Raw genomic sequence first — 56,032 nt, forward strand, 5'->3', positions numbered from 1 at the left:
TGGTTCCCCCCTTGATCCTCACCTGGTTCACTCTTGGTTCACTCTTGGTTCGCTCTTGGTGTCAGATGGAGGGGTCCGGGGAAGGATGACCTTCCCCAGCCAACTCCACACCCCCACGTCGAGAGACGCCGAGGACACGCCGAGGACACGCCGACCGGCCCGCCGGGCGAACGCCGAGGCACACGTCGAGGGCCGTGTTTCGGCGGGGTCGACGGCGTACCCACGACTGTCGAACCGCGGCGATCGCCGCCTCCAGCCAGGTTAGTTCGGCGGATCGACGTTAGTACCGGCTCCTAACTCGAGCTGTTCACTCGGCTTTTTCGACGGTGAGGACGTACTCTCGGGCGTGGCGGTCGTGGTTCGCGCCCGGAATTCGGTTTCGGGACGAGATACCGCCAACGACCACGTATAGGAATTACATACGCCGTCGTTGGTGGTTGGGGTCAATTCGACGAGGTCGCCCTCACCGAGGCCGGCCAACGCCCGATAGATGTGTGCGCCGTGGTCGCCGGCGTGTTCCCGACACTCGACGAGGTCGGCCTCCTCCAGCCGCTCCAGCGTTTGCCGGACGTGTTCCTTTGAGTTGCCCGTGGCGTCGGCGATCTCCCGTGTCGTCGCTGTCGGCCGCCGCCGGAGCTCGCCGATAATCTCCCGTTGTCGATCCGTAGCGATCCATTCGACGCCGGGAACAGTGAGGTCGAGGTACCCGTCGGGGACGGCGTCCGTCCGAACGAACACGACCGCCTCGTCGTCGCTGTCGTCGGCGTTGCGGGCGTATCGGCCGGCGGCCTGGGCGACGTGGTTCTCCCGAACACTCGCCAACAGCCGCTCGGCAGCGTCCGCGTCGGGCCCCTCAAAGCCGCGGCCTTTCGCGCGGTACTCCTCGCCGTCGTCGTTAGTGTTCGTTTCAGGCGTCGCCTCCAGGCCGGCCTCCGCGAGGAGGTCAAGGACAAAGTCGTCGCCCGGGTCGATACACCCGTTCAACGCGCCCACATCTTCGTCGCCAAAGTCGCCGCGGCTTTTCTCCTCGCCGTAGTGCATGGTGTTGGGCTCGTCGACGCCGACCTCCTCCAGCAACTCCTCGGTTCGGTGTTCGACCGAGGCGGCTGTAATCGCCGTTCGGAACCGGTCGCCGTAATGATCGCGGAGCGACTGGAGGAACGCCCGCGTCCCGTCCTCGTCGAAGTATTCGCCGGAGGTGAGCGGCCGCGTGGCGTCGCCGACACCGACGACCGAAAGGCCGCGTTCAAACCGCCTCCAGAGTCTCCGCTCGTCGGGGCTAAGCACCGGCTGGGGCATAATGTCGGGGTGGGCGTTCCGTTGCCACTTCTCGACACACGGGTGGGCGTCGAGGCCGATCACCGACCGGGCGGCCATAGTGTCCGGCGTCGATCTCACCGTTCGGACGGTGTTGTCCTCGTCGAGGACGACCGACACCCACACTCGGTTCCACCCTTCGGCGTCGTTGGCCTCTTTGTCGAGGCGTGGCGGTTCATGCCCCACAGTCGCGTTGTATCGGCCGTTCGCGTCCGACGCGTCGGCGTCGGTGCCGCCCTCCTCCGGCCGGAGAGCGCAGTATATCGCCTTTGTGAGGGCGGGCGCGAGAGTGTGCGATCCGTCGGCCTCCAGGTACCACTCCCGATCCGGCTCGTAATCGAGGGCATCTCGGATATACTGATTTTCGCTGTGTTCGTTCGCCGGCTCGTCCTCGCCTTTCCGGGCCCGGGCGACAAACCGCTCGTAATCAGTCACCGGCGCGTCGGCGACTTTCAGGTACGCGGCGACAGCGTTCCGGACGCGTTCGTGGGACAACTCGACCGAAAAGTCGGGTTCCTCGTCGAATACCATGTTTGTCCCGTTGCGGAGGCTTGGGACGTGTGCGAACCCGTGGGTGGCGTGAATCACGTCGACGGCCGGATCGCCGTCGTCGTTCCGCGGGAGGCCGTCCCACTGGGCGATCGCCGGACACTCGCCCTCGCCGTCACAACACGGGAGGTCGGCGTCCTGGTCATTGTGGTCGTCGAGGTAGGTGTGGGCGACACTGAACGGGACACCATCGCCGTCACACACGGCCTCGAACCATTCGTTCGCGGGTTGGCCGTTCATCGTAATGACGACCTCGGGCTCGTTTTCGTCCTCGCCGGCGGGGTCGTGTGCTCCAGCGGCGACGGGACACGCCTCGGATCGGCCGAGGAGGCGGGCGGCCTCAACACCGGCGTCGGCACTATGGCCGGCTGCCTGATCGCGGGCCTCTCGGGTTTCAGAGAATTGAACGACCGGCGCGTCGCCGGTGGTACTGGAGCGTCGAAGCCACGGTTCGGTAGCGACCGTGTAGGACTTGCCGAGAGCGGTCGGAGCGTCGATCACCTTCATATCGCCGTGGTGCATAATGTCCATGATCTTGTTGCGGAGGCGTTCGCGGGCCTCTCTCGTCGTCGGCCATTCAACGCCGCGTTTTGAGGCGTAGCGACGGGCCTCCTCGCGGTCGAGGGCGTCGAGGCGTTCCAACGGGAGGGCGGCCTCGGGTTCGCCGTCCTCGCCGTGTTGTAGCGGCTCCCACCCGCCTTCTTTCGCCCGGGCGATTAGCGTCCCGACTGTAACCTCGCCGCCGGCGATCGCGTTGTTCCATATCCATTCGATAGCGTTGGGGCTCTCGGGTTCGCTCCATTTGGGCGAACGGCGCGACCACTCGGCAAACAGCCGTCGCCCTTTCGCACCGTCGTTCCAGGCATGGACGGCGTACCCGAGTTGTATCCAGTCGTCGTATGACAGCGTCGTGCTAACGTAGTCGAGGGCGGCGGCGACCTCCTCCTCGGTAAGGTCGGCACCGTACCCTCCACCGTCGCCGTAGCTGTCGGCGTCCCACTCGCCGCTCTCGCCTTCATCGTCGAGTGTGGCCGCCTCGTATGCTGGGTGTTGTGAGCCCGGTTTCGCGCCGGCCAACACCGAACCGAGGTCGTCGCTCCAGTCGGCGAGATAGTCGTCGAGGTCGACCTTATCCAACCCGAGTCGCGGCAGCTCGGCGAGATACGCGTCGATCCCCTCCTCGGCGAGGAACGCCGCCGTCCGGGCGGCTCCTTTCACGCCCTCGCCGTACTGTTCCAACCCGAGGGCGTCCCAACCGTCGACCTCGTCGGTGTGTTCGACGACCGGCCGCTCGGCGTCCTGGACAATGTAGGTTCGCCGGCCGCTGTCTTTCAGTATCTCTGCGAGTTGTTCGCGGTGTTCCTTCTTGAATTGAGTTGTCACGGGCGAGAGACACGTATACCCGTATTCGTGAGCTCGGATCGCGTCGGCGACGCCCTCGGTGATAACCACGGGCCCGTCGCGGTCGAGTGTCGACAGCCCGAAAATCGGCTCCTCGACGGCCGCGTACTCTTTCGTGTGGGCGAGTTTCGCGTATTTGCCGGCGATAAAGTCCCGTGGGTGTCCGTCGTACCCGGCGGCCCCGCCACCGAGCCCGCCGGTCGCTCGCGCTATCGCGTAGGCGGCGCGTCCGTCCTCGTCAAAGTACGGGAACACGTACCGACCACGCCACAAGAGCCGGAGGTCGTCGGTGAACAACCCGGTCGCCTTAATCGCCTCTTGGGAGTGTCCGCGCGTTGTGAGGTGTTCTATCAGCCGATCGGTGCCGTCTGCTGGAGCCCAACCGAGGCGTTTGTCGTCGATCGTTGCGTCGTCGAACCGTCGGTTCTCCGCGAACCATTCTCGTGCCGTGGTCGGTCGATCGTTATGATCACCGTGTTCGGTATGGTCAAGAATCTCATCGTCGATCCGCTGGTTGAACCAACGAACAGCGTCATCAAGCGCGGCAGTTGCGGCGGCCTGTAGTGTTCTTCCGCTGTCACACCCAGGGTTATCATCGTTAGAACCAGACTCATCGAGGTTGGATTCAAGCGTAGTATCGTGATCTTCATTGTCAGTAGAACATTCCAGCGTGCTGGCGTCATTTAATCTGAAGTACTCGAAGTTGCCACTCGCTTCGGTGTCAACAACGAGTACCCCTTCGTCGATGGCGGTTTCGACGACTGCCTCGGCGTTGGGATCAATCGTGAGGCTGTCGTCGACTGCGTCGACCAACTGGTAGAACGTTCGTGGTTCGACCTCGTCAAGCAGCGTCGCCCACTGCTCACGCGTCAATCGGTCGACTGCTGAACTCATCGGTCGACCTCCCAGTTGACAGTGTAGCGGGTACGGGGTGCGAGCAGATTGGTTATGCTTTGGGCTTTGAACCTAAAGTTCTCGCTTGACAGTTTACCGCAGAGCCTCAAACGACCGTCTCTTGTAAGTAGAGGCTTTGAACCTAAAGTAAAGAGCCGGAGGAGGGAATTGAACCCTCGGCCAGCCGACAGGTTCTGCGAACCTTTACGACTAAACTGACGACTGACGAGCCTACTGCCAGTCCCCTGACTCCAGACCCACTACTGGCTATGAAACTCAAACCAACCCCACCACAAGACGCAGCCAAACGATACCTCAGAGACCGACGCGGCGAAATAACAGACAAAACACACTACAACTACAGCACCACCCTCAACCAATTCACCGACTGGTGCCACCAAAACGAGATCCACAACATGAACGATCTCGACAGCGAACTCATCGACCGCTTCAAAGAATGGCGGCTCCAAAGTGTCAAACCAATAACTGCCAAAAACGACATGAGTACCATCAAAAACTTCATCGAATACGCCGCCACCATCCAAGCCATCCACCGAGGAACCGCCGAACTCATCCGAATCCCCAGAGTCTCCGAAGACGACGAAATCTGCGACGACTTCCTCTCCAAACAAGAAGCAACCGCCATCCTCGACTACCTCAACAAATACGAATACGCCACCAACAGACACCTCACCATCCTCCTCTTCTGGAAAGCCGGAATGCGACTCAGCGGCCTCTGGGGACTCGATGAGAAAGACTTCGACACAACCCGCCCAGCCCTCGAACTCCGCCACCGACCCACCACCGGAACCCCACTCAAACGCAAATCCAAAAGCGAACGCGACGTAATCCTCGCCCCAGAAACCGCCACCATCCTCACAGACTACCTCGAAAACAAAACCACCGTCACCGACCAACACGGCCGCAAACCACTCCTCACCACCCGAACCGGCCGACCCGCCCAAACCACACTCCAAAAATACGTCTATACCGCCTCCCGACCCTGCGAATACAACGGTGGGACGTGCCCCTTCGGACGAGAAATCGAAACCTGCGAAGCAACCAACTTCGACACCGCCAACAAATGCCCCGGCTCAATCAGCCCCCACGCCATCCGCCGAGGATACGTCACCGCCGCCCAAAACGCCGGCCAACCCAAAGACGTGACCAGCGACCGAGTAAACATGAGCGGGCCGATCCTCGACAAACACTACGACAAAGGAACACACGACGAAAAAGCTGAACGTCGTAGAGAACACCTCAAAGACTTCTAACGCAGAAGTCCCCTTCCACAATTATAAAATAGCCGACAGTTTTAACCTCTAAAAAAAGAAACGTGGAGTATGGGTCTGAAACCAACTCCACGCCAAGCTACTATCCTCCAAGAACGAATTCGAGAAGCCATCCACGACAAACGACTTCCCACCGAAGAACGACAACTGATGGAAGATCTTAATGGCGAACTCGATCACTACCTAAAAAATAGATAGAGAGGAGGTATCACCTTTACTTCGAGAATCTTACCAAATCAGCCGAAAGTAGATTGATTAGCTTGACACTGTTAAATTGAGAAATTGATTTCAATTATCAATAGTCACGCTTGGTTCACTGGGCCAAGGATCTGATTGTAGATCACCCTCATTTTCAACGTGAACTCTGTCGAAGTAGTACTCACCGCTCGCAGCTTCATCTGATACAGTATAAGTCCATTCAGTCTCCCAGATCCCCTCTTCTACCTCAGTGAACTCCCAACCTTGACCACCGCCTCGAATATTTCCATTTGGCCCTTCAAGACTGATGTGGAGCCAATCAACCGGGACATTTGACTCAGCCTCAACAGTCAATTGGAGTTCAGTTCCATCACTAACGTTTGAGGTTTCCAACGAAACATCTTGGAGTGATGGTGGTTCTGGATTAGCACCCGTATCAATGGTGACACTCGGTTCCTCGGGCCACGGATCTGATTCCAAATCCGCTTTATTTTCAACCTGAACTCTATCAAAGTAGTACTCACCACTCGCAGCACCATCCGACACAGTATAAGTCCATTCAGTCTCCCAAACACCATCCTCAATTTCGGTGAACTCCCACCCTTGACCTCCACCTCGAATATTTCCATTTGGCCCTTCAAGGCTGATACTGAGCCAATCAACGGTCGTATTGGATTCGGCAGTGACTGCTAATTGAAGCTCAGTTCCATCACTAACGTTTGATGTTTCCAACGAAACATCTTGGAGTGACGGAGCTTCTGGATTAGCACCCGTATCGATAGTTACGCTTGGCTCACTGGGCCAAGGATCTGATTCTAAATCTCTCTCATTTTCAACGTGAACTCTGTCAAAGTAGTACTCACCGCTCGCAGCTTCATCTGATACAGTATAAGTCCATTCAGTCTCCCAAATACCATCCTGAATTTCGGTGAACTCCCATTCTTGACCACCGCCCCGAATATTCCCATTTGGCCCCTCAAGACTGATGTGGAGCCAATCAACAGGAACATTTGATTCAGCAGTAACTGTTAATTGAAGTTCAGTTCCATCAGAGACCTCTTCTGTTTCTAAGGAAACATCTTCAAGAGCCGGTTTATTACTTGTTTCTTCCTCATCCGTTTCCCCGGCAGAAGACTCATCATCGTCGTCTGAAGACACGTCCTCAGAAGGTTCTTCATTACCTGAAGGCTCATTCTCTTCTTCATCCGGTTCCCCCTCAGAAGATTCATTCTCATTTTCCGAAGATTCGTCCTCAGAAGTTTCTTCTTCCTCAGAAGCCTCGTTTTCATTTTCCGAAGACCCATCCTCAGAAGGTTCCCCTTCCTCAGAAGAATCTACTTCATCGTCAGAAAGTTCCTCACCAGAAGACTCATTTTCATTACCGGTAGTTTCACTTGGTTGTTCTGACGGTTGCCCGATTAAGTCGCCAAAGAGTTCGATGAGCTGGGTTATTATCGTATCATTATTTCCAGTTCTATCTTCTTCAGAGAGACTACCATTGGTCTCTGAATCAGCCTGTGCCACAGCAACACCACTGACTGTGATAGTAGCCATCCCGACCACAATTATCAGTATAGTGATTAATTTTAATCCAAACAAAGATGGACGTTTTGAAGAGATCATAGTTTATAGTCAACTCCCATGAATATAATATTTTCACTTGGCTCACAGAGCGTAGAAATAATAGAGGTAATCCACATGATCCTCGATAAACACGATCTACTTATTAGAGCCATTGGGACACAGCCAGAATCCTCGTCACCCGCATTCGTTTCTCATCTAACCGGAATATTCGGGATAACCAGAAATGCAGTCAGTAAGAATGACGCGACTGAGGCCACCAGCGCGTAGTACGGTTCCTTCTGAACGTGTTTCAGTTGGCCCACACTGACCTTAGACACACCGAGTGCGATGCCAGCAAGTACAACGAACAACCAAGCGGCCTCCTTCCCGCCGGCAAGAGCCACAATGAACCCAATTGACAGCCCGATACCCAACGAATGCCACTCGGCCCGAGACGATAAGAATCCGTCACGAGGCGTTTCGGCTTCGCTCCCTGCTCCGAACCACTCAAAGAATCCCATTATGAGAAGTAGTTCTTCCACAGACCGTCGCTGGTTTGGCCGGTCATACGACCATCAACCCACGCCGAGCCGTCCCACACTTTCAGTCGTTTCAACTCCCATTCTGAGCCATTCCAATAATTCAGAATCGTATGCGGCGTCGTCGTTAGATCGAGATACGTAAGCCGTGGAGTTACCGTCCCGTCGCCGTACAGATAGATCTTGATTTTAATATCGGTTGCCCCGCCGATCTCATACCAATCAAGCGTCTGAGTCCCATCGGTGAGGTATATATCGTGAGAGTCAGCTTTGTCATAGACCCGGCACTTTGCATCGCACCCACTCGGAATATCAACTGACACTACAGAGCTATCTGGATTGAGGTCTTCGGGATCAAGCCATCCACTCGACCATGTTCCAGAGGTCTCATAGCCATCTCCCTCCGAACCCAATATGACCGAATCACCATCAATGAAAGCCCGACTAATCCACCCACTTTTCCACTCAGATTCGGTGTCAAATGAAAAATAGCTCATTAGCTCTTAGCTGAGATCGATCCAAATATCATTCGTAGACGGATTCGACGGAGCCGTCGTGCCGACATGAATCTCGTTGCCTTGGTCAGATTGCAGATACAGTGAATCTGCATCACCGGGTTGCAGATACCGCAAATCGTGGTTGTGCGTCGGATCAATTGTCACCGATCCGTCGCCGTCGTCAATGACATTCAGAAAGCCAGTGAAATTAATATCGTCCACAGAAGCGTACATCTGCGTTCCATCTTCAGAAATTCCAGACTGCGTATCGCTGGCCTCCGCAGCGTCAATCGTCACCGTTGCATCACCGTTGTCCGTCACCGAGAGGTTAGCCCCAAAATCGAACCCAGCACTCTCCACAAGGAGGATTCCATCATCGAAAGCACTACTCCCAAGATCAGCCGCGTGCATCCCATCAAGAGTATCAGCATCACCTACTTGGCCGGTCGTCGAATCATAGACCAGATCGGCACTGTCCTTAATGCTCTGCCCACTGAGCTGTAGAGCCCCAGAGAAGGTCATAGTGCCCACATTCAGGAGGGCGTTATCACCCATATCGAGATCGCCACCAAGCGTAGCCCCGTCAACAGTGAGAAGGCGACTCCACGAATCCGTTGTTGCATTCCAAAATGCCAACGTCTCATTGTCCGTATCATGAAACAAATGAGCCGCGTCCGGGCTCGTCGGTTCGCCACCGGCCACCCCAGAATCCGATTCAATTCGGTCGTTCGTGAGTGAGACAAGGTGTTTGAGGTCTTCAATGATATTGTACTTCGAGAAGTTATCCCATGCATCAACCGGCTGTTCGTTTTCGAGATAGGAGTACCCAGTCGGATATTCCGATCCGGTATCTCCCCACGTTTTGAGTTCAGTAGTGTAGTTAGCCATTAGTCAAGTACCGCCGCATACGTCCCGCCAGTGTCCTTCGGATTCCCCTCAGCATCAAGCCCGTCATATCCCATCTCGGGATCGGACAATCCAGCCTCGTAATCAGCTTCAGAAATGTGTGTGTACGTCCCAACGATAAGCAGGTTGAGCGTATAGGAAGTCGCCATCAATTCCTCAAAAATCTGGGCCAACTCCGAGGTCGAAACTGGCACTGTATTAATCGCCTTGCTTGGGATGCCAACCTGCGCATACCCACCCCGAACCGTGTGTTCCTCGGTATATCGAAGTCTGTTGATCGGTATTTCAAGAATCTCAGAGATCCCGTTCAACAGATCCCGAACGGTTCCCTTTGACGTGAGCAGCTGAAATTCAGCAATTACTCGCGTTCGATAATGCTCCAAGGACTCATCCTTGTGCGGCGGAACATCGACCAGCCCTGCAACCGCCTCAATTTGGGCTACGGTCGGAGCTTCCTGTGGCGTCAGAGCCACATCAATCGCTTCTCGATCTCGATCAGCGGCGTCAATACACTCAGCAATCGGCGACAATAGCGAATAGTTCCCCGACTCAGGATCTTTCGGCATCCACGCCGGCAGTTGCGAAGCAAGGTCTTCCTCGGTCGTCTCATGCAGCCCGTAGTTCCGCACTTAGACCACCGTAATCGAAATCGATCCGTCCGTGGCGTCACCTGTCGCAACCTCCGTCTCGGTGATCGAGATGTTCGAACTTCCGGTCGGTGAATCGGTCTTCCCGATCAACAAGCTCGACGCGTCAGCAACGCCGTTGACGTTCATAATAGCCGAGAGAATCTTACTGTACACCGCGTCGTCACCAACCCGAAGTTCACCATCATCCTCGTCACCAGACGTGATGATACCACCGAGATAGCGAATGATCGAGTCCCGAATTTGATCGACACCCAAGAACTCGTCAGTGGTCTCAATCTCCAAATCGATATAGATCTGAATGAGTGTCGAACGGGTGAAATTGACCGGGTGAGTCTGTCCGTTTCCGATCTCGGCCTGCACTTCAACACCAGTCCCCGACACACCGCCCACAGTGCCGTCACCCGAGCTTTTGGTATCGAAGATGGTCTGTCCCACGTCCTGATCCACCCCGCCTTCTACGACGTACTCTGTGTGCTGTGGGGGCCGTCCCTCGGCATCCACATCCTCGCCGTCATTGATGAATAGCGAGACCGACCGGACGCCCTCTGTTTTCCGAAGTTGATTCCGAACCGCCCGTGCCGTCCCTCGCATCCCATCCGACAACTCTGATCGAGCGCGTGACCGAAGATCCTCGTCGCTCTCCTCATTCTCACCGCCATCAGTTGCCGCCGGGTTCGTCGTTTCTTCGATCCCAGCCGGCGGATTCGTCATGACCCGAAGGGAGTTCGACCCGATATTCGAGTTCGTGCCAGCTTCCAGAGCCTCAATCGGCACCCCAGACACAGCCGAAGTCCCCGCCGTCAGCGTGGAGGACTCTTTGGTTTCAAACCGGATCGGATCGTTCGAATCCGTCTGTACGACTGTGCCCTTCGGAACCGTATAGTCCACATCAGCGACTGAATCCCGTGAGAAGGTCGTTTCGCCAAACGCTTTGATCGCGGACTTTCTGTTCACCCCGATCAGCGCGACCAACAGATCCAACGCCCGGCCGGTGGCATACCTGAGTTGCGCCGAACTCAAAACCTCGCCAATATCCAATTGGAGATCGGCCAGCAGCATCGCAACCGGTCGATAGAATTGGCGGATGTTCGCCACCTCGTCGTCGCTCATATCCTCGCCGAACACTGCCTTCGCGTTCGCCATTAGTACCGCAAGGATCTCCGCTTGGGTATCTTCGACAAACCGCCCATTTTCCATACTCATACTTACTCAGAAATTTCGAACGAGCTTTGTGCAGAATTGAGATAGATAGTCGTCACTTCCAGCGTGTTGGGTTCCTCGTCCGAAAACGCAACAGCCACCTGTGAGACCCGGCCAACGTCGTCAATCTCATCGACAATCCGATTCGCATACAACTCCATCAGAGACAGCACATTGTCGCGGTTCGTGCGGCCAACGATCTCGATATAATACTTCGTCGTCCAGTTCGACAACAGTTGTTCGAACGCCGCCCGACCCCGAACCAGCGGCATATCATTCCGGTCGTCAAGCTCAAAATCGTAGTGTTCGTTTAGTTGAATATCCATTAAATCAAATCAGCCAACCAGCACCCGCTACTCGACCAGTGTCGTCGTTCCGGCTTCATTCGGTGGCCCCGATGTTCTCGACCCGGAGTTGTCACCACCACCGACATAGGGGTGCGTATGATCCGCTTTCGCTACCCCAACGGCATTGGCCTCATCGCCGATAACAACGTCACCGCCATCAACATGAACCCGACTATCAGAAGCCGCTGTAAGGTTCACATCGCCAGCAGAAACCACATCAAGTGTCTCACCGGTCGCCGAGAGGGTGATATTCCCATCAGCACGCACATCGAGATTGATCGAGCCGTCCGATTGCTCTGAAAACATCAGCTCGGTCTCTGCATTGAATTTCAGGCAGAAGTCCCCTTCCGAAAGCGGCGGCATGTCGAACTCTTGCGGCGGATTGTGTGGCGTCCGTGCCACATAGGACTCCCGACCGATCTCATAGATTTCGACCATATCACCGACTTCAGGAACAACCCAAAGCCCGCTCTTAGTCGTCGCAAACGCGATCTTCTCATAGTATTCTTCCGGCGTTACCTTCACCGAGACATAGACATGTCTCTCAGCCGGTTCGGCGAACACACTCGTAACTCGTCCTAATTTTATCATAGTGAAATAGGCTCCACATCATCAACCGATTCCCACTGCTGGTCTGTTGCCGGATCATAGAGCCACGATTCAGTCTCGATCCCGTTGCCCGGAAGCGCGGCGACACCAACATCAACCAGCCACCCACGCCGGCTATCCAGTGTATGTTGCACACTCTGGACGGCGAACGTCCCCGTATCAACCGAGCGAGTGCAATGCTCCTCGATCTCGCCCGACGCCGTAATCACGTCGCCAACAGCTAACTTCGTCAACTGGGCTTTCGCGGTCGAAGCCCCGCCATTGAGAACCAGATTACCGTTCTTCCGGTTCATATAGTGTTTCAACAACTCTCGCTGCGCCGCGTCTTCAACATCCTTCGGCTTGCTTGCCGAAACCGTCTGTTGGGGCTTCAAACTCCGACCGCCCTCAGCTCCGCTCAGAGTCGCCTTCCCGTAAGAAAACATATCAGTGGTCTTCCGGCTCTGGTAGATCCCATCGAAATCATACGACGTGTAGGCATATTGCCCCTGTAGAATGATCTCGGTGACTTTCCCAGAGCCAACCGTCACATTGTACTCTTTGAGCCGGGCTTGATCGTCGTCGGCACCCACCACTATCGCATTCGGATTCGTCCCCCGAACGCCATAATTGAAGTAGCCATCTGCATCGACCCACGTCGTCAGTGAGAAGGAGTCTGCTACCTTCTTCATCGCTTCATACGGCGTGGCATCGTTGATATTGATCGAGGTATCCGCGAGCCGAACACCCAGAGAAGCCGTAAGCACATTGAATATCTGTCCGACAATGCCGCTCCGGCCGAGCGTGTTATCATTCGCAACCCGACTGTCCTCAATACCGCTGTCCGGTGGTTTCACCCCAACAATAACTCCATTCGGATCTTGGCGACGACCGATGATGAACGCAATAACTTCTTCCAGCGTCGTATGCTGAAAGTGCTTGTTGACAGTCCCCTTTTCGAGGATCTTTTCGCCATCATAGAGCGTCAACGTCGCGTTCTCATTATGCAGCTTGACCGCTTCGGGGTGGAACATATACCGATCCTGCACCACGCCGTCGAACGTGACTAAGACTGGTTCGAACTCGCCGGCATTCTCACTGATTTCCTCGCCGACTTCCCGAGAGACCGTGATCTTCGTATAGGAAAATTTCCGGTGCCCGCTTCGAGTTTTGACTTCATAGGGTTGGAACGAAAGCCCGCTGGTGAGAAATTCAACGGCAATGCCGTCAGCTAATCCACACCCCATTATTCGTCCTTCCCCGTCGAAACCAAATCCAGCGAATACGAAAAGAAAAACTCCCGCGTCTCAGCATCCTTACCGATTGGCCCCTCGTATTCACCGCCACCAACTCTGACCTCGCCATTGAATCCCTCAGTCGTCAGATCAAACGTTTCGGAGCTTCCGAGAGAGTTCTTGAAACTACTTAGCTCAGATTTTAACAGGCGGCCCGAAACGTGAATATCCGAGTTTTTCTCGCCCAGATCGGTCACGTCCTCGCCACCGCAGAAGTTGTCTTGTCGGTTCAAATCGCGGTCTTTCGTCACGTTGATTCGCTTCGGAGAATACCACGGCGCGAACGACACTGACCCCAACAAAAGAAACATAGACGTATTCATAGTAGGTTATTTCTGCCGCTCATTTCGGGTCTCAACTTGTTCCTCAGATAGCTCTGGGAACTGATCCATCATCTTCTGGTACTCCGAGTTCCCAACGTCGCCGTAGATATTGATCGTCGAACCGCCACCCATGCCGCCATCGTATCCGTTGTACCCGCTACTGCCACCAGCAACGTCGCCAGCCGAGCGGTGCGTTCCTTTCAACGCCCCACCGAGGAGGAGTCCCCCACCGATGAGAGCCAGCCCAATCCCGGTCGCCGCGAGCAGGGCTACCGTCGTCGCAAGCACCGCATTCAACGCCGACATGGCCCCAATCGCACTGATAGCCGCGACAACCATTCCACCCAAGCTGGAAATGATCGTGGAAATACCGGATACCGCCGCCATGATCGCGTTCGTCGCCAGCATCAAGAACGACCAAATGAGCGTTGCCAACGATCCAACGGCCCCCGCAATCGCCGTGTAGGACAGCGCGGCCAAAATCATATTCAGCCCGACGACAGCCCCATACAGAAGCAGGGCCGCCCCAACCGCGCTCAGTAACGCGGAAGTCCACTTGTTCGACAACAATCCCGAAAGCCGTGCCACGATCCTGAACAGTGGCGCGAACGGTGAGACTGCAAACGCGACTGCCTTCGAGACATTGTAGAGAATGACGATCAACGAAAGCAGAATCCCCCCGAGTTGGAGGAACGCCCCCATGTTGTCGTACAACTCGTTGATCCCCCAGTCCATGATGTTGAACCCAGAGAACACGGTGCCGAGAACCGTCCCGATAGCCTCAACGCGAGGTCGAAGCCTGTTGATAACCGCGAGGAACCCGATAACGAACTCAATCGCCGAATCACCCACCCCAGCCAAGAAGCCCTCGTAGCCAGCCAGCCGGGAGAGCGGTGCAGTCAGCCGTTCGACCGCCGGAGCCAGCGACGAGAGCCATTGATCCGCAATGGGATTCATCGCCTTCATCGCCGGCCGCAGAGCCTCGAACAGCTCGGCCTTGACTTCACTAACCTTCGCTTTCAGCATCTCCATCGACTCGGCGGCATTCTCACCGTATCCAAGCAATCCGAGCCCGACAATCGCGGCCCCCGCTGTTCCCAGCGCGACCAAGGCCGCCGCCGCACCGATAGCCGCCCCAGCCAGCGTGACCAGCACCGGGATCAGCAACGCAAGGAAATTCCAGACCATCATAATGTTCGGCTTGAACCGGCCGAGTTTCTTGATGAGACTCGAAAAGCCCGCATTCATCTCGCCGAGGTCTAAGTCGTCAGTCGATTCTACGAACCGACCAGCAGCACCGACACCAGCACCAACCCCAGCACGGGCAGCCTGCCCCGCCTTCGACACGCTTCGGGTCAATCGCTGTTTCCGAGAGAACGGGTACGTCCCGCCACCACGGCCGGACGTGAACAGATCCATATTGACGCCCTTCGCTTGGATTTCCAGATCGCCAAACTTCGCTTTCGAGAAGACCTTCCCCGCATCGACCTCGAACCCAGAAGTCGCCTTCCGAATTGACTCCATAAAATCGCCCGTCGCGGTCTTCGGATTCTGATTCGGAGCCGAGAAATCCGGGTTGATCTGTTGACTGATCCCGAAACCATCCTGCACTCGTTCGCGGTGAGAAGGTGGAACGCCCATCGCCCCCGCCACGTTGTCGTTGATGATCTCGTTGACTGCATCGAACGCGTCGGGATCATCAGCAAGAGCAGGCGGTCTGAAACTGGTCGTTCCGTGAACAGCCTCTAAGTTCTCGATAACGCCCGACTGTACCACATTCGTCAGTGGGTTTGGAATGCCAGCGGGCGGCCCGGTCTTCGGATTGCCACCGGTCGAAGCGAAGCCCGTAAGCCCACTTCCGCCGTGTTTCCGTGTATTGACGTGGAGCGTCGAGTGCATATCCCGCTCCAAGGCCTTCCGCTTCGCTTGTGCAACAGCCGAGTTTACATCAATGTCAAGGGTCGCTTCCAGCTTCTTTTCGAGCCGTTTCAGTTGCTTTTTGACTGACTCAATCTGCCCCTCGTCGTCAATATCGAACGCTACGTCCAGCTTCTTGCCGTCAATTTCGGTTAGCTTTCGCTCAAGATTTTCGAGATCCTTCGAGAACTTGTCGATGATCTTGACCGCGACCTCAACGGGTTCAGACTGTGCCATATATGAGTATAAAAATCAGTTAGCCGGCGTGGTCGTTGGTGTAGGTGACGCCATCGGTCTTGGTATTCGCAAGCGTGTTCCGACGACCGCCTCCACCGCCGCCCCCACCGTCTGCCGCCTCGTTTTCCCGCTCCCGTTTCTCCTGAATCTCCTCCATCAAGACCATCCGCTGAAACGGAGTCAGATCCTTTTGCGTCTCTGCCAGTGGGATTCCAGCCTCGTCCCAGAGAGCCAGTACGCTATTGGCCGCCCCGACTGCCCGGAAACTTCTCAACATCCCGCACGTCTCCAGACAGTTCCAGCACCTTCCCGCCGATCTCGACCGAGTAGCCACCGACCATCATGCCGATCATCGCCTCGGCCTCGTCTTCGGTGTGTTCGATCAGCTCTCCATCCGCCGAATATGAGCCCTTCAGACCCGCTGCGCCAGCCCGTTGCATCGCCGCAACGAACTCAGTATCCATCTTCGAAATATCGATAGTATCCTCGTCGTCAGCAGCCGCATCGGCTTTTGCATCCTCGATCTGGGCGACGGCATCCTCCTCGTCCATATCCAAATGCTCCTTCAGAAACGACGCCACCGGAAGGAACTGCTCATCGGGAAGGGGTGCAATCGACGCCGTAACGTCTTCGCCCATCATCTCGAAGGGGTAATCTTCGCGGTAATCGCGGCCACGGACACACATCTCATACAGCTTGCTCTCAGACTTGGTAGAATCAGACATAAGGTAAAATTAAGATCGCTATCGGGTCGGGTGGTCAGTTAGTCGGTTCAGTGTCGCCGTCGCGGGACATTGCGATAAATTCGAATGACGTTTCGACGGTATCGCCAGCCGACATTTCGTAGCCATCGCTCGTAATCAAAATGTCGTAATAGTTGCTCGTCGTTCCGTCGTGGTGCGAAATCGTAATCGCATCCAACACCTTCGGGATGCCGTTAGCATCGAAGAACGTGTCTTCCAGATCAGTTCGATTGCCCTTACAACTCAGATCGCCATCATAGGAGACCTCGTTGATAGAATAGCCATCAGGGAGCGTTTTACCAGACCCATAGATGGTGTCAATGTCGATGTTCTTGTTGACATTCAGCGTTTCAACAACAACTTCATCAGATCCAACAGTCACTACAATATCAGCCGCGCTTTCTTTTCGTGTTGCCATTAGAGAAAAATCAGATTAAATCCGAAACCGGTGAGAAGGCCACTTACTCGTCGCTCTCGATCTGCCCAGCAGAAATCGTCGCCACGATATTCCGAAGCGGATCAATCGTATCGATCCCCACGTCAGCAGACGCGGTCATTGCGTCAACCTCCTCAATCGCAATGGTGAATCCAGTAATCGAATCCGTCGCTTTCAGGCGTTTCAGCTCGCTCGTAATACTGCCCTGAAGGGCGTCCCGAGTCGATTTCTTATGCAGGCTGCCGATGTACCGCTCGCTGTTCGCGTTGACAATATTCGTCACATAATCCACAATGAGGCGGTGAAGCACCTGCCGCATCGACGCCTCATCCATATTGTCGTCCGAAACCGTCGTCAAATCCTCGACGATCCGTGCCCCACGACTCTCATCAGCCATCGGAACCGTACTCTGCCCAATGAGGTTCTGCTGGTCATCCGGCGAGAGCGTCACCGCGAGATCAGTCACCCCAGAGAGCCGCTTAAACATCGGGCTCGAATTGATCCCCAGCGAAGCCCGCAGCCCACAGTAGGCCCCAATAATGCTCAGATCATCCGCAGTCCGGGCCGGGTAGAGAAGCTGAAGCCGGGAGGAATCGTAGGCGACCTCGTAAGCGAACGTATCGGGGATACGGGGAGCCGCACCAGCGACAACCACCATGAACTCATAGCGATTGGTGGCAACGACCGCCTTCGTGTGGGCGTATCCAACCGCCGCACTGTTCTCGTTAAGAAGCCCAACTACGTCAACGATGTTTCCAGCCGTGTCGATCAGCGCGTCGGTGGCCGCATCATAATCGTAGTACGTGTAATCGACCTCGCCGCTCGTGGACGGAGCCGCATCAAGCTCAAACGCCCCGCTACTGGGATTGTAATGAACGGTGTCCGTTCCAACGGTCTCCGTTGCCGGATCGTGATAGGTCAGAACAGCGTCTTTCCCCGTGCCATCAACCGAAAACGCAACCTCGCTGGGGCTCTCCGAGACCGGCGCGTTTTCCAGCACACCGGAGGTCGAAGCGAGCCCAGAGAGGTCTTCGCCGACGACCTCAACTGCCTCAGCGGCGACAGCATAGACCGGATACGCGCCCTCGGTCAATGCCTGCACTACGTTCTCTGCGAGTTGCGAGCCCGCCCCGAACAGCGTCCGGGCCTTCACCGGGGTTCGGATAATTTCCAGTTCGTTCGCCGTCGCTGTACCGTTCGCCAAGTCTGCTTCCCCAACCAGCCCGATCTGACCGGGCGCACCGATATTGACAGCCGTGCTGTCGGCCGATTCGATGTTCGTCTGGACGCCGGGAAGAATAGTATTGCCAATAGAAACCATAGTAAATGTCGTAAAGTGTTCAGATCCGTCCGTCAGTTACCGCTCGTGACGCTCTCTTGGACGGTCGTGAGAGTGTCTTCCAGCCGGTCTGTCCGGCTTACGTAATTGAACCGAATCGTCAGCCCGCCCTCATACCAGTCGGGTTCAACAACCGGATTGTTACGCGGTTCTGCATCGCCGACTTCCCATTCAAATGAATCAGCATCGAAGTCCTGCGCCCGATATTCGAAGCCAAGAAAATGGTCGGCAACATCCGAGAGCCACCGATCTCGAAGGCCCTCCTCATACGTTCGCATCGTCACATCGAACTTCATCCGGTAATACCGGTGTAGCTCCTCGCCGATTGCATCACCCGTGGTATCAGTGAGAATGCCGCCGAATGGGTTCGCCCCGTTGACCGAGATCCGGGTAGTATCCCACGACAGAATACATGCCGGCGGTCTCGAATCACTATCGCCGCCGGCCGTTCGAACCGACACAGCATCGGGAAGGGCCGCAGCGAGTTCAAACAGCGATTGCTGGACGATATCTTGTTCTTTCACAATTTCCTGAGTGCAATCGTAATCTGCTTCGCGGTACGATCAGCCGCATTCGCTTCGGCCCACAGCCGGGCCTTCCGCATATAGTGAATCCCCTCGATCCCGTCTTTGTAGATCCGATCTTGCAGCCAAAACGCCAAGTACACCGTCTCGCTGTCGTATTGATCTAAATCGCCCATCAGTCAGGGGCGAATCCAGTCCCGACCAAGTGAGCCTTCACCCACGGAACCAGATCCTCGACAGGCGGCTTCGTATCCGTGTATGAATACGGCGTGTCACGCTTCGTTTCCGTCCCCGAGACCCCCCGTTCCTGTGCCGGAGCGTGCGGGGCGACGTTCCGAACCGAAAGGACATTCTTACTGCCAAAGTTCAGTGTCGCCGTTTCGAAGCCCTCAATGAGCTGATAGCGAAAGACCGCGCCCTCCGTCCGAATATGACGCTGGGCCGTGTCCTCGATCCCGCGTGCGATCTCATCTTGTGCATCACTGATCCCAGCTTCAATCCGATCTTCGATCTGCTCAGCAACCGCTTTCGAATCAACGTCAACTGAAAACCGCATCAGGCCGACCCCGTTACCAGCGTCGTATTCGCCTCAACGTGTGTTGGATACGTCGTCATCGAGTCGATCTCAAACGTCTCACCAGCGTACACAACCCGGAAGCCCGCTTGGACAGCCGTATCGTGTGTCAGTACCAACAGCGGAGAATCAGCCGGGAGACGACCACCCAAATGCCGTTCTGACACCGGATTCGTCGCCCCCGACCCATACACCTTGACGACCCGCTCAACGCCGAATGAAACAAACTGTTCATCCGCGGTGGATTTCCCATATCCGTCATGGCCGGCGTCACCAGCCGGTTCCGACAGGACACAGACTTCGCCCAGTCGGTTGATTGCGACCGTGGCCCGCCGCCGCTTGGCGTGTAGAATCATTATTCTGGATCAGTGGCCGAGTTATCGTACTCATACGTGCGGTTGCTCCGCTGTCCTTTCAGGTGTCCTCGCGGGCGGCCGCCACCGAGTGAATGGTAGTTCCGCCAAAAATTATCGAAGTAAAACGAATTGTTCGATCCGCTCGAATCCACATCCAACTCCGAGATACTGAACGAACCGCCGTCGATCTCGCCGGTTTTGATCTTCGCAAACAGACACGTCAACCAGAACAGTGTTCGCTCTGCCTGTAGGTCGGCATAGAAATCAATGTCCTCGTTGTTCTTACTCGATTGAATCTCCCGCTTCGTGAGCGACACAAGCTCCTGAAGGCCGGTATCATCGAGAATGAGCGCATCGTAGTCAGTTATGGCACGGACTTCGGCCTTCAGTGATGTATCGTCAGTTGCCATGAGAAATCAGTCGCCCGCCGATCAGGCGATGTTGTCAGCAGTGAACTTGACAGCCGCAAGCGGGTCGGCCATCTTCGCGCCCTTTCGCATCGAGCCGTAGGCACCGAGCAGGGCCGCCGGATCGCCGAAGGCACCACCAGCACCCCCAATCGGGGCACCAGTGTTGTCAGTCAGTTCGACCGGGCGAACCGTATTCGTCTTGATCGGCGTGTCGTCAGCAATGATATACACGTCATCAGATTCCGAACCATTGAGCCACGCCGTCTGGACGAATCGAACGCCATCTTCGCGGAGCGTCTGTTCCATCGAAGCACCCTCACGAAGCCCCTCTGCCTCGGGAATGTAGTAGTTCGTCCCGTCCGTCCGCTCCTCGATCAGCGCGTCGGCGAAGTCCTGTCCACAGATTCCGAGCCGCGGCGTCTTGCCGTGTTCTCGAAGATCCTTGTTGACCATACGGACGTGTTTCGACGCCCGGTGAGCGTCCGTATCGCCGAAGACGCCTTCCGTATCAGCATAGGTGTGATTGTGGGTGTCACTGAACGACTGACCCGCGTAGTCTTCGGGCGTGAACCAAAGCTGGGAGCCATCAGCAACCCCGTTCTTGAGAACGTCGAACAGAACCTCGAAGTCCTTGGTCTCCGCGCCCTTGATTAGCTCCTGAAACTCGTCGCGGAGCATTTCGCTGGGGTTGTCCTCGATGAACTCGCGGGAGTAGCCCAGAGATCGGCTGTAGGACTTGACCGAGAACGCCATCTGGGTCGAATCCATCGTGCCGGTTTTCGCGTGTTCCATCTCTGCAACTTCCTCCCACGTCATGTCCCCAGTCCGCTGAAGGAACACACGGGAGGAGACTTCCTGCGTCAGACCGGACAGAAAGCCCTTGGGAGCGTCATTGTAGAGGTCGATCAGTTCAACACCGTAGTCGAGCAGTTCAGAAAGCGGAATGTCGTCTTTCGTCGTAAGCTGTCGCTGTCGGGAAGGGTTTGCCATTAGATTAAATCTCCAAAAATGTTAGTAGTAGAACAGTTGCTCAGATCAAGCCACGTTGCTGTAGCCGGTCTCAACATCGACGAAGACCGTTTCTCCGTCACCAGTTGCCTCGCCGACGACCTGTTCAATGTCGCCGGTCGTTGCCGGGGGCGTCTGGGTATATGCACCGGAAGCACCGAGATAGACAGGCTGACCGGGGGTGAAGCCCCAATCCTCGTCTGCATTCTCGATGATAATGCCGTATTTCACCACGCCAACACGGGCTTCACCGATTAGCTCGCGGTTAGCCTCGATAATGACCCGAACCTCCTCCTGAGAGAAGTCGGTCGGATCGGTGACAGGGGCCGCCAGCACGCCCGACGCGTTCACCTCGGCCCCGCCATTGGCCTCTGCGACTGCATCGGCCTGTACCCAATCGCCGTCAGCATTGCGACCAACAAGATCGCCCTCTTGGCCGGCAAACTGGGAAACTGCACCGTCTCGGTTAATAGGCTGTTCTGCGCCAGTCGAAATTCGTGCGTGAACCATAGAAGTAGAAAAGAGAGAAATTTACAGCGAAAGCAGGCTGTTCAGGTCATCCTCGGCCTGATCCGAGAACGAACTGCCACCAGAGCCGCCGGAGCCGGTCGGAGCGCGGTCGGGCTTCTCATCGAAGGTTGTCCCCTCGTCCCCACCGTCGTCGTCATCATCGTCATCGTCGTCGCCAGCAGCCGCGTCCGTATCCAGTGAGAAGGAGCCCATCGCGTCAGCCTTCCCGATAAGCTCGGACAGACTGAATCGATCAGCAACCTCATCGGCATCGAACATCTCGGTCTCACTGGCAACGACCTCCGCGAAGTTCGCAACCAACGTTGATTCCGTCTCCGAGAAGTCAGCAATCTCACCTTCGAGATCGGCGACCGTCTCGCTTAGCTCGTCCCGCTCAGATTCGATTTCACTGTAGTCAGCAACGTTGTCCTCGTGTTTCGTCATGAACTCGCTGAGAGTCGAACGAAGCTCGTCGTCGTCCATCTCATCAGGAGCCTTGTTAAATTCGAAAATATCCATTTAGATAGTCCGCAGTTGGCTCGTGACCGTAACCAATTGACTACCCGAAAATCCTGAGCCATCGGATTCGGCGGGTTCTGCATCGCCCGTGTAGAGAATGAGATCATCAAACCCAGCAGTGACCGTCTCGTTCGCGTTGACCAACACCCCGTCTTCTTCGGTATGGAGTGTGACCATCGCAACAGCTCGCTCGGAGTCAATGGTAACGACCAGACCCTTCATCAACGAGGTTGCTTGCCACTCAACCAGATCGCCCTCATCCCAGAGCCGGTCGCCCAACTCCTTATCCCCAGCCCGCTCAGCGAACTGGGGCGATAAGCCACCATCATCATAGCCGGCCGGGAACGGCGTCAAACTAAATTCCTGCAATCGTGCATCAACGAACTCGGCGGGTTCCCCGCGCTTCGAAGTCCCGGCGACCTCGACCGTGCGGGGATCAAGCCCAATCGATCCATCACTGATTGCCGGCGGATCGTGGGTGAAGTCAGCAATCGTATCTTCCCGAATCCGGCTCCCCGTCGCCGGGACGTGAGCCATCACTTTCAGGTAGCCATCAGCGAATTTCACCCGTTGACCATACACCCACCCAACGTTCGCCTGCTGGGATTGGCTATGATCGAACTGAAGTGGAATCCGATCCGGGTACTGTTTCGACGCAACGGCTTGCAGGAACTCGGGTGTGATTTCGACCTCAAACGGCGTTCCCTCGTGCCGAAGGCCGGGCTCCATCGCCGCGAAAATCACGTCAATGGAACCATCCTCAAGCTCTCGAACACCGTATTCGTTGAATCCGTCTCCAACCCCATCGAGAACACTGTTCGGCGTCGAAAACTCGATATTCATGCCGAACGTGGTACTCGGATCGTCAGAGTCGGTCGTAGCTGTCGCCATTGTCACACCCAGAGATAGCCCTGTATTTTGGCCCAGAACGTCGTGAGACCCGCACCGAGGCCAAAGGTCAGTGCGTTAATGATCGTTGAATTGCGCCGAATATCAGACGCGTTCTGCTCGGCCGTCGTTTCAACAATCGACAGTTGACTTTGTAACCGAGTCGTCCGGTCGCTCATTCGTTCTAACTGTCCATCCATCCGCTCCGTCCGTTCATCGAGACGATAGAGAATCGCCCGCACTTCCTCGTCCTCGATTTGATCTTCAACCATAGCTCATTAGCTCTCAAGTGACTGTTTCGGGCGGTCACTGTCCCCAGAATTGTCCTCGTCCGGGTTATCACGAGTCTTGGCTTCACGACCAGCCGACTGGGCACCGCCGCCCGTATTCGTCGGCCGGCCACCATCAGCCCCGCGCTGAATCTCGTCGCCCTTCCCTGCTAACTGATTGATTTTCCGAATATGTTCAGCAAGATCAGCGTCACCGGGTAGCTCAGTTTCCGAGTCAATTCCGATCCGTTTGGCGGCGGCTTCAAACGTAAGTAATCCATTGTTCACCAGCTTGATCGCCATATCTGCGTCTAACCGCTCTTCCTCGCTGGAATGTTCCCCAAACTCAAATTGGGGCGGTAACACATCGGCCTCCGCTGGGTCACTGTCGCCAGCAAGAATGCTCACGAACAGTTGATGCCGGATAGACGACCGAATCATCGACCGATACTTCTGAATCCGGCGGTCGAACTTCGGCATTGTCGCTACGGCTTCATTTCCACTGGAACTATCGACATTTCCAAGGAACGCAGGGACGCCTAACGCCGTGTAGATGCGCTGTAACAGGTGATTAAAGACTGGTTCAAGACGCATGGCACCCGCAGATGAAGACGTGCTTGAGACACCCACAACATCGTGGTCAACGTCGTGTCCAACAGCCAGCATCGAATCCGGCTCGATCTCCGACACCGTATCCAACCAGCCATCAATCTGATCTTGTGACCACGGCCGGTCGTCAGACCCCAATTTCCAGATAACCGGTGGATACGCCTTCGTCGCAATGAAGCGGGCGTTGTCGATCTCCATATCGCGGAGCATATCGGCCTGTTCCTCACACCGCTCGATCAACGACCGGCCGAAATCCTCGCCGGGGTGACTATGGAATTTCAGTTCGGACAGCTCATACGGCTCGAACGGAATGTCGTCGCCGCCCTCCGTCTCCAAGATGTATTCTTGTACATCTCCGAACTCATCCGTCTGAATTTCCATCTGCTCTGTGGGCAGGACTTTTGGCTTGAATACATCGTCCTCAACGACGACCTCCAAGAACCCAGTCCCGTCAACAAGCGCGTGCCAAATCCACTGAAACAGTACATCCTCGAAATTCGATGTTTCAACCAACGCCTTCAGATCCGCAATATCCTCGTCCGTCTGGTTCTCATCAGTTCCCACAACGTTCGCGGGCGTGATGTTGTAACCAGACCCAACTAAGAAATCAACGAGCGTGTCAATCGCCTCGCCGACGTGGGGATCTGTATCCGCAATCAGTCGGTATTCTTGGATCTTTGCTTCGGGAGCCTCACTAACCCGTGGCTTGCCACCTTGGCCGCCAGCCTGCTTGACAACTGCTTTGGGCGAATCCAAAGCGAACTGTCCGGGGTATTGTTGACCGGGGAGATCCCCAGCAGAAGCTCGTCTTTGGATTTCGTCCTTGACCGTTCCCATGTAGTAGTGAAATTAACGCCGTGAGTGGCGCGATCTATAATTAGTCGCTGTATTGTACCCAGAGCCGCGCCGAGACACCGACCCAAACCCGTAGTTCCCAGAACCACCCTTCTTCGCGGGGGTTTTGGCTGTGATCGGATCTGCCTCAGAATCCGCCTGCTCGGGAGGCGACGGCGAGGTATCCGCCCGCTGATCGGCTTCCCGACCCGGTGCAACCGCATAGCCCGGCGGGAACGCGCCCAATACAGCCGCCATCGCCGTATCATCCTTCCCCGTCTCGCTGTTATCCTTCCCAGAGAAATGCGGGACAGACCAATCCTCCTTCTTCTCCTTGATGATCGACGACAGTTCATCTTTGAACCGCTCATCAGGAATCAGAGAGACCCGCCCATTCCGCAGGGCGTTATTCATATCTCCCATCATCTTCTCGACCTGCTTCTTGTCGGAGAAATTGAAGCCAACACACGCCCGGCCGATCTTCTCGGTGAGCTGTCTATCGAACGTCTCTCCCGGCCCCGTCCGGTCTAAGACGACGAGATCCGCAGCCGTTTGCCGAAAAACCTGTGCCAGCCGGGTGCTGACCTGTCCCGCATTGCCTCGATCCGGGCGTTGGAACCCATTTCGGCCCAGCACGTCGTCATCAATGATCTCAATATACCGGTGGAACCGCCGATCCCCGATATGATCGAAAATCTGCATCACCGTGTCGTCTTGGCTGATCCCAATATCGACACCGATCACCCGCAGATCCGCCCCATTCGGGACATGCAGCCCGGTCAGATAGTTCTCTTTTCTACCCTTCTCCATCGCCTCATCGATTGAGGGCTCCGAAAAGAAGCGGTACTCGTTGATGATTGGCCGGCAGAGGTACTCCTGCGCAAATCCCTCGGGATCAGCGGCCCGTTCCTCCTCGACCTGCCCGATGTTCATATCCGGCCGAACCGGTCGAACATCCTGTGTCAACAACGACGTGTTAATGTCGATCTCATCAGCCCCGTAGAACGACGGCTGCTTGATCGAGATAACGCCGACCTTCTCACCGGATTCATCATACCCGGTTGCAGTCCCCCGGTTGTGGGTCTGCATGAACAGATCATTCTGCACATTCGGCGTGCTGACCTGCACCATCTTCCGGTCGTTACCCAACGAGAGGAACGCCCCGAAGGCCCTCGAAACACCCTGTTGGTCTTCCATGAAGGCCATCTCATCGAGCATGACAGCCCGAGCCGGATCGTCACCACGTTCCGCGTCTGGATTCGCTGAGAATGCCTCGTAGTGGGTTCCGTTCCACAACTCCACTTCCCCGTTATTGTTGACCTCAACCGGGATCTCGACGCGGGCGTGCTTGATTAACTTCTGAATGTCGCCAATTCGGTTCTCTGCCTGCCCGTACTTCCGGGCGACAAACGGATAGAACGAATTGGGAATGAACATCCCCTCAAGCAGAAACGCGACCACATAGATGAACGAGTAGCCGATCCGCCGGCCCTTGTAGTTGTTAATCTTGTGCGCGTCACCGTAGAAATACGCGTGAATGGCCTTCCGTTGAGCCTCGAACAGATCGAGATCCCCGACCGTTCCCGTATCAATATCTTGAATCTGGAAGATGTCTTCTGCGATAAGATCAGGACGCCCCATCCACCGATCTTCTATGACCGACGAATCGACGCCAAGCTGCTCGGCGAAATCTTCCAACACATCCTCATCCATCAGTCAGATCGCAGTCTCTTTGATCGTGACCTGTCCCGTGAAAATCGTCGTCTCGTTGCCGTCCAAATCGTGAACCTCAGCCTCGTGGTAAAACGTGCCCAGCAAGGACTCTGAATCAGCCGGAACAAGGTCAATCTCAAACTCGCCATTCTCCGCGTCGGTTAGGTTGATCCCCGGCCCGGCGGATTCCTTCAAAACAAGTGTCTCGTCAGAGACCGTCTTCGCCAAGGCCCAAAATATCTCACTCTCACGCAAATCAATTCGACTCCCTTCGTGTGATTTAGTCGTTACATGGAGCGTCACCGAGTTGCCGGAATAGAGAATTACATCTGCATTTTGAATAGTCATCTTCGAAGAAGCCTCGTAATCTGTTATCTCCCGCTAATCTCTCCCAGCAATCGACTCTCTCGGGACACTCGTCCGAGCAGGTACAGCACAGTATGAGATGGCCCCGGCCTCGTCCGTACCACCAAATCCTGCACTCCCAGCGTGCCCGTAGCGGCGTTTGGTGAGAGTTGAATGGGAATGGTCACAACGAGCGGAGAAGTCCCACCAGCACCCACCTGTCCGCGTTCAGTGTCCACAGAAACCTGTCCGGGGTTGAGAAGCGGCCCAACGCCCTCAACAGACACCGCCGGCTGATCCAGATCCAATACCGTCACCCCAACCGAGCCAACGGCCGGGAACCCGACAACTGTGGCCGACCCAGCCAATGAAGTCGCCGCAACCGGGCCGGGAGAAGCCGCCGGTACATCGCCGGTAAGCATCAGAGAACCACCAGTCGCGGGGATTCTTACTACTTCAAGTTCGGCTGTCGGAACACGGCCCGTAGCCGAGATCGATCCACTACCAATCCCGGCTGTAACCATCCCCGGAACCGCCGATGCTGCTGAAGGGGCTGCTGCCATCAGGCCATCATCAACAGAGATCCCAACGAGGCCCACATCCATTGATACGTCCGAAATCGCCGCCGAAAGTGAGCCACCCATTAGGGCTGCACCAAGCGGGCCGGGAGCGGCAGTAGGAAGCGGAGTTCTCACCGAAACCGATCCACCACTTACCCCAGCAGCTACCGACCCCACACTGAATGCAGGATTCAAATGGCTCGTTACAAGCGACCCGGCACCCATCGTCGGTGAGACGGGGCCAGCGACCGGCTCGGCCGGCTCTGTACCAACCGCCCCGCTTGCGACACCAACTATCGAAGAGACCGAACCCGGAACGACGGTGCTGGGTGGTGCGTCAACGCTTCCAGATCCAACAGTCGCCGATGAACTCACCGCCCCCATACCAACAGTTACGACCGGATCAATCGTGGTCGCATTACCTGAAGTCGCCGTCGCGTCAATCGGCCCCAACGCGGTCGTAACCGGTTGGGAAGATACCCCGACCACGCCGGGGGAAATCAACGCACTCGTGGCTTGTGTCCGATACCCAGTATAGCCGGGAATAATGTCCGAGTACGTAATCGAAGCGTTCTCGCCATAGTAGTTGGCAGAGAACTCGACATTGCTCCATGCAGAGACGTTCTCTTGAACAATGGTCTGTCCCCCTACGTCGGGATCGCCATTCGGATCGGGCGCATTGTCGTTGAAAAACCAGTTATCCGTGATTGTTGCTACGTCGTCTGGGATATCCAGAATATTGACCGAGTGATTCGTACCGCCGTCCCATTCACGGATGACGCTCTCATCGATGTTATTGTAAATCTCATACCGGATTCCGGCCGGACTATGAGCGTCGATAGTGTGCATGACCTCTTTCGGCCCGAAGTGGTTGTATCGACAGACGTACCCCGGATTCTCGCCCGCTGTCGCCACCGAATGCCGGTTGTAATTGAAGTAGTTGTACTCAATGACCGGCGTACCGGAGTTGGCAGTGACGCCGTACCCGAGACCATCCCGGTTACACTCCCGAATGACGTTATGATGGACGTGGGCACCAGTCCCCACGTCAATGTCGATGCCAACGTAAGAAAAGCCCCGAATATCGCAATTGTCGATCTCGTCCGAACCGGTGATTTTCACACCAGACGCACTGGAACTCCCAGTTGTGTCGTCGCCGGGGTGTGCCCCCTCGATACGAAGTCCACAAAGCCGAGAATCGCCATTCAACTGGATCATCTTCGTCGGCTCGGCATCAGTATGCAGCAACGCGCCGGGTGCGCCATCAATGCCTCTGTCAGAAGCCAATGTCACCCCGCTTGGGACTGTCCGCTCAGTCGTGCCACAATCCAATGTGGCCGAACCGTCAATATAGAGTATATCGCCAGTGGTCGCCGATGCAAGCTCGGTATCAAGCTCACTGAGTGTCGAAACCGTGACTGTCGCATCCGCTTGGGCGACCGTATTCGGATAGCCTGAGCCCCCGCCAATAATAGGATCTGTCGCGCCAGCATTTGTGATCCGATACTGATCCGTCCGAAAGTAGCCGCCAGCCTCAGCTTCAGCCGAAATCTGAATGCCGTTCGACGGAAGTTGGACAGCCGGAGTCCCCGAAATTGACGACACCTCTGTCCCGGTATCTTCGTCAGTAATCGTGGCCGTAATCTGTCCAGCAGACCCACCAAGGGTGCCATCGTCCCACGTTAATTCGACCGAATAGTGGGTATTCGCGCTGTAATCAACGCTGAAATCAACGCCGAATCGCTCATTAGAGCCGCCCAAATACCACAGGCCCAGTTGGTTGCCATCAACGTCAACGTCTAACCGATACTCCTCTGATCCGTCATCGGAAATCCCGAAATAGAACCAGTATCGGTGAATGGAACTTGTCTCGGTCGTCCCCAGACTACTCTCAATATCGAACTTCCACGTATCGCCCGGAGCCGGGTAGTCCGAAAGCCCGTCACCGGGATAGCTAAGAAGGTCGTCTTTTGCGCCCGTAATTTCGATGCCAGCCGTTCCATCCGTGACGAAAGAGCTTCCAAACGTCCACCCCGATCCGTCATCGGTTTTATTGGGATATTCGGAGAAATCTCCGTCCTCGAAGGAATCAAAAATCGAGATTTCAGTTGCCATAGAGCGTAGAGACCGCTGTTAGTTCAGATTCAAGATGCCTTCAGCAGCCCAATTCAGATTCACGTCACCGCCGTTGGTGGTCAACGGGAACTTATCCGCTGTAATATGGGCAATAAGGGGGCTGTCAGTGTCGTCAGTCACCGACTTGAACAAGAGCATACCCGTAATATCGCCGAACTCAGCATCAATATACGACAGATCATCGCCATCGAAAACAGCCTCATCATCAGTAAGATCGGTCGAGGTCGTCGGCGTCGAGATCGTCTTCCGCGAATAGCCGCTCCCAGAACACTCGGTCGCCGTCGAGCCGTTCAGCACATCGTCAACGAACACATGGCCGTCAATGTCCGGTGTATAGCCACTGCCGTCAATCAGCGCGACTTCGATAGTATCGCTGGTGAGGTTGATCGAGCCGTCGAATAGAAGTTTCTTGAAGTTGTTGTAGATAGAAGTCATTGTACTGAAAAGTTACTGCCAATATGCCAGATTGCAGACGATCTCCTCGTGGCACATCAGCCACGATCCCTGCTTTGAGTCATAGCCGTTCCCGTCCCAGAGAACGATAAGCCCCGGCTCGCCCTTTGGCGATCCGTGAGAAGCCTCGCGCTCGTGGATACTCATCACGTTCACATCTTGAGGCGTTTCAATTCCCTCGCCCGAACCCGCGTGTGAGATCGCCATTACCCGGTCTCCGAGTGCTGCCCGAAGCGGTCGGGATCGTATTCCGTGCTGTCGTCGTTAATCAGAGATGCCCCGACCTCGGCGAACGACTTGAACGCCTCTGTGGCATCCTGTGCCGTCTCATTGGCAAGGCGTTTCTTCCGACTGATCCCGAGATTGTCCTCCATTTTCATAATCAGCTTGCGCTGACGTTGCACCATATCGGACAGGTAGTGCGGGATCTGCTCGTATTCCACCTCGCCGTTGGGGCCAAAGACCTTCTTCACGTTGTCTTCGCCCTCGTCGATCAGGAATCCTTCCGCCCGCTCTGCTCGCACGATCTCGATCCCAAGTGCGTGGAACTCGTATTCCGCCAAGGGGTCTTCCGAAACCTCAACATCATAGGCTCCGGGCCACTCGCCGACAACCCACTCGTAGAGAGCCTGATCGGCGTCACTGAAGTCCGATTTCAAGTTCTCTCTGGTGGCGTGGAATCCGTGTGTCATGTTAGCTAAGGGATCGAGGTTCGACGGATCTCCCGCGCCGCCGTGATGCTTGCAGATGTGTGTCTCGTAGTCCAGATCGCGGGAGAAACAATAGCGATCCGGCCCGTCGTAGTCGTCTGGTTGTCGGGGGATTTTAGCAAGACAAAAGCAGTCTTCGAAGTCGTACAATTGTCCCCGCTTGGTCTCAGCAAAGTTCTCGCGCCGTTCTCGCACTTCGGCGGCGGTCTTGCCGGTGACTCCTTTCGATGCCATGTAAGATAGATTCTCAGAAAAATCGACAGTGATAGCCGGGACTGAAGAAGGGAAAACCAGAACAGAGAACCCCCCACAAAAGACCCGAACCAAATCAGCCCACTCAGAAAAAACCGACCTAAAACAGTGAGAATGAGGCTTTCCCCAGCAATTGTGGAGAAACCCAATCCGGGAACCGTCCCGAACACCATTCAAAACAGAATAAGAGAAGAAGAACTGGAACCGGAACTTGGTGGGCTTCCGACTGTTGCTCCGACTCCCCTCACCCTTACTAATAGACGACCTTTTATATACCCCCTCGCAGAAAGTAGCTCGCTTCGTAAACTATTATATCTAAAGTGCAGTAAACGGGCACTACGGGTCGTGGTCAACTCAACCGCGATAGGCAACGGTTGTTTTCACGGCCACGTCCCGTACATACATTCTAAGCGCGACAGGGATAACACCCTCACATGGTGAAGTAAACTCGACTATAATGTCCCAAGTTATCCCTGTGCGAACAGTAGAGGAAAATGCAATCTCAAAAACCGCCCACCGTGATAGGCAATCCGGGGTGGCGGTTTTTGGGCTTGCTACCCATTACGGGGAGTGCCCAAAGAAATGTTCCCTCTTACTGAGTTTTAGTGTTTCGAACACGACGGATAGCCGATACAGTTATCCCACCACCCAGCGTTCTTTGAAACGGGATTTCTACTCTGGTTGGGTAGCACCCCAAACTTTCAGAGACCCTGACCCCGGCTTTCCTCTGGGGTCAGATACTCTGCTTAATATGGCGTAGAAACATCCATAAATGGGTTATTGTGATTAGGAGAGGACTCGGAATAACAAATACCAAGCAAAACATCTCGTCGGAATCGAGAAAAACTATTAATCTACATTACACATTAGAAAGAAGAGACAGTAACCGATCATGGTTCGTCGTAAAAAAATTGGCATATTCATCATATTCGGCTCGGTTGTTCTTGCTTCTTCACTCTTAATCGGGTATCTAATTTCAGAGAATTCTAAATATGGTTTAATAAGTTCAATCTCTGCGGTGTTTATTGGTGGAAATATGCTGGTTGGTCTATATCAATTGGTTTCTACAGATCGTAATCATACAAATATAGGACTTGGTGAGAAACAAGACCAAGACTCGAAACAAAATGAAGAGGATGACTCTCAAGAAACAGCGAAATCGAACCAGATCGGGCCCAGTAAGAGTTTGCGCCCAGAACAGATACAAGCACAAAATGAACTTATCAGGACTGCTTACGACGAATTTGAGGAAAACCCGTTTACATTTATGTTAACCTACCAAGCATCCGGGGTTGTTGAAGAAGTTGCAGAACAAATCAATGCAGATAAGGAAATTGTATCAAAGGTTTGGCAATTCTGCAAGGACGATGAATACTTTCGAAAACGTGGTAATTCGTGGAGATTGGCTCCAAAAGCACTATACCGCGCGGAAGAGCTTGGTGTAGAAACACGACTGGACGAAGATATTCAAGACAAAATACTCAATTCGTTATTACAAGAATATCGGGACAATCCACATCATTCACCAGTGGGCCAAGAAACACTCCTCGAAACTATTGCCGGAGAGAAAAAAACGATCCTGCAAAATCTCTGGTTCCTGTGCGAAAAGAACTACGTTGAGCGAGAAGGCTATATTGGCGGAGCGTGGTTTGAAATTACAAAATTAGGACGACGAGTAGCTGAATAGGGCTCTCTCAATTACCAAGTTTTCGCTGTAGATACTTTTTGCCACCCGTTTCCAGCATGGTCTGCCATTGGGGGAACTCGGTGGTCTGGTCAACATAATCATCAAATTCTGACTCGGGGATAGCTTCAAAATCTTCTTGACTCTCTACTGTCCACGTAGATTCTTCGAGAAATTGGTCAAAAGACTCGAATTGAGTATACATTTTCATAAATTCGGGAGGGAACATCTCCTCCATCGGTACACCACCTTCAAGATCGGCTATATCTTCTAAGTGATCTTTAAGATTATCAAGGCCTTCAATTTCAAATCCCATGTCAGTACTTTAGATAATTAACCGAAAAAAGTCTTTCTTCGGTAATTAAAACGCATAGAAATTCGAACGTCTTAGCCGAACTAATTATTGATAGACGAAGTGTGGCGTTTCTTTCTTATTGTAATCGAGCGGGCCGAGATCGACTCATCTGACTATCAAAATTTGGGGATATTTTTCGAGGCAAGTAACGCACTTTCAGCCACCCCAGTAGCTTCCCAGTGTCAAAACCCCGGATCGCCGAGCCCACCCGTGGGTATGGATCGCCCCCGATGAGAGACGGATCGCCGGCCCCAGTGTCGATACATCACCGACCGGCCCCAGTATGATCGGATCGCCGACTGGCCCCAGTCATGCCCACATACATAATCGCCCCCAGATAGCTCACAGTTATCACGCATAGGGCCGGATTGATTCCCCCACAGAGAGCCCACAGAAGCCCGAGATAAGCCACCTACCGCCGGCCGACACACCACACATGCCGCCCCAGAGAGACCGGCCCCAGCCCGCAGCCGGCCCCAGAGCCCGCAGACACCCGACACAGGCCCCAGAACACCAATCTTCGGCCCCCGCCACACTTCGCCCCAGATCCACCCCAAACAGAGGGTTTGATACAACTTTTACACTCTTGAACTAAAGAACGACCTGATAGCATACCTTACTCAGATAGCCACAGAACACCACCCTGACACCCCCAGCGTCCGGTCTCTATTTTACCTACCAGAATACTTAACTACCGTGTTGTTTATATACTTCCCACCCTGATCCTTTGTTGTCGATGAAGGGATGACACCCGGAGACTTTTGAGATGTTCGCCCCCGGATGAATGCCTGATTCTATGGTCTCTCAAGGAGCCCAGAAAACGGCCGATCCGTTCGGGGGTGGTTTGATTCGGTGTTAGGAACCGGGACATAGCTGATAAATGAGCCCGAAAAACGTCCGAACACACCCCCGTAAGGGGATTCACGTAGGACATACACACGTCTCATCGGCTTGAGACACGCACCCCCCACTGTGGGCATTCGTCCACATGGAAACCCCTCAATTCGAGGAAATTGTCGGATTGAGACCGGGAATGTTCACCCCACCGTATCATCCAAATCTCATCATATCGCCCCTTTCCGAACCGACCGGATCGACCGGTTGGGTACTTGAAATAGATTAACCCTCGTGTGAATAACTCGTGAATTATCTCGATCACGCCCCCGTCCTATGGTAAGGTGTGATCGTCCTGTTGAAAGACGGAAAACTGAGAGCTGTCTAACGCTTAAATAGGGAAATATCTATAGTCTCATCGAACCGCCACCCCGAACTGAACTGTAAGGGCCGGCGAGATGAAAACCCAACCCACAGACATCCGCTTACCCGTATGCCAATCTGGTGATACTCAGGGGCGTGGTGGAAACCACGAATATATCCGACATTCGAAACCCTCCGGGGTTTCCCTCAAGTTTTCAGGATACACCTTAATGAGTAAACAACTTTATCCGGTATTGCCCCTCCGGGGGACATTGTAATGATTGCTGGGGAATTGGCGACTGAAACCGCTAAAAACGGACAAAACTGAAAACGACGAGGAACTACCTGATGGAACACTTAGATAGCAGTAAAATACGGTCGAAACAACCCCCACGGGGTTGTCTGGGTGGAATATAGCTTACACCCACCGACGAGACCGGAGCTACCCAACCCGAGCGATACCCGTAAGGTATCATAACCCCAACCAATGAGAGACTTCCCTACCCGCAACCGTAGCACCGACACCGAAGCCACCGACGACGAAAGCGAAGCATCCCCGATATACGACGGTCGAGACGACGATCAGGAAGCCTACTGGCAACTTGTTGAAACCGAGCGATTTCTGACGAAACTGTGTGTCGCCGAAGACGTAGCAACGAATGACGACGGCGGTGTCTGGTTCAAAGACGCCGAAGGTGAAAGCCCGCTCGCCGACGACGGCCTGTTTTACTACAGAAACAAGAAAGAGCTGGGTGAACAGCTCAAAACCGAACGACAGAACGGCGACCGGCCGGCCGACCAAAACCTCCCGAACTACAAAGACCAGTTCGGAACTCCCGAATGGGAACACGACGAGCTGACGGCCGACAATTGCGAGGAAATTGGCCTCGACCCCGATACGTTCGGCGACGACGAGGTAATTCACCTCCCAGCAGCCTACGAACCCGAAACCGACGACGACGGCCACCTGCTTGTCTGGTACGAAACTGATAATCAGTCAGAATGCAGCAAAAACGACGTATTAGCAGCCCTCAATGACACCGAAGGCATTGGAGACAAAACGGCTGGAAAGGCTCTTAACTCCCTGATCGACGCCGGAATTGTTGACTGCTAACGGCGACCGGCCGCTGTGGGATTTGGAATCGTAATCTGGGCTCATACCCCAGCCACAGCCTCGGCGATCTCCAAAAATTGGAGGTTGCTACCCAACCAGATGTACCAGAACGAATGGAACCAGAAGCCGGCCGGGTACTACGCTGATATCAAAACGAAAACGACCCACGACACACGACAAGCGGAGGAAAGACGCTTTTCGACACTCGTGGAAGCCGAATTGCGGAATATGGGCCTGTCAGCCGTCGATATTCCGACCGCTGATGAAATCGAGACGGCCGAGGAAATTGCCCGAGGGAAATTCTAATGAGCGAATACATGGCGACCTACTGGACGGCCCAGAATAGTGATGAACTCGAATACGTCGGCGATGATCGGGAACTCGAAACTGATGGAGACCTCCAATGGTAGAATTTGAAGCCATACAGGTTGTAATCGACGGGAAAAACGCGACTGAAAGCGGCGAGTACGAGATCCGGGCGGCGAATGCTGATGGAAAAGTGAGAGAGTTTACGGCCGGTGCGTTGAATCTCAATGGGTTTGGATTTGCGACGGCCGGAACTGAAATCGGGGAATACGGCGAAACGGTGACGATTGAACAAGCAGACGGATCGAGATATCTCAATCTCCGAGTTATGCCCAACAAGGAGATTGCCTAATGGGAGTTAGAGCATCTGTAAGCAGTTAGCCACCTGTTAAGAGTAAGAATGTTCCCCACCGACAGACAGCCTTACAGTACAGCACAGTACAGCACAGCACAGCTTACAGCATAGCAGCCACCGATACAGCTATATCTGTACTCTGTGTCTTTAGAGTGTAGAACCTTTTCCGAATGGCGTATCCGGTGTTCGATTCATCGGCGGAGCCTCGGCCCAATGTAGGGCCACTGAAACCCAACCAGAGAGATGAATCTAAAAGAAATACTTGAAGCCGACACAGCCGAAGACATAGAATCGAGAATTGAAGAATCCGAGGAAGAGAAGGCAGCCGCCGAGCTGCAAGCCAAACGGGATGCAAGCAAATACGGCTCCCTCATTGCATGAGAGATTTTCCAACTTCGAAACGACACAAAACAACCGAGTCTGATTCGAAGTCCGACGACGAGGAGCCCACATTTTCGGATTCAATGACCGATGCCGAATTGGAGGCTGCGATCAGAGAATACCAAGAATGGGTCGCCGAGAATTATCCCCTCGACATTACCCTCGAAGGTATTCCGGTCGATATTTCGACCCGATTGAAGCGAACGGCCGGGAAGGTATCCCACATTCGGGGCTCAGATAACGTCAAACGAATCCGATACGCGAAGAAGGCCTACCAGAAATGGGGCTGGGAGAAATTCGCCGAGACGATTCGGCACGAATTAATCCACGTCCACACGATTCAAAATCACCAGACTGGCGGCCACGGTCGGCTATTCAAAGCTAAAGTGCCCGATCTCGACACCACGCGGCACTGTGAAAGTTTTGCCTCTGATGATGCCAAATATAAGCTGTTCTGCACTGGGTGCGGCACGAAAGTCGCTGAATACTTCAAAAAGTGCAAGACGGTGAAAAATCCCGACCGCTACCGGTCGAAGTGCTGTAAAGAGTCGCTCCGCGTCGAAACTCAATGACAAAGAACCCCAACGAGATCGACATCATCTGGTGCGACGGATCGGATGCCGAAACGGAGACCGTCGAGAACGTCGAAACATGGTGGTACGAAGATAATGATCTGAAAATCGAAAAGCAGTGCGGCACGGTGAGAACGTTCCCCAGCGGCGATGTTATAATCGGCTGACTGCGCTCGATTGCTACCCAACCCATACTAATGACCCACCGACAACAACCCCGGAGCTACAGCTACAGAATCCCCCTCGATGATCGACGTGCAATGCGGAAAATCCACCGACTACAGGTGCTTGAATCGGGATACTGCATTCAGGAAATCCCAGATCGAGACGTTCCCAATTCAGAGGCAGTCAAGAATTGGAGCGTCAAATTCTATCAGTCGAACGAACGGCGAGATTTCAAGACCGGAGATATTACCGGCGGCACCATCCCCGGACTGCACAAATACCGATACTCACTGGAATGGGAACCGACGCCGGAAACTGAACTGCTCGAAATGCGAAATGGAAATTCGGGCGGCACCAAGATCCGGGGCGAGAAATTCATCGGCACCCACGATCCACGACTCCCAGATTACGCGCCGGTCTCGACAACCGTTCCGTGGACACCAACGGAAATTACGGCGATGTTCAACGGCGAACGGGTACCTGATCGGGTGAACTACGGCCATAACCCTCCGATGATCGAGGCCAAGACCGCCCGACAAACGTACCGCGAGCTAATCGACACCGCAGCAAAGATTGGCTTAGAAGAATGCGAAGCCAAACTAATCGAGTTCGAAAATAACTGCGACCACGATCATACGATTGAATCAGAATCCGAATACGGCGATGTTGGATTCTGCGAGGACTGTGGTAAATCGTGGATCGACACCAGCGAGATGGAAGCCGACGACGTGACCATCGTCGGATCGACGGCGTGATTCGAATTTCTGAGCGAACGAAATTGGAAGTGACGCTCGGCATTCTCACTGCATTCGTGACGGTTCTGTTACTCGCAATACTACACTAATGAGTTCTAAGACAACGACATTCGGCAGCTTCGAGACGATAACGCACAAAGAGGAAAATGAACTGTGGCAGGAATACGAACACGACTGGCCGGTCAGTTCGGTTCCCCGGAACCCGGCGATGTATGAACCGGCCCCAGCCGTCAGAGAGAGCTTCAGGAGCCACTTCTTACAGAAGTTGGATACACTGCCCGGCGACCGCGAAAACCGCTCACGGATCGTCCGCAACCTGATTGAGAACGGGACGGTGTACCCGGCGGAGGAGGATAATCGCTACCGGCTATTGTGGACTGATCCACAGGATTCGGAGATGTATTCGCTGATCGTTCACCTTCGAGGTATTGCATTCGCGTCTGAATCGGCGAATCACTACGCGGTGACGGTGTACAGAATCGAGTAAGACCCCTTCTCAGTAGTCTGAAATATGCATGAAAGCGGTGAGAAGACGCGCTACCCAACCTATGAAAAAAGAAACACACATGATGGCGAAATGGATCTGCCCGTGCGGTTGTACCTTGCTCCGAGAACGATACCATGAGGGAATCCCAGAACACACGGGGTGTGGAGACCTGACCTACCTCGAAGACGTGGAAGTCCCCTTGTGAGTTGGTTCGTCTTCACTGAAAACGAGCTGACGACCATTCAGAACGCCGGCCACCCCGATCTCGCCGCCGATCTCCGCAATCGCGGTCGGTGGACTGCCGACGACACCCTGTTAGTGAATGCAACCGGCCCAGAATCGTTTCTCTTGGTCGGCTGTTACGAGAAATACCCCCGGCGAATGGCGATTGATCCGCCGATAAACACGGAACCAGACACCAAATGAGTGCTACCCAACCAACCGACGAGCGGTTCCAGTACAGTGAGATGAACGAGGCCGAAGCGTACAATTACCTTGCTCTCGATTTCGGTCTCGAAGAAATCGGGACGTGGGCCGACCGCAACCACATCAAAAATTCCGTTGACGTTCTCTATTACGCCGACGCCTTCGGTGATTTGGAACACGCAATCCTGCTCCAAGCCTTCGACAAATCGCTTCCAACCCAAGTGTATGAATCCCTCCTCGAAACCGGCTGGGATCTATTCGAAGCGGTGAACTGTGCCGACTTAGAGACCTTCCGCTGTCCCGGTTGCGACACCGAAATGTGGGAAATCGAAATTGACGAAGGGCACTCCTACACCAGCCGAGAATGGATTGACGAATACGGAAACACATCTGAGTTCGTTGAGTTCGTCGATGATCCGGCCGGCCGAATGTGGAATGCTGACAGAGAAGCCGACCACAGCCCGGCCCTCTGTTGGTGTTGTTCGAACGATGTTCACTACGATTTCCCCCGGCGGCTCTCCGATTCGGGAAGTGTCGTTGTCCATTACGGCGAGACCGATGAAGTATCGGCTTTCGCTGTCTGGAACGGACTCGTTCGCTGGGAAGAAGACCGCTTCGACAGTTGGAACGCGGGCAATTGGACTGACCTGCTGAACGTTCCCGGCGATACCAAAGACATGGCGCACGCCTTTGCGACCAGTTCACCAGCCGAATTCATGCAGTCTGTCGGCTACGTCAAACTCCACGAAAGCGACGTACTGGATGCACTCCCCATTCGCCGAAGCACACACCGATATCGAAGTGAATATCGAGCAATCGTAGCTGGGTGGGCCGAGAGCGAGGAAACGAACCCTGCCCTTGGATTCACCTACATCATCGACTACACCGGCTACCGAAGCCCGTCGTTCTGGGTTGCCGAAGACAATTACGACGAGCTGCTGGGCGAGCTGGTTGACCAGTATATGCAGGAGTACAGTCGGTAATGCCGTGTCGGGAATGCGGTGAATCGGCACGAGCGAAGCATGATGGAGCCGCGATAGGATTGTCGTATGACGACGACGGAACGGCTCACTACTACTGCTTAGACTGTGTGATTGGCGAGATGCAGAAAACCCGAAATGAATGACCACCACCTAACGGCGACGGAGTACCGAGCAGAGATTGAATCATCGGCTGAATGTGCTGTCGATGAAATTGCAGACTACACTGATATCGATATTGGATCGGACGAATTTGAACGGCAGTGTATTCAGGAAGGTGAACTGACGGCCGACTGCCACCAGTGGTCGATTTACGCCGGATATTCGACCGACATTCTACGACACGCGAAAAATGATCCCGAGGAATGGCAGTGTTTCGTTGATCCAGAAATGGAAACCGACCACCGACACGTTCTCAAAACAATGGCATACTGTGCATTCCGTATGGATCTCTACGAAGCCGTCGTTGACGAAGTAGAGGCCCGCAGAGAACAGTCTATGGTTGTTGCCTGATGGTGTTAGAACCCGGCGACCGATGGGTGGGACTGGATACCCTTCGGGTAATCGACAACGCAACGGGCGATGTTCTCACTGATGGCACGATTATTCTGGATATGGATATTGACCCAGATGCGGGTGTAGTCGAGATCATCGTATCGAGCGACATCGGATAGCAGAGCGACATTCTCAGCACAGTTTGAAAATGAATGAAAGCGGTTAGAATGTGCTACCCAACCACCCCCAATGAGTACCCAACATGAAACAGCCAGCGACGGCAATGTATTGACTGAGAACACGTTCACATTCCTCCAAGCAGCCGGCGCGTCGGGAGAATTTCTTGAGTTCCTTCGACACGACAACGAGAGTTCGATACGGCGATCCGTGCAATCGGATCTCCGACATGGTGCCCTCAGCGGCGATCCGACAGAGTACGCCCCGCTCGGTGGGCATTTCTTCGACAATCTCTGGGAAGGGGACTTGTTCGGAGCGTGGCGGCGAGCCGACCCAGCTAACCGCCGAATTATGCGTGACGTGTTCGGTGAATCGACAGTCATAGCAGCGGCAGTGACCGGCGGATTGAATCGAGAAACAGCAGCCCAGTTCGTGAGTAACTAATCATGAAAGCAGAAACCCAACCAGAGAACCAGAACCGAGCGTTTGACTTTGCCCGAATGTTCGGCGTTTCATCGACAAATACGACTGGCGGCAGTCTCACCACGCTGAAAGGCGTCTCCGATTCGGATCTCGAAACAATCGAGAATCCCGCTTCCGGGCTCGTCGATCCACCGAACGTCGTCGGGATGTTCTTCGATATTGACGACTGGAATCACACCATTCCACACGGGCTGATCGAGAACACGAAACACCCAGCGCAACACGTCGAGGGGGTTGAAGACGGCAAATCGCTGAAATTCACCAGCGAGGTCAACAGTACCGTCTATCTCACAACCGAGTACATCGAGCAGATCAGCGATCTGATCGGGAAAGATATAGAGAAGCACCCTTCGCTGATTCTGATGAACCGGGTTGACGAGTTCCCGGTACTGGTACGAGATACCCAGAGTGAAGGAACGATCATTCTCGCACCCCGACTCCCACCGGAAGAGCAAGCCTGATGGTCGGTTCAAATTACCCGGACGGAATGACGAGCCGGGACTTTGTCCGTGCCGGAATCGACCAACCCCACCACCACGAACACGAGTGGCGAGAAGATCAACACGACCAGCCGATCTTCGAAGACGGCGCAGCGATCTTCTTCGAAACCTGTGGCTACGCCGAAGGCCGGTATGGTGAAGGCTGGGAATGCGATGAATCCCGAACGATTCGATGTGAATTAGATCGGATCGAGAAGACGCGGGACGGAGGTGCTTCAATCACCTTCTTACCGAGCCATGAACAGCGGAATCCGATGCTGTTCGAAGACGCACTTGTGGGGCTTGAAACCAACAAATCCCACGTACAACTGCTGGACATAGACCCACCGAACGACTACGGAGACGGGTTCGTTCGGGTACAGAGCGGCGACTACATTCTGTGGTTCAGTCAATGAGAGAAGTACAATTAGCGACAGTAACGATCCCGGTTGCACTGCTTGTTCAAACAAACATGACGCCCGAGGAACGAAAGGAATCGATCTGTCGAAAGCTTCGCCTGTCGGAGTACGCTGAGGATCTGGAATTGCGACCGGGGCTCTACACCGACGCCGTTGATCTCACAAGCGTCGAAACCATCGCGGAAGCCGCCGAACGCCGTATGGGACAGGCCGAAGCCGCAGCCGAAGCCAAGCTCGACCGACAGCGAGAACGCTACTTCGACCGACACGGACACTTCTAATGGAGAACTGGCACCTGTTGGCCGACTGCTCGAACTTTCTCAAGTGGCAGTACAAGGATACCCCCTACCGCGTTGTGGCGACACTCCACGAAGATCGAGGCCACTGGCGAGCCGTCTTTACCTCGGTCTATGCTGGTGACTCCTATCTCATTCGGGGGGCCTGTGGGGGTGCTGGCGGCGGTCGAATGATGGCGAAAGCAGCGGCGACGAATTGGATGGCCCAGAATCCCAACGGCTGCTCGCCACCGGGAGACTACGGCCGATGAGCGACCGATGAGCGACCGATGTAACCAGTGCGGTGAACTCCGAGGAGCCCACAGCGAAGATCCTCATACACTGGAACCAACTGTCTGTCCGATTCTTAGAGCCCAGAAAACCACCCCGCCACAAGAACACAGTCAGTCGCCGGCCGGTCGGTGCTGACTGCTTCTTCGGAGTTTGAAATATGCATGAAAGCGGTGAGAATGCGACCTAACCAGACCCCCAATGAGCATTGAAATCAACACGGAAACCGGCGGCAGTATCGACACCGATGACACCACCGAGACGATTCCGAACCCAGAGCGAGGGTGCGGATACATGGAAGATGCCAAAGCGTACCTCAAATCAGATGTATCTGTTGGCGGCTCGCTCCCGGCGTTCGTTGAGTTCCAGCAGCCGATCCCGTTCAAAGAAAACCGGAAGCGGTCTTACACGCGATTCCCCGGTATCCAATTCGAGCTGTCGGTGACAGGAACCGGTGGCATGACCGAGACCGAACCAGTCGGCGAAATATGGGAACACGTAGATCGAATGGAAGCCGACCGCCCAACCGGTGAAACAGCCGGCGAGATGGTAGCCTTCCACAGTCAGGATCTCCTTCTCTCAGTCGGGAAGACGTACTACCCCAATGTTGACGAGTTTATCGAGGAGACCAAGCAACATGGCGTCTCGAAGGCAATCTCCGTAACCAGCGGGAATGCACCCCCAGCAGTGAATCCCGGTCGAACCCGGCTGTTCTTGATTCACCCCAACGCCGTCACCGTTGATCGAGAGATCGAGACCACGGTGGGCGAGATGAATGAAGACGACGAAATTCTGGACGTTGATGTTGAAGCCAGCCGCGTCGAAGACCGCTTAGTGGATATTGATGACGACGTTGGTGTAACGATCAAGCGAACGCTGACCGTCCCCGGAATTTTCGGCTACACGTATCTGAGTCGAGTCGTGTACACCGAAGATACGGATGGCAATGTTCCGGCCTATATTCAGGAATACGAAACCCTCGGCGACCTCGATGTAGTGAAAACGGGCCGGGAAGTCCCCTTCTCCGAACAAGGCGACTCGCTGGAGCTGGACAACGAGTTCCCTGAAATTGCGATTCGATCTGCCCTGTTCGATTCAGTGCAGAACCCAGAGCATCAATTGGCTCTTGAAGCTCCAAGCATCGAGAACATGGAACGAGCCCCACTCGGTGAGCTTGTCGAACGCGATACTGTCCTCGGTATGGAACCACCCGCCGATGAAGACTACTACCGAACCGGGGAAGGGGCCTTGGCGACAGTGAACCTCGACGACGAGTTCTACAAGATCCTGCCGTCCAACAACATCGCCCTCAATGACGAAACAAGAGAAGCAACGACGCATCTGGGGCCATACAAGGTCGTGGTAAGCTCACCAGTCGGCGGTGAATCACGGCTTATTGACGTGTTCAACACCCGATAGAGGTATATCCATTGGCAGCTAATCCCACACCAAGCAGTTACGATTGTTCCAATGAGCTACCCCTGTAAACACGAAGGCGATGGATACGTAAGCAAGACTGAATCCCACTACGGCACGATCAACGTGTGGACGTGTGGCGACTGTGGAGCGGAGTTTTCGCTTGACGAGAAGCCTTCGAAAGCAGTATATAAATAATCATTCTTGTAGACTTTTCGCACAACACTTCTAAGTCTAAACTCTATTTGTGGATGGCTACTGTATCGATGTGCCACACTAACCTTAGAAGAGGCTAATATTCATATGGACAGAACATAATGCCGAGATAATGGACTCAATCGATTGGGTAGGGATTGGGCTAATTCTCGCCGGGGCAATAATCTCTCTCACGGGTATTGGCCTTGTTGTAGGCCTCCCAATGGTTGGATTGGGTGTGGGAATAGTGTTTTTGAATCAGATAGCAAATGGTCTGGTTGGTGTTCTTGGTCTTTTGACTGGCCGATCAACTTCTCAAAATAATACTCAGAATAAGAACAAAAGTAGTAGTGAAGTCCTGTTCTCGGGCAGAGATCATGATGGCATAAAGAAAGGAGAATTCATCCATTATGATTTCGATGTAGATCAACCTGCGATTTTAGATTATACAGTGGAATCTTTAGGAGAAGGCGACATAAATGTCCTACTAACTACACAAGATGAGCTGGAAAGATTTGATTATCAAGAAAATATCCAAATACTTGAAAAAGGATCTGAATATAGCACGAACAAAGCAAATGTACAGACTCGAATTAATCCAGCCAACTATTCAATTATAATTGACAATACAGGAAGGTTAGGTTCAGATACCGGGGGAAAAGACGTTGATATTGAGATATTATACGAGATACGCGAATAGTTTTTGAAGGACATTTACCATTCATTGAGATAATAATCGGAGGATTTCGGACGATAATCAGTTGTTATATAATCAAACTCGGTTATTTATTCATGCTGATGGATTGAGTCAAACCAGTCACAACAATCCTCTATAATATTCTTCACTTCTTCCATCTCTTCTTCATTCTGCTGAAGTTGGGTTATATATCCGTATTCGTGAGTCAATAGATTTCTTTTCTGTTTGAGATCGTCAAAAGCTTCTCTGTGCTGCTTATCAATGATTTCCTTCTCGTTGCATTTATCGATGTACCATCCAAGAGTTTTGTTACCACAGACTTCGCTAAAAGCGCGAGTATGTATTTCGAAATACTGAATTAGTTTGTTTCGTAGAATAGCTTCTGTCTTCGTAGCTGTTAAAAGAAGTGCAATATCAATATTACCTTCAGCTAAATTTTTATTAATTCGGTTAGGGTCTGAAACAATCAATCTTTTTTCAGCGATACTTCCATCGTATTCGTCTTTAAACGTATTATTGGAATCGTTTTGTTGCATATAATAAGATGGGATTGAATCACCAAAGATTCAATGGTGAATATGACTTCTGCACTCAACAACCAGAGAAATGACAATTATCGCATGAAATCATAAGCAGTTATTCTGTGATAACCGAGACATTATTATCAACTCATCCAGATTAGAAGGTGTCCAAATCAGTATACTTGACCAGTCAGAATCGGTGAGATGGCGTAGAATCTAACGAGGCGAAAATCTACGCGCCCAGATCGATTTCGATTTCAAAGACGTGTGTTGGGTCGCAGAAAAAACAACGCTCACCACACGCCCCCTGTGGCTTCTCAGTAGAAGTCACTCAGCGTCCGAAAGTACCACCGATCAAGCAGTCGAAGACACTCTTGCGCGGCTTGCTCTCGGTCGCCAGCCCAGATGAAGTCCAACTGGCTGTACTTGAGCGGCCATTTGTCGGTCGTCCCGAGGACAGCGTTGGGGTGAATGTTCGAGTAGTAGCGATGATTCTCAACGTCGTGTCGGGAGCCTTCGATGATAACAACGAACTCGTCCATTGACTGAGCGCGTTGGATTTCGGCTTCGAATCGGTCTCGGTTGCTCCCGACAGAGGTTGCGAGATCGTTGATTGATTTGCGTTCGACAGCAAATCGATCTTCGTAGCCTTCGATGGTGTAGTCGCCTGTTTCGAGATGAACGGCCGTTTGATCGACGCCGGGGAGATCCCATTCGCGTTTCTCCCGCTGATCGAACACGACGTTCATTGACTGCAATCCAAGCGGTACTGCACTTTCCCGAAGGCACTGTGAACCAGCCCGTTGGTGTAGCCAAGCTCGGAGAGCAGGGCCGTGAACAGGTCGTCATTGGATGCTGGGCTCCGGGCGGGGTGATAGCCGCGTCCGTCTCGCCGAGCGACGACAGCGGCGACCATGATCGCTACGAGCGGTGTGTCGATGCCGGCCGGGCTGGATAGGTCTCGGAGGTTGAGTGTACCAAATTCGGTGCGGCCGATTGCTTTCTGGAATGGGCTCAGTTCGAGCTGGCCGGCGATGGCGTCGAAGACGGCGTTGTTGTCTTGGTCACGGAGTTGGGCTTTGTCGGCCCATTTGCCGGTGTAGATGCCGTCGTTGTGGCTGCGGAGTCGGGTATAGTGTTGTTCGAATGTGGCCGTCCCGTCGAGTCGGGTTCGTGACTCGTAGGTGGCGTCGTCGGGATGGAACTTGGTCGCGTTGTTCGTATCAGAGTTAGTGAGTGGCTCAGATGATTCTTCATCAAACATATAAGATTAGTGAGACTTCGGAGACAAGGAGAAGGAAAGGAAAGGGGACTACAGGGGATAGGATAGGTTGTGGTTCAGAGGGCTGGTATCAGACAGCTTCTCTGGATACAGACTGCTGGACTGTAACCAGAGGGCTGTAACTGGTGAGAATGTCTGCTTCCACTACTGCACAGCTTACAGCACAGTACAGCCTACAGCACAGTACAGCACTGCTTACAGTACAGCACAGTACCGGGCTGAGAACAGTATCGCTTACAGACAACACTGCATACAGTCATGGCACCAATCTATTGAGACCAGTAATGAACCAGAATACCTATCAGAACCGAAAGAAATCACGCAGTCCGACTACCGTCCTTCACTCTAAAGACGCAGAATGCATACTTAAGTGTATGGGGTCAAGATATTGACACAGATGACCGAATCCGAGACGGAGCGGCCTTCAGAACCGTGGAAGTACCCTTACGTGGCTGGCCTCATTGACGGGGGGAGTAACTTAACAGTCACCGTCAAGAAGGCCGAAGATACCCGTGTCGGATATTCGATAGTAATTCAGCTTCGAGTGAGCAATACCGATCCCACAATGTTGGGATTTCTCGACGAGTTCTGCTCGGAACACGGATTGGAACCAGTAACGAGAGATTCGGGTGACACGTTCGTTTTGTCGATCAACAAGCGGGACGATCTCCTTGAGCTGCTGCGGCTCGTTGAGCCCTACTTGATTGATCGGTTCCCCGAGGCTGAGATTCTGATGAACGACCTGTTGCCGGGGTTGAAAGCCGGGAAGGGGTCTTCGAAGGAAGGATTCTACGAGCTGATGGAATACGTGGATGCTATCCGAGCAGAGACAAACGCCGGCTCCAATCCGAAATACGATCAAGCGTATTTCGAATCTGAGTGGGATATGTAAGCGAACCCACCCCGTTCAGATACAGTTAATACGGCAGTCTGTGTCTTTAGAGTGAGGAAGTCACCCGAGACCCGTCCCCTGATTTTGCTATCATCTCAACCGGTGAGCCGGTGGTGTCCGAATTGCAGGTTGGATTGACGATGTATCTAATTTCTCGGTGAGTCGTGGGTCTCTCCCGACAACGGGGGAGAGGGTGGAGTGCCTCGACCCCCCAGACGGACTACAGAAGCGGTGAGTCTGAATGGGTGGTGTCTTGTGGCGATGGCCGCATGGACTCTTAGACGGCCAGTTAGATTATTCTCAAACATCCAATTAAATTTATTGGTGGTATGAATCACTTCTCAGTTCGCGGGCATTCTCACTCGTTTCAGTGTTGCTCTCAATGGCGGCTCTATGCCTATCCCTCTCGATAGGAGCGCATAGGGTTAGACCGGGTTCGATTCCCGGCGAGAGCGTGCAGTCATACGGTGACGGTGATAGATTAACGATCAACCAGAGCAATGCAGTGCGACCCAACCAGAACTAATGTCCCGAAACTACGACAGCTACGACGACGAAATCGAATCAAACGACGACAGCGACGACGAGTACGATAACGAGGAGAGTAAGAACCTCACCGTGACGCCGTATGCGGAAATCGAACTAACCCTTGATTCGGTGTTTGGAACGAGCAGCGATTACGGTGACGTGTTTGGGATCAACGCCTCCGATGTGGAGATCGTTGATGGCTGCCTCTATTACGATGAGGAGAAAGACAAGTACAAGGTGTTTTCGTGGAAGTCCGTGGTCGGGATGAACCCCGGCGACGGCGAGTTCACCGCTGACGACGCGAATCAGTTCTTGGTGAAGACCTACGGATCAACAGAGAAACGCTATGAACTGATCGCGGCTGTTCACCCCGACCACGATGAACCGGTCGGCATGGGAGACGCGATTATGTGGTACGGTGGGTCACAGAAGCACGGCCCGAAATCGGCCGCGAAGTCCTTGGCGCAGATCCTTTCGGCTCCCGGCCGAGAGATGGTTATCCGAGACGCTGAGGGCGATGTGTCCCGCGACATTGACAACTGGCTCGCTGACACCTCTGCTGACAATGTTCTCCGCGACGACCTCGCTGGTCGTCGGTTCGCGTTCTTCGAGATCAAGAAGGATTCCAACACGTCTGATCGAAAGTTCCACCACCCGATTGTGGAAGATGTGAAGACCGGGAATCAGGTGGCAGTGAACAACAGCAGCACGCAGTCAGAGATTGAGGATGCTGGTGAGGCTGCGGCGGCGACTGATGGCGGTGTCCCGCCGGCCGAGACGACTGAGGGCGTTCCTGAGCCGATCAGCGACTTCATTAGCAGTGTCCAGCAGTTCGATGATTTCTCGGAGGATCGTGCAAGCGAGATTCTTGCAGACTTCATCGGCGATGAGAGCTTGCCACTGACGCAGGATCTCGTTGACGACTTTGGTGGCGAAGAAGCCGTGATGGCTGAGGCCGGCTACTGATGGCGTCGGTCGGCGATATTTTGGTGTCCTACAGTCGGAAGGTGCAATTGGATCAGTTCGAGCCCGTTGAATACGGGATTGAGATGGAGGTGCAGATCGAGGACGGTGACGACCCGGCGGACGTGTATCGAGAACAGACCACCGTTGCCGAGGACGCTGTTGAGCGAGAGTTGGCCCGGCGGCTCGCTCGCAAGAAGGCTGACTCCGGCGACGACTAACACCCCTTCTCGGTAGTCTGAAAGATGCATGAAAGCGGTGAGAAGGTGCTACCCAACCACAAAAATCGAATGAAGACAATCGAAATCCCCGACGACGTAGCGGCTGCATTGTATCGAACGGCAAGCCCCGGCACGGAAGCCCCGGAGATGTTCCAGATCCTTGAGATTGGTCGGGATAACGGGCTGGTCGGTGAGGCTGACACGTATCTCACTTGTATCATTGCGATGGTTCGGGGGCAACTCGTGGTGCTGTATGGCACCAGTCGTGGTGGCAAGGACTTCGTTCTCGAAACGGCGTTCAAGGCCTTTCCGAGCGATTACGTGTACGAATGGCCGAATGACGAAAGCCCGACAGCCCCCTTCTACAACGCTGAGGAGATTAACGGCTACCCAACCCAATACTTCGGCGACATGGCCGGTGTCCAAGACCACCAAGAGAAAATTCTGAAGGCGTTTGGCGAAGGCAACGACGCCGACCGGTCGGTGACTGATATATCGGCGGCCGAGGGCGACGAGGCGAAAATGCAGAAGTTGGTCTGTCCTCGAACAACGTTCGCTACCTTCGCTACGGACAATCGTAATTTCGATTTCAATGACTGGCCCGAGGTTCGGAAGCGGTCATTCATGATCGGCGTTGACGGGTCGAAACAGCAGACTGAGAACATCATCATGCAGAAAGCGATTGAACACGCCGATGATACCACGCGGAATGTTGACCCGTTGACAGCGGCGAAGATCCGTGAGTATCTGGGGGCGATCCCGGCGGCGATGTTCACGGATCATCCGAACAATATGATCGTGCTGCCGGCATCTCGTGAAATGGCAGAGCAGAAGCCAATGCCGACTGAGTTCCCAGAAGCCCGCTTCGACTTTGAGCGGCTAATGAAGTACACCGAGACGGTGACGCTGATGAATCACGCCAACCGGCTGACTATCGATACTGACGCCGGCAAGAAGATGCTGACGACGCCCGGTGACGTATGGATGGCGATGAAGATCATGGGTGAGAATATGATTATCTCAGCTCTCAATCTCACCGACGAGGATCAGGCCGTGCTTCGGTTCCTCAAAGAATCGACCGGGAGCGAAGAACGCTCAACGATCCAGCAAGGGCTTCGGGCGGATGGCTACAATATCAACGACCGGGATGTAGCTCGCTCGCTGAAATCAATGCGAGAGAACGGTTACATCTCGATCAATGATAACGCGTCGGGGCCGAACTCCTACAGCCTCTCGCCGTTCCATAGCGTGACACAGGTCGAGGTCGGACTTGATTATGCAAAGATCGTCGAGGCGTGCCGGGAGAAGGTCTACGAAAAGAGCTACGTGCCGGATGTAGTGGCCGACTTCTACGCGGAGACGTTCTGTACGGGAGAGGGGCTGTTCCAACGAAATCCCTACACTGGCGAAGCCGTGGACATTACCGAGGATACCGAACTACAGGAGGTCATAGACGGCGCGACAGAGTCCGCAGAAGAGACCTTTGACGAGCCGATGTTCGGGTCGGAAACCAGTACGAACGACGACACGGCCGACGCCCAAGCCGAGGCGAAGACACAGGGGACGTTGGCCGACTGATGGACAAACGAGCGTACATCGAGGACGCCCTTCGGTTCTGGGCGTCAACGTGGCCGAGAAACGTCACGAAGTACCAGCGTCGGGCGACCTCGCTTCCAGAGGCAGCCGAGTTACTCATCGATGTTGAGGGCGATCCTGATATATCACCGTTCATTTCGACGTATTCCTTTCCCGAGGGACACACGAAGAATGGGAATATCCCACGGGTTGATCGGCTGTTCATTGATTTCGATGTGCCTGATACCGGAGAGTATCGGTCGGGAGTCGGTCGGGAAGACGCGTGGATTCGAGATATGAGTGCGTTACTTGTCCGGGTTCGAACGGTGGCGACGGTGCTGCTTGGAGGAAGCAACCCGGCAAGTTGGCAGGCCTCGTTATCCGGCCATAAGGGAATCCATCTTGATCTGGTGTTCCCACCCATTAGCACCCAGAACGGCACGTTTCAGCAGTTTCAGAACGGCATGACAACGTATGCGAATCTGATTGAAACGTATTTGAGCCGCGAAACGGAGATCGGCGATCTGGATGCGTACATTGATGTGTCGTCTGCCGATCTCGGTCGGTTGCGTCGTGTTCCGAATACGCTCCATTACGGGGCGACCGAGGCATTTGGCGAAGACCGCTTCTGTGTTCCAGTGACGCTCGGTGAACTCTCTCGGTTGAAGCCGGCAGAGTACATGACGTTGACTCGATCTCGTCGGTCGATTACACCGGGAATGAAGCCGACTCCCAATGAGAAAGCCGGCGAGCTGTTAGCCCAGCAGATTCGGGTTGCGGCCAAGGGGACGGGCCAATCGTCACATTCTCACCGAAGCTCAACTCGGGATCGTGCGCTGATAGCCGCGTATCAGGCGGCCGAAAACGAGAAGATCGGTGTCGATGATATTGGATTCATCCTCTCTGATCGACCGTGTGTAGCGGCTTTTGTCAACCGGGATGATGCATTCGCTCACGATTCGGCGTCTCACTTGATGGAGATGAAGGCGATAACTGAGATGATGCGAAATCGCGTCCCGATTGCAGTGATGGTGGCGTTCTTTGCACAAGCGAATGGTTTCAATGAGGCGTACACCAGAGGACAGATTGAGAAGTTCATCGCTCGTGATTATGAGCCGGTTGGGTGTGCGAAGATGTGGGAGCGGGCAGATGAGTTCTGCCTCAGTAATTGTCAGATCAGGAAAGACGCACATTCAGATACAGCTAAATAGCCACTCTGTGTCTTTAGAGTGAAGGCAGTGTAGGCACCTTCTCGCGCTGAATTTCTTCGATTGAGAGCGGTTAGTCCTACAATATCTCTGACCGATGACGTCTCTAACACCCAACCAGACAGCGGCAGTGCAAGCTATTGATACACTTGACTCCCCAACCGCACTACGGATTGCAGATCGGCTGGGGTACACTTCGACCAGTGGTGTGTATGATCTCTTTCGACGGGCCGAACAGCGAGATCCCAGTTACAGCTTCAGTAGTGAGGACGGTGAATGGCAGTACGAACGAGTGGCGGCTGACGGCGGTGTAGTGGCAGCGGAGCCGACGACACACCGAGTGCCAACGGCCCAGAAACAATCGGTCACGAAGGCAGCCAACGACTTTCTCGCGGATCTTGAACTCGATCTCCGAGAGCGACTGGCTGACTACGAACCAGTCACGGCAGAGCGGCCTACCCGAACGGGGGCTGTCGATTTAGTGATGTTCCGAACGGACGACCATATCGGTTCGACAGAAACGGTCGCCGATAAAAACGGGACGAAGGTGGAAATACACAATAGCGAGAAGGCGATTAATCGAGTGTATCAGCACCTTCAGGACGTGCTACTCTGGAAGATCGAACTTGAAGAACTCGGTCGAACGGTCGATACGGTTCACCTCTTGATGAATGGCGACCACATTACCGGTGAGGATATTTATGAGGGTCAGGGCTTCGAGGTCGATTCGACCCTCCGAGAGCAGGTGAGAGACGGCAGTACAACGTATGTTGATGTGATTCGGATACTCTCTGCAGAGTTTAATTCGGTGCAAGTCGTGTGCCAACACGGTAATCATGGCGAGCTTCGAACCGGATCACAATCGTCTGAGGCGAATGCTGACGACTTGATGTTCGACGCGATTGATCTTGCCCTCCGGCAGTCTGATCTTGATAACATCAATCTGATTACGAATCACATTGATACGCATATCGAGTTCGACATGCGAGGCCACCGGGGCTATATGCGGCATGGGCAGGATACGCTGGGCCACATTGGAACGACCAGTGGAGAACAGCGGTGGCAAGCGTGGCTATTACAGAGCATTGACGAGCATGATGGCGACGGCTGGGACGTTGGCTATGTCGGTCACTATCACGAGTTGAAAGTCGAGCCGGTAAACGGGAGACCTGTCCTGATGGGCGGGACACCCCAACCGGCGTCGGATTACGAGAACTCGTTAGGAATCCCACCGGGGCGGCCGGGGGCGTGGACGCATACGGTGACAGATACCGAGCCGATTGGTGATTTGCGCCCGACGTATTTCACGTAGCTAACCGGTAACTTCTTAGCCAGTACAATGCTGCAATAAAAGGCCTATCGCGGAAAAAGTCAGACCCCGGAAAGATTGAGCTACTGGTTTGTTGCTCACGATTTTCTGAGGAGAGACTTCTGAACTCTAAATGTCAAACCAAACCGGAAAACGAGCTGACCAGTCCCGAGTGACAAATATACTCTCGAAGCCGTCTTCGCGGCCGATTACCGCCGAGCCGGATATGAGATACACGCCGATTTCGCCCGCTGCGATAGATCGAATGAGTAAGTCGGCTTCAATCCTCCAAGAGGTCGTCTGGGAGACCTACAAGGGAACCTTCGGAAGCAGTACCTTGCTCAAAGAAGTTGCACACGAGACGATGTGCTGTCCCGACTGTGAGGTTCCGGGTCGATATGATTCGGACGGGATGATTGTCTGTCCGAAGGAGTGTGGTCGGATTATCAGTGACGCGCCACTGATGGTTCCCGAGGATTCCTTCGACAGTTACGGGAGTTCGGGGCCGTCTGGAGACAGCCCGACGCCCGCGCTTAACGATATGACGATGCCTGAACCCGACGTGCAGTAACCACCCAGCCCGCTGCTACCCAACCTATGAGCGAAGATACAGACACCGACAGCGACGGCCCCGACGAAGTACAGGCTGCAATCACCCAAGCGCACCAGCTTCACAATATGATCGACAATGCGAAAGACTGGTCGCGTGAGACGGCGGCGAAAATGCGGGTGCGAGCGGCCCGCGAAGACGACGCTGAAGCGGTGGATGAAATTGAACAGGTCGCGGCACTGATCGAGACCGTGAATCGTCGGATCGAGACCGGCGACATTGGCCTCGCTCGGCAGCCGTGATGCGGTATGAGCGTTGTAAGCTACCCGTTGTTGATGGTGTATGTGACGTGCCGGGTCGGATTGTGGAAGTGCTGGAAGCTCCACAAGGCGGTCGAAACCAGATTACAGCACTTGTTGAGGTGCCTTCGGAACCGTCCGCCGCCACCACCATTGTCAGTGCCGGCGATACATCCGAACGAGTAGTTGACGTTCAACGAGAGATGGACAGAGACCTTCGGGAGAACCCGAAGTTGTACCAAGCTCTTGCTGACGATGAAACGTCCGACGAGAGGACGGTCTATTGTCAGGGAACGAACGCAGATGATTCGCCGTGTTCTCGTGAAGTTGGTGAGCCCGGCGACACCTGCTGGCAGCACCCAGAAGAATGAGACACGATTACGATCTTCCCCCGGATTGGGACGCATTATCGACGCAGGAAAAGAGCGATTGGATGACAAGCGAGCGGTGCCGGCGACAGGCGAAAGCCCAACAGCGGGCCGGTGCAATGCCCAATCTCGGAGTTATTGAAGCCGAAATTGAGCGGTTAGAACGACGACTGGCGGCACGACGGAACCACGAGTATGAGTGACGCTTCACCCGGTTCAATCGTTGTTCGGACAGCGAATGGTGACTTCGAAACAATCGAGAACGTCGCTGATGTAGCCGAGTTGGTTTCTGGAACGCTGAAAGTGGTCTTCGAGGATACGACCGAGGAAACGGTCTCGGGCTCTCTGTTCGGCGGCTGGGGTGCATGGAAATTGTGGCTCGATCCGCCGGCTGGTGACGGCCTCCAGAAGTACATCGGAGAAGACCCCTTGACGATGCCAAACGACTCGATTCGGTTTCGGATCGACGAAGGAACACTGCACCGAGCGGCGAGAATCAAGCGGCTGAAACAGGCGACCTTGTGATTATGAGTGCTACCCAACCAAGCGAGAAAGTGAACCAAGAGCGTATTGCCTACCACCAACAGTCGGCGGATCTCGATCCGGGCAACAACCTGTTTCAGTGTAATAACTGTGGGCACTACGCTGGCGATCCTCGGCCGCGAGGATTCATTTCGGGGTGTCCCGCGTGCGAGAGTATTGTGACGTTCTACCGGATCATCGACTAATGGTTACACCACAAGAGGTTCTGACGGACAGCGCACAGACGTATGAACAGAAAAATGCGGATTACGGCGCAAGCTGGCTGGCTATTGGCGAGATCCTTCACGGGCTCGCAGATGGTGAACCAATCACGCTGCGGGAGCCGAGAGATTTCGTTTCCTTCGGGCTGTTTACCCGGCGAATGGACAAGCTGGCCCGTGCGTTCAGTGGGGAGTTTCTGTCCTCGGAGTTGAATTTCGAAGGGCTCGAAGACAGTCATGCTGATGCGGCGACGTATGCGGCGATGCACGCGGCGACATTCTCACTGGATACAGAGCGCGTCACCTATGAGAATGACCACGACCCGGAACCAGCGGTCGATCCGAGGTACGAAGCCAAGTACCGCGAACTTGTGGCAACCGAGGAATGAACTTCCCGACAGTAAGTGCTGACCCAGACGACGTAGCGTGGCGCGAACAACGAGCGGCCGAAGTGAACGGTGAATCGGAACCGGTACTTGTTGGATATTATGACCCAAGAGACAGCGATCAGCCAAGAGACAATCGAGAAGATTGACAGCACACCCGGCCTGAGAACCGCTCTCGAAGTTCTCGGTCAGGCGAACCAGAAAGCCACCCAAGAGGGTCGATGCGTTATCGAGTTCTACGAGAGCGACGACGGACTAACGATCTCGGAGATTACCGAACACGTCGCTGAGCTTGAGCAGGGTGTCTAATGCCGGCCCAAACGGATCGCGTCCAGCGACTCCGAAGTGAGGCCGAGCCCGGAACAATTCCCTACGTCTCAAAATCACGGGTGTCGAAATTCATAACGTGTCCTGAGAAGTTCTATTTCTCGTACATCAAGGGGCTCAAAGGGCCGGAAACTGGCCCCATGCGTCGGGGAACCAATATTCACGAGACGATTGAGGAATACTATCACAACGTCACCGAGTACGTGACCGAGGAAGGGGACTTCCCCGATGATCTGGTGCAGTTCCTCCCGACCG

69 protein-coding genes (1 of these 69 only partly in view) are annotated in these 56,032 nt (G+C 54.3%); 32 read left to right on the forward strand and 37 right to left on the reverse strand.

Translation table 11 applies throughout. The features are described from left to right. Positions 1-85: 85 nt before the first annotated feature. Positions 86-265, forward strand: coding sequence for a hypothetical protein (locus EWF95_RS02550; protein WP_142442488.1), 180 nt, complete (start codon positions 86-88; stop codon positions 263-265). Here the strand turns inward: EWF95_RS02550 and EWF95_RS02555 are convergent. After that, complete coding sequence (locus EWF95_RS02555) at positions 262-4,161, reverse strand: PriCT-2 domain-containing protein (protein ID WP_142442489.1); 3,900 nt, start codon at positions 4,159-4,161, stop codon at positions 262-264. The genes EWF95_RS02550 and EWF95_RS02555 overlap by 4 nt on opposite strands. 269 nt (positions 4,162-4,430) lie before the next feature. Here EWF95_RS02555 and EWF95_RS02560 point away from each other — a divergent pair, with 269 nt between their 5' ends. Beyond that, complete coding sequence (locus EWF95_RS02560) at positions 4,431-5,435, forward strand: tyrosine-type recombinase/integrase (protein ID WP_142442490.1); 1,005 nt, start codon at positions 4,431-4,433, stop codon at positions 5,433-5,435. A gap of 306 nt (positions 5,436-5,741) precedes the next feature. Here EWF95_RS02560 and EWF95_RS02565 read toward each other — a convergent pair whose 3' ends face one another. The 32 genes from EWF95_RS02565 to EWF95_RS02715 all read right to left on the reverse strand — a co-directional run bounded on the left by EWF95_RS02565 (position 5,742) and on the right by EWF95_RS02715 (position 30,883). Beyond that, a complete protein-coding gene (locus EWF95_RS02565; RefSeq protein WP_142442491.1) occupies positions 5,742-7,274 on the reverse strand; it encodes a hypothetical protein in 1,533 nt (510 codons plus the stop codon). A gap of 152 nt (positions 7,275-7,426) precedes the next feature. Then, a complete protein-coding gene (locus EWF95_RS02570) occupies positions 7,427-7,735 on the reverse strand; it encodes a hypothetical protein (protein ID WP_142442492.1) in 309 nt (102 codons plus the stop codon). After that, positions 7,735-8,250 (reverse strand): hypothetical protein, encoded by a 516-nt coding sequence (locus EWF95_RS02575; RefSeq protein WP_142442493.1) that lies wholly within the window; start codon positions 8,248-8,250, stop codon positions 7,735-7,737. Before EWF95_RS02575 ends, EWF95_RS02570 begins: the two co-directional genes overlap by 1 nt. Before the next feature lie 6 nt (positions 8,251-8,256). After that, on the reverse strand, positions 8,257-9,138 hold the full coding sequence (locus EWF95_RS02580) for a hypothetical protein (RefSeq protein ID WP_142442494.1): 882 nt from the start codon (positions 9,136-9,138) through the stop codon (positions 8,257-8,259). After that, complete coding sequence (locus EWF95_RS02585) at positions 9,138-9,785, reverse strand: hypothetical protein (protein WP_142442495.1); 648 nt, start codon at positions 9,783-9,785, stop codon at positions 9,138-9,140. Before EWF95_RS02585 ends, EWF95_RS02580 begins: the two co-directional genes overlap by 1 nt. After that, the gene (locus EWF95_RS02590) at positions 9,786-11,009 is read right to left on the reverse strand and encodes a baseplate J/gp47 family protein (RefSeq protein ID WP_142442496.1); all 1,224 of its coding nucleotides are present in this window, start codon (positions 11,007-11,009) and stop codon (positions 9,786-9,788) included. 2 nt (positions 11,010-11,011) lie between these two features. Continuing rightward, positions 11,012-11,332, reverse strand: coding sequence for a hypothetical protein (locus EWF95_RS02595; protein ID WP_142442497.1), 321 nt, complete (start codon positions 11,330-11,332; stop codon positions 11,012-11,014). 27 nt (positions 11,333-11,359) lie between these two features. Then, complete coding sequence (locus tag EWF95_RS02600) at positions 11,360-11,917, reverse strand: hypothetical protein (RefSeq protein WP_142442498.1); 558 nt, start codon at positions 11,915-11,917, stop codon at positions 11,360-11,362. Between the two features lie 23 nt (positions 11,918-11,940). Next, positions 11,941-13,188, reverse strand: coding sequence for a hypothetical protein (locus EWF95_RS02605; RefSeq protein ID WP_142442499.1), 1,248 nt, complete (start codon positions 13,186-13,188; stop codon positions 11,941-11,943). Next, positions 13,188-13,526, reverse strand: a complete 339-nt coding sequence (locus tag EWF95_RS02610; RefSeq protein WP_142442500.1) for a hypothetical protein — start codon at positions 13,524-13,526, stop codon at positions 13,188-13,190. Before EWF95_RS02610 ends, EWF95_RS02605 begins: the two co-directional genes overlap by 1 nt. 39 nt (positions 13,527-13,565) lie before the next feature. Next, a complete protein-coding gene (locus tag EWF95_RS02615; protein ID WP_142442501.1) occupies positions 13,566-15,713 on the reverse strand; it encodes an MFS transporter in 2,148 nt (715 codons plus the stop codon). 19 nt (positions 15,714-15,732) lie between these two features. Beyond that, complete coding sequence (locus EWF95_RS13430) at positions 15,733-15,870, reverse strand: hypothetical protein (protein ID WP_185911677.1); 138 nt, start codon at positions 15,868-15,870, stop codon at positions 15,733-15,735. Positions 15,871-15,952: 82 nt separating this feature from the next. After that, positions 15,953-16,438 carry a hypothetical protein gene (locus tag EWF95_RS02620; RefSeq protein WP_142442502.1) on the reverse strand — a complete coding sequence of 162 codons (486 nt, stop codon included), beginning with the start codon at positions 16,436-16,438 and terminating at the stop codon, positions 15,953-15,955. Between the two features lie 34 nt (positions 16,439-16,472). Then, complete coding sequence (locus tag EWF95_RS02625; RefSeq protein WP_142442503.1) at positions 16,473-16,874, reverse strand: hypothetical protein; 402 nt, start codon at positions 16,872-16,874, stop codon at positions 16,473-16,475. 43 nt (positions 16,875-16,917) lie between these two features. Next, positions 16,918-18,213 carry a hypothetical protein gene (locus EWF95_RS02630; RefSeq protein WP_142442504.1) on the reverse strand — a complete coding sequence of 432 codons (1,296 nt, stop codon included), beginning with the start codon at positions 18,211-18,213 and terminating at the stop codon, positions 16,918-16,920. Between the two features lie 32 nt (positions 18,214-18,245). Beyond that, entirely contained in the window at positions 18,246-18,755 is a 510-nt protein-coding gene (locus EWF95_RS02635) for a hypothetical protein (protein WP_142442505.1), read from the reverse strand. Continuing rightward, positions 18,752-18,931 (reverse strand): hypothetical protein, encoded by a 180-nt coding sequence (locus EWF95_RS02640; protein ID WP_142442506.1) that lies wholly within the window; start codon positions 18,929-18,931, stop codon positions 18,752-18,754. Before EWF95_RS02640 ends, EWF95_RS02635 begins: the two co-directional genes overlap by 4 nt. Beyond that, entirely contained in the window at positions 18,931-19,311 is a 381-nt protein-coding gene (locus EWF95_RS02645; RefSeq protein ID WP_142442507.1) for a hypothetical protein, read from the reverse strand. Before EWF95_RS02645 ends, EWF95_RS02640 begins: the two co-directional genes overlap by 1 nt. After that, on the reverse strand, positions 19,311-19,685 hold the full coding sequence (locus EWF95_RS02650; protein ID WP_142442508.1) for a hypothetical protein: 375 nt from the start codon (positions 19,683-19,685) through the stop codon (positions 19,311-19,313). The genes EWF95_RS02645 and EWF95_RS02650 overlap by 1 nt, the downstream gene beginning before the upstream one ends. Next, the gene (locus tag EWF95_RS02655) at positions 19,685-20,095 is read right to left on the reverse strand and encodes a hypothetical protein (protein ID WP_142442509.1); all 411 of its coding nucleotides are present in this window, start codon (positions 20,093-20,095) and stop codon (positions 19,685-19,687) included. Before EWF95_RS02655 ends, EWF95_RS02650 begins: the two co-directional genes overlap by 1 nt. Before the next feature lie 21 nt (positions 20,096-20,116). Beyond that, positions 20,117-21,085, reverse strand: a complete 969-nt coding sequence (locus tag EWF95_RS02660) for a phage major capsid protein (protein ID WP_142442510.1) — start codon at positions 21,083-21,085, stop codon at positions 20,117-20,119. Between the two features lie 45 nt (positions 21,086-21,130). Beyond that, complete coding sequence (locus EWF95_RS02665; protein WP_142442511.1) at positions 21,131-21,613, reverse strand: hypothetical protein; 483 nt, start codon at positions 21,611-21,613, stop codon at positions 21,131-21,133. A gap of 21 nt (positions 21,614-21,634) precedes the next feature. Further along, a complete protein-coding gene (locus tag EWF95_RS02670; RefSeq protein WP_142442512.1) occupies positions 21,635-22,132 on the reverse strand; it encodes a hypothetical protein in 498 nt (165 codons plus the stop codon). After that, a complete protein-coding gene (locus tag EWF95_RS02675) occupies positions 22,133-23,023 on the reverse strand; it encodes a hypothetical protein (RefSeq protein ID WP_142442513.1) in 891 nt (296 codons plus the stop codon). A gap of 2 nt (positions 23,024-23,025) precedes the next feature. Then, entirely contained in the window at positions 23,026-23,292 is a 267-nt protein-coding gene (locus EWF95_RS02680) for a hypothetical protein (RefSeq protein WP_142442514.1), read from the reverse strand. Positions 23,293-23,298: 6 nt separating this feature from the next. Then, complete coding sequence (locus EWF95_RS02685; protein ID WP_142442515.1) at positions 23,299-24,735, reverse strand: phage portal protein family protein; 1,437 nt, start codon at positions 24,733-24,735, stop codon at positions 23,299-23,301. A 12-nt stretch (positions 24,736-24,747) separates the two neighbouring features. Then, positions 24,748-26,445, reverse strand: a complete 1,698-nt coding sequence (locus tag EWF95_RS02690) for a hypothetical protein (protein WP_142442516.1) — start codon at positions 26,443-26,445, stop codon at positions 24,748-24,750. Positions 26,446-26,448: 3 nt separating this feature from the next. After that, a complete protein-coding gene (locus EWF95_RS02695) occupies positions 26,449-26,700 on the reverse strand; it encodes a hypothetical protein (protein ID WP_142442517.1) in 252 nt (83 codons plus the stop codon). Between the two features lie 116 nt (positions 26,701-26,816). Then, positions 26,817-29,465 (reverse strand): hypothetical protein, encoded by a 2,649-nt coding sequence (locus EWF95_RS02700; protein WP_142442518.1) that lies wholly within the window; start codon positions 29,463-29,465, stop codon positions 26,817-26,819. 18 nt (positions 29,466-29,483) lie between these two features. Next, on the reverse strand, positions 29,484-29,921 hold the full coding sequence (locus EWF95_RS02705; RefSeq protein WP_142442519.1) for a hypothetical protein: 438 nt from the start codon (positions 29,919-29,921) through the stop codon (positions 29,484-29,486). Between the two features lie 12 nt (positions 29,922-29,933). Continuing rightward, positions 29,934-30,146 carry a hypothetical protein gene (locus EWF95_RS02710; protein ID WP_142442520.1) on the reverse strand — a complete coding sequence of 71 codons (213 nt, stop codon included), beginning with the start codon at positions 30,144-30,146 and terminating at the stop codon, positions 29,934-29,936. After that, positions 30,146-30,883, reverse strand: a complete 738-nt coding sequence (locus tag EWF95_RS02715) for a hypothetical protein (RefSeq protein WP_142442521.1) — start codon at positions 30,881-30,883, stop codon at positions 30,146-30,148. The genes EWF95_RS02710 and EWF95_RS02715 overlap by 1 nt, the downstream gene beginning before the upstream one ends. A 910-nt stretch (positions 30,884-31,793) precedes the next feature. Between EWF95_RS02715 and EWF95_RS02720 the strand changes: the two genes are divergently transcribed. Further along, the gene (locus EWF95_RS02720) at positions 31,794-32,588 is read left to right on the forward strand and encodes a hypothetical protein (RefSeq protein ID WP_142442522.1); all 795 of its coding nucleotides are present in this window, start codon (positions 31,794-31,796) and stop codon (positions 32,586-32,588) included. A gap of 7 nt (positions 32,589-32,595) precedes the next feature. Here the strand turns inward: EWF95_RS02720 and EWF95_RS02725 are convergent, their stop codons facing one another. After that, positions 32,596-32,901, reverse strand: a complete 306-nt coding sequence (locus EWF95_RS02725; protein WP_142442523.1) for a hypothetical protein — start codon at positions 32,899-32,901, stop codon at positions 32,596-32,598. A gap of 1,723 nt (positions 32,902-34,624) precedes the next feature. On the opposite strand from EWF95_RS02725, the gene EWF95_RS02730 reads away from it, so the two are divergent. From EWF95_RS02730 to EWF95_RS02800, 17 genes are all read left to right on the forward strand, one after another. Beyond that, positions 34,625-35,251 (forward strand): hypothetical protein, encoded by a 627-nt coding sequence (locus EWF95_RS02730; protein WP_142442524.1) that lies wholly within the window; start codon positions 34,625-34,627, stop codon positions 35,249-35,251. Positions 35,252-35,654: 403 nt separating this feature from the next. Further along, complete coding sequence (locus EWF95_RS02735; RefSeq protein WP_142442525.1) at positions 35,655-35,909, forward strand: hypothetical protein; 255 nt, start codon at positions 35,655-35,657, stop codon at positions 35,907-35,909. Between the two features lie 246 nt (positions 35,910-36,155). Then, a complete protein-coding gene (locus EWF95_RS13435; protein ID WP_185911678.1) occupies positions 36,156-36,293 on the forward strand; it encodes a hypothetical protein in 138 nt (45 codons plus the stop codon). Between the two features lie 83 nt (positions 36,294-36,376). Next, positions 36,377-36,865 carry a SprT-like domain-containing protein gene (locus EWF95_RS02740; protein ID WP_185911679.1) on the forward strand — a complete coding sequence of 163 codons (489 nt, stop codon included), beginning with the start codon at positions 36,377-36,379 and terminating at the stop codon, positions 36,863-36,865. Next, on the forward strand, positions 36,862-37,032 hold the full coding sequence (locus EWF95_RS13440; protein WP_185911680.1) for a hypothetical protein: 171 nt from the start codon (positions 36,862-36,864) through the stop codon (positions 37,030-37,032). The genes EWF95_RS02740 and EWF95_RS13440 overlap by 4 nt, the downstream gene beginning before the upstream one ends. A 93-nt stretch (positions 37,033-37,125) precedes the next feature. Beyond that, entirely contained in the window at positions 37,126-37,785 is a 660-nt protein-coding gene (locus tag EWF95_RS02745) for a hypothetical protein (RefSeq protein WP_142442527.1), read from the forward strand. Positions 37,786-37,873: 88 nt separating this feature from the next. Continuing rightward, positions 37,874-38,272 carry a hypothetical protein gene (locus EWF95_RS02750; protein WP_142442528.1) on the forward strand — a complete coding sequence of 133 codons (399 nt, stop codon included), beginning with the start codon at positions 37,874-37,876 and terminating at the stop codon, positions 38,270-38,272. A gap of 201 nt (positions 38,273-38,473) precedes the next feature. After that, positions 38,474-38,698 carry a hypothetical protein gene (locus EWF95_RS02755; RefSeq protein WP_142442529.1) on the forward strand — a complete coding sequence of 75 codons (225 nt, stop codon included), beginning with the start codon at positions 38,474-38,476 and terminating at the stop codon, positions 38,696-38,698. Then, positions 38,695-39,681, forward strand: a complete 987-nt coding sequence (locus tag EWF95_RS02760; protein ID WP_142442530.1) for a hypothetical protein — start codon at positions 38,695-38,697, stop codon at positions 39,679-39,681. Before EWF95_RS02755 ends, EWF95_RS02760 begins: the two co-directional genes overlap by 4 nt. Positions 39,682-39,816: 135 nt before the next feature. Next, complete coding sequence (locus EWF95_RS02765) at positions 39,817-40,191, forward strand: hypothetical protein (RefSeq protein ID WP_142442531.1); 375 nt, start codon at positions 39,817-39,819, stop codon at positions 40,189-40,191. A 231-nt stretch (positions 40,192-40,422) separates the two neighbouring features. Next, positions 40,423-40,794, forward strand: a complete 372-nt coding sequence (locus tag EWF95_RS02770) for a hypothetical protein (protein ID WP_142442532.1) — start codon at positions 40,423-40,425, stop codon at positions 40,792-40,794. Positions 40,795-40,796: 2 nt separating this feature from the next. Continuing rightward, positions 40,797-41,294 (forward strand): hypothetical protein, encoded by a 498-nt coding sequence (locus tag EWF95_RS02775; protein ID WP_142442533.1) that lies wholly within the window; start codon positions 40,797-40,799, stop codon positions 41,292-41,294. Positions 41,295-41,320: 26 nt separating this feature from the next. Continuing rightward, entirely contained in the window at positions 41,321-41,728 is a 408-nt protein-coding gene (locus EWF95_RS02780; protein ID WP_221886605.1) for a hypothetical protein, read from the forward strand. Next, on the forward strand, positions 41,725-42,012 hold the full coding sequence (locus EWF95_RS02785) for a hypothetical protein (RefSeq protein WP_142442535.1): 288 nt from the start codon (positions 41,725-41,727) through the stop codon (positions 42,010-42,012). Before EWF95_RS02780 ends, EWF95_RS02785 begins: the two co-directional genes overlap by 4 nt. Further along, positions 42,012-42,278, forward strand: coding sequence for a hypothetical protein (locus tag EWF95_RS02790; protein WP_142442536.1), 267 nt, complete (start codon positions 42,012-42,014; stop codon positions 42,276-42,278). The genes EWF95_RS02785 and EWF95_RS02790 overlap by 1 nt, the downstream gene beginning before the upstream one ends. A 478-nt stretch (positions 42,279-42,756) precedes the next feature. Continuing rightward, a complete protein-coding gene (locus EWF95_RS02795) occupies positions 42,757-43,716 on the forward strand; it encodes a hypothetical protein (protein WP_142442537.1) in 960 nt (319 codons plus the stop codon). A 325-nt stretch (positions 43,717-44,041) separates the two neighbouring features. Then, positions 44,042-44,608, forward strand: coding sequence for a hypothetical protein (locus EWF95_RS02800; protein WP_142442538.1), 567 nt, complete (start codon positions 44,042-44,044; stop codon positions 44,606-44,608). Between the two features lie 86 nt (positions 44,609-44,694). Here EWF95_RS02800 and EWF95_RS02805 read toward each other — a convergent pair whose 3' ends face one another. From EWF95_RS02805 to EWF95_RS02815, 3 genes are all read right to left on the reverse strand, one after another. Then, positions 44,695-45,141, reverse strand: a complete 447-nt coding sequence (locus EWF95_RS02805; protein WP_142442539.1) for a hypothetical protein — start codon at positions 45,139-45,141, stop codon at positions 44,695-44,697. A 302-nt stretch (positions 45,142-45,443) separates the two neighbouring features. Then, on the reverse strand, positions 45,444-45,875 hold the full coding sequence (locus tag EWF95_RS02810; protein ID WP_142442540.1) for an ERCC4 domain-containing protein: 432 nt from the start codon (positions 45,873-45,875) through the stop codon (positions 45,444-45,446). Beyond that, positions 45,872-46,390 (reverse strand): hypothetical protein, encoded by a 519-nt coding sequence (locus EWF95_RS02815; RefSeq protein WP_142442541.1) that lies wholly within the window; start codon positions 46,388-46,390, stop codon positions 45,872-45,874. The genes EWF95_RS02810 and EWF95_RS02815 overlap by 4 nt, the downstream gene beginning before the upstream one ends. Before the next feature lie 415 nt (positions 46,391-46,805). Here EWF95_RS02815 and EWF95_RS02820 point away from each other — a divergent pair, with 415 nt between their 5' ends. From EWF95_RS02820 to EWF95_RS02870, 12 genes are all read left to right on the forward strand, one after another. Next, a complete protein-coding gene (locus EWF95_RS02820; protein ID WP_142442542.1) occupies positions 46,806-47,300 on the forward strand; it encodes a hypothetical protein in 495 nt (164 codons plus the stop codon). 525 nt (positions 47,301-47,825) lie between these two features. After that, the gene (locus EWF95_RS02825; protein ID WP_142442543.1) at positions 47,826-48,794 is read left to right on the forward strand and encodes a hypothetical protein; all 969 of its coding nucleotides are present in this window, start codon (positions 47,826-47,828) and stop codon (positions 48,792-48,794) included. A gap of 47 nt (positions 48,795-48,841) precedes the next feature. Further along, entirely contained in the window at positions 48,842-49,012 is a 171-nt protein-coding gene (locus EWF95_RS13445; protein WP_185911681.1) for a hypothetical protein, read from the forward strand. 69 nt (positions 49,013-49,081) lie between these two features. Beyond that, entirely contained in the window at positions 49,082-50,590 is a 1,509-nt protein-coding gene (locus tag EWF95_RS02830) for a hypothetical protein (protein WP_142442544.1), read from the forward strand. Continuing rightward, entirely contained in the window at positions 50,590-51,798 is a 1,209-nt protein-coding gene (locus EWF95_RS02835) for a hypothetical protein (RefSeq protein WP_142442545.1), read from the forward strand. The genes EWF95_RS02830 and EWF95_RS02835 overlap by 1 nt, the downstream gene beginning before the upstream one ends. 205 nt (positions 51,799-52,003) lie before the next feature. Continuing rightward, the gene (locus tag EWF95_RS02840) at positions 52,004-53,107 is read left to right on the forward strand and encodes a hypothetical protein (protein WP_142442546.1); all 1,104 of its coding nucleotides are present in this window, start codon (positions 52,004-52,006) and stop codon (positions 53,105-53,107) included. A gap of 262 nt (positions 53,108-53,369) precedes the next feature. Beyond that, complete coding sequence (locus tag EWF95_RS02845) at positions 53,370-53,675, forward strand: hypothetical protein (RefSeq protein ID WP_142442547.1); 306 nt, start codon at positions 53,370-53,372, stop codon at positions 53,673-53,675. A gap of 26 nt (positions 53,676-53,701) precedes the next feature. Further along, on the forward strand, positions 53,702-53,956 hold the full coding sequence (locus EWF95_RS02850) for a hypothetical protein (protein ID WP_142442548.1): 255 nt from the start codon (positions 53,702-53,704) through the stop codon (positions 53,954-53,956). 560 nt (positions 53,957-54,516) lie between these two features. After that, complete coding sequence (locus EWF95_RS02855; RefSeq protein WP_142442549.1) at positions 54,517-54,846, forward strand: hypothetical protein; 330 nt, start codon at positions 54,517-54,519, stop codon at positions 54,844-54,846. 202 nt (positions 54,847-55,048) lie between these two features. Next, entirely contained in the window at positions 55,049-55,453 is a 405-nt protein-coding gene (locus tag EWF95_RS02860; protein WP_142442550.1) for a hypothetical protein, read from the forward strand. 99 nt (positions 55,454-55,552) lie between these two features. After that, a complete protein-coding gene (locus EWF95_RS02865) occupies positions 55,553-55,759 on the forward strand; it encodes a hypothetical protein (protein WP_142442551.1) in 207 nt (68 codons plus the stop codon). Continuing rightward, positions 55,759-56,032, forward strand: the 5' end (the start) of a protein-coding gene (locus tag EWF95_RS02870; protein WP_142442552.1) for a RecB family exonuclease. It continues 692 nt past the right edge of the window; 274 of the gene's 966 nt are visible here — the first part of the coding sequence; the start codon lies at positions 55,759-55,761; its stop codon lies beyond the right edge, outside the window. The genes EWF95_RS02865 and EWF95_RS02870 overlap by 1 nt, the downstream gene beginning before the upstream one ends.

Origin of the sequence: Halonotius roseus (assembly GCF_006861655.1) — an archaeon.
In the GTDB taxonomy this organism is placed as follows: Archaea; Halobacteriota; Halobacteria; order Halobacteriales; family Haloferacaceae; genus Halonotius; species Halonotius roseus.

Coding starts and splice junctions, on each gene's coding strand:
- EWF95_RS02550 (WP_142442488.1), top strand. CDS start 86: ATGACCTTCCCCAGCCAACTCCACACCCCCACGTCGAGAGACGCCGAG.
- EWF95_RS02555 (WP_142442489.1), bottom strand. CDS start 4,161: ATGAGTTCAGCAGTCGACCGATTGACGCGTGAGCAGTGGGCGACGCTG.
- EWF95_RS02560 (WP_142442490.1), top strand. CDS start 4,431: ATGAAACTCAAACCAACCCCACCACAAGACGCAGCCAAACGATACCTC.
- EWF95_RS02565 (WP_142442491.1), bottom strand. CDS start 7,274: ATGATCTCTTCAAAACGTCCATCTTTGTTTGGATTAAAATTAATCACT.
- EWF95_RS02570 (WP_142442492.1), bottom strand. CDS start 7,735: ATGGGATTCTTTGAGTGGTTCGGAGCAGGGAGCGAAGCCGAAACGCCT.
- EWF95_RS02575 (WP_142442493.1), bottom strand. CDS start 8,250: ATGAGCTATTTTTCATTTGACACCGAATCTGAGTGGAAAAGTGGGTGG.
- EWF95_RS02580 (WP_142442494.1), bottom strand. CDS start 9,138: ATGGCTAACTACACTACTGAACTCAAAACGTGGGGAGATACCGGATCG.
- EWF95_RS02590 (WP_142442496.1), bottom strand. CDS start 11,009: ATGAGTATGGAAAATGGGCGGTTTGTCGAAGATACCCAAGCGGAGATC.
- EWF95_RS02595 (WP_142442497.1), bottom strand. CDS start 11,332: ATGGATATTCAACTAAACGAACACTACGATTTTGAGCTTGACGACCGG.
- EWF95_RS02605 (WP_142442499.1), bottom strand. CDS start 13,188: ATGGGGTGTGGATTAGCTGACGGCATTGCCGTTGAATTTCTCACCAGC.
- EWF95_RS02615 (WP_142442501.1), bottom strand. CDS start 15,713: ATGGCACAGTCTGAACCCGTTGAGGTCGCGGTCAAGATCATCGACAAG.
- EWF95_RS13430 (WP_185911677.1), bottom strand. CDS start 15,870: ATGGAGGAGATTCAGGAGAAACGGGAGCGGGAAAACGAGGCGGCAGAC.
- EWF95_RS02620 (WP_142442502.1), bottom strand. CDS start 16,438: ATGTCTGATTCTACCAAGTCTGAGAGCAAGCTGTATGAGATGTGTGTC.
- EWF95_RS02625 (WP_142442503.1), bottom strand. CDS start 16,874: ATGGCAACACGAAAAGAAAGCGCGGCTGATATTGTAGTGACTGTTGGA.
- EWF95_RS02630 (WP_142442504.1), bottom strand. CDS start 18,213: ATGGTTTCTATTGGCAATACTATTCTTCCCGGCGTCCAGACGAACATC.
- EWF95_RS02640 (WP_142442506.1), bottom strand. CDS start 18,931: ATGGGCGATTTAGATCAATACGACAGCGAGACGGTGTACTTGGCGTTT.
- EWF95_RS02645 (WP_142442507.1), bottom strand. CDS start 19,311: ATGCGGTTTTCAGTTGACGTTGATTCGAAAGCGGTTGCTGAGCAGATC.
- EWF95_RS02650 (WP_142442508.1), bottom strand. CDS start 19,685: ATGATTCTACACGCCAAGCGGCGGCGGGCCACGGTCGCAATCAACCGA.
- EWF95_RS02655 (WP_142442509.1), bottom strand. CDS start 20,095: ATGGCAACTGACGATACATCACTGAAGGCCGAAGTCCGTGCCATAACT.
- EWF95_RS02660 (WP_142442510.1), bottom strand. CDS start 21,085: ATGGCAAACCCTTCCCGACAGCGACAGCTTACGACGAAAGACGACATT.
- EWF95_RS02665 (WP_142442511.1), bottom strand. CDS start 21,613: ATGGTTCACGCACGAATTTCGACTGGCGCAGAACAGCCTATTAACCGA.
- EWF95_RS02670 (WP_142442512.1), bottom strand. CDS start 22,132: ATGGATATTTTCGAATTTAACAAGGCTCCTGATGAGATGGACGACGAC.
- EWF95_RS02675 (WP_142442513.1), bottom strand. CDS start 23,023: ATGGCGACAGCTACGACCGACTCTGACGATCCGAGTACCACGTTCGGC.
- EWF95_RS02680 (WP_142442514.1), bottom strand. CDS start 23,292: ATGGTTGAAGATCAAATCGAGGACGAGGAAGTGCGGGCGATTCTCTAT.
- EWF95_RS02685 (WP_142442515.1), bottom strand. CDS start 24,735: ATGGGAACGGTCAAGGACGAAATCCAAAGACGAGCTTCTGCTGGGGAT.
- EWF95_RS02690 (WP_142442516.1), bottom strand. CDS start 26,445: ATGGATGAGGATGTGTTGGAAGATTTCGCCGAGCAGCTTGGCGTCGAT.
- EWF95_RS02700 (WP_142442518.1), bottom strand. CDS start 29,465: ATGGCAACTGAAATCTCGATTTTTGATTCCTTCGAGGACGGAGATTTC.
- EWF95_RS02705 (WP_142442519.1), bottom strand. CDS start 29,921: ATGACTTCTATCTACAACAACTTCAAGAAACTTCTATTCGACGGCTCG.
- EWF95_RS02710 (WP_142442520.1), bottom strand. CDS start 30,146: ATGGCGATCTCACACGCGGGTTCGGGCGAGGGAATTGAAACGCCTCAA.
- EWF95_RS02715 (WP_142442521.1), bottom strand. CDS start 30,883: ATGGCATCGAAAGGAGTCACCGGCAAGACCGCCGCCGAAGTGCGAGAA.
- EWF95_RS02720 (WP_142442522.1), top strand. CDS start 31,794: ATGGTTCGTCGTAAAAAAATTGGCATATTCATCATATTCGGCTCGGTT.
- EWF95_RS02725 (WP_142442523.1), bottom strand. CDS start 32,901: ATGGGATTTGAAATTGAAGGCCTTGATAATCTTAAAGATCACTTAGAA.
- EWF95_RS02730 (WP_142442524.1), top strand. CDS start 34,625: ATGAGAGACTTCCCTACCCGCAACCGTAGCACCGACACCGAAGCCACC.
- EWF95_RS02735 (WP_142442525.1), top strand. CDS start 35,655: ATGGTAGAATTTGAAGCCATACAGGTTGTAATCGACGGGAAAAACGCG.
- EWF95_RS13435 (WP_185911678.1), top strand. CDS start 36,156: ATGAATCTAAAAGAAATACTTGAAGCCGACACAGCCGAAGACATAGAA.
- EWF95_RS02740 (WP_185911679.1), top strand. CDS start 36,377: ATGACCGATGCCGAATTGGAGGCTGCGATCAGAGAATACCAAGAATGG.
- EWF95_RS13440 (WP_185911680.1), top strand. CDS start 36,862: ATGACAAAGAACCCCAACGAGATCGACATCATCTGGTGCGACGGATCG.
- EWF95_RS02745 (WP_142442527.1), top strand. CDS start 37,126: ATGCGGAAAATCCACCGACTACAGGTGCTTGAATCGGGATACTGCATT.
- EWF95_RS02750 (WP_142442528.1), top strand. CDS start 37,874: ATGAGTTCTAAGACAACGACATTCGGCAGCTTCGAGACGATAACGCAC.
- EWF95_RS02760 (WP_142442530.1), top strand. CDS start 38,695: ATGAGTGCTACCCAACCAACCGACGAGCGGTTCCAGTACAGTGAGATG.
- EWF95_RS02765 (WP_142442531.1), top strand. CDS start 39,817: ATGAATGACCACCACCTAACGGCGACGGAGTACCGAGCAGAGATTGAA.
- EWF95_RS02770 (WP_142442532.1), top strand. CDS start 40,423: ATGAGTACCCAACATGAAACAGCCAGCGACGGCAATGTATTGACTGAG.
- EWF95_RS02775 (WP_142442533.1), top strand. CDS start 40,797: ATGAAAGCAGAAACCCAACCAGAGAACCAGAACCGAGCGTTTGACTTT.
- EWF95_RS02780 (WP_221886605.1), top strand. CDS start 41,321: ATGACGAGCCGGGACTTTGTCCGTGCCGGAATCGACCAACCCCACCAC.
- EWF95_RS02785 (WP_142442535.1), top strand. CDS start 41,725: ATGAGAGAAGTACAATTAGCGACAGTAACGATCCCGGTTGCACTGCTT.
- EWF95_RS02790 (WP_142442536.1), top strand. CDS start 42,012: ATGGAGAACTGGCACCTGTTGGCCGACTGCTCGAACTTTCTCAAGTGG.
- EWF95_RS02795 (WP_142442537.1), top strand. CDS start 42,757: ATGACCGAGACCGAACCAGTCGGCGAAATATGGGAACACGTAGATCGA.
- EWF95_RS02800 (WP_142442538.1), top strand. CDS start 44,042: ATGGACTCAATCGATTGGGTAGGGATTGGGCTAATTCTCGCCGGGGCA.
- EWF95_RS02805 (WP_142442539.1), bottom strand. CDS start 45,141: ATGCAACAAAACGATTCCAATAATACGTTTAAAGACGAATACGATGGA.
- EWF95_RS02810 (WP_142442540.1), bottom strand. CDS start 45,875: ATGAACGTCGTGTTCGATCAGCGGGAGAAACGCGAATGGGATCTCCCC.
- EWF95_RS02815 (WP_142442541.1), bottom strand. CDS start 46,390: ATGTTTGATGAAGAATCATCTGAGCCACTCACTAACTCTGATACGAAC.
- EWF95_RS02820 (WP_142442542.1), top strand. CDS start 46,806: ATGACCGAATCCGAGACGGAGCGGCCTTCAGAACCGTGGAAGTACCCT.
- EWF95_RS02825 (WP_142442543.1), top strand. CDS start 47,826: ATGTCCCGAAACTACGACAGCTACGACGACGAAATCGAATCAAACGAC.
- EWF95_RS02830 (WP_142442544.1), top strand. CDS start 49,082: ATGAAGACAATCGAAATCCCCGACGACGTAGCGGCTGCATTGTATCGA.
- EWF95_RS02835 (WP_142442545.1), top strand. CDS start 50,590: ATGGACAAACGAGCGTACATCGAGGACGCCCTTCGGTTCTGGGCGTCA.
- EWF95_RS02845 (WP_142442547.1), top strand. CDS start 53,370: ATGAGTAAGTCGGCTTCAATCCTCCAAGAGGTCGTCTGGGAGACCTAC.
- EWF95_RS02850 (WP_142442548.1), top strand. CDS start 53,702: ATGAGCGAAGATACAGACACCGACAGCGACGGCCCCGACGAAGTACAG.
- EWF95_RS02855 (WP_142442549.1), top strand. CDS start 54,517: ATGAGTGACGCTTCACCCGGTTCAATCGTTGTTCGGACAGCGAATGGT.
- EWF95_RS02860 (WP_142442550.1), top strand. CDS start 55,049: ATGGTTACACCACAAGAGGTTCTGACGGACAGCGCACAGACGTATGAA.
- EWF95_RS02865 (WP_142442551.1), top strand. CDS start 55,553: ATGACCCAAGAGACAGCGATCAGCCAAGAGACAATCGAGAAGATTGAC.